Source organism: Methanolobus sp., assembly GCF_016278385.1.
Classification (GTDB): Archaea; Halobacteriota; Methanosarcinia; order Methanosarcinales; family Methanosarcinaceae; genus Methanolobus.
In genome coordinates this window covers 1-57,671 of record NZ_JADQBY010000005.1, presented here as the reverse complement: position 1 = coordinate 57,671, position 57,671 = coordinate 1, and the positions used below count along the sequence as shown (strand labels likewise).

General features: G+C 40.8%; 56 protein-coding genes and 1 pseudogene (1 of these 57 running past the window's edge). 30 read left to right on the top strand and 27 right to left on the bottom strand.

Features of this window, described 5'->3' with window-relative positions; translation table 11 throughout:
- Together porB and nth are read left to right on the top strand one after the other, a co-directional pair.
- Positions 1 to 575, top strand: partial view of a pyruvate synthase subunit PorB gene (gene porB / locus QZZ23_RS02640; RefSeq protein ID WP_292466649.1) — the 3' portion only. Its footprint begins 301 nt before the window's first position; only the last 575 of its 876 coding nucleotides appear in the window; its start codon lies off the left edge, out of view; the stop codon is at positions 573 to 575.
- A gap of 141 nt (positions 576 to 716) precedes the next feature.
- Complete coding sequence (gene nth, locus QZZ23_RS02635; RefSeq protein WP_292466648.1) at positions 717 to 1,370, top strand: endonuclease III; 654 nt, start codon at positions 717 to 719, stop codon at positions 1,368 to 1,370.
- Here nth and QZZ23_RS02630 read toward each other — a convergent pair.
- Together QZZ23_RS02630 and QZZ23_RS02625 are read right to left on the bottom strand one after the other, a co-directional pair.
- Positions 1,266 to 1,631 carry a DUF4143 domain-containing protein gene (locus QZZ23_RS02630; RefSeq protein ID WP_292466691.1) on the bottom strand — a complete coding sequence of 122 codons (366 nt, stop codon included), beginning with the start codon at positions 1,629 to 1,631 and terminating at the stop codon, positions 1,266 to 1,268. The genes nth and QZZ23_RS02630 overlap by 105 nt on opposite strands.
- A gap of 261 nt (positions 1,632 to 1,892) precedes the next feature.
- Positions 1,893 to 2,549, bottom strand: a complete 657-nt coding sequence (locus QZZ23_RS02625) for a DUF2284 domain-containing protein (RefSeq protein ID WP_292466647.1) — start codon at positions 2,547 to 2,549, stop codon at positions 1,893 to 1,895.
- 236 nt (positions 2,550 to 2,785) lie between these two features.
- On the opposite strand from QZZ23_RS02625, the gene QZZ23_RS02620 reads away from it, so the two are divergent.
- Positions 2,786 to 3,364 carry an acetate uptake transporter gene (locus QZZ23_RS02620; RefSeq protein WP_292466646.1) on the top strand — a complete coding sequence of 193 codons (579 nt, stop codon included), beginning with the start codon at positions 2,786 to 2,788 and terminating at the stop codon, positions 3,362 to 3,364.
- Positions 3,365 to 3,484: 120 nt separating this feature from the next.
- Here the strand turns inward: QZZ23_RS02620 and QZZ23_RS14655 are convergent, their stop codons facing one another.
- From QZZ23_RS14655 to QZZ23_RS02605, 4 genes are all read right to left on the bottom strand, one after another.
- A complete protein-coding gene (locus tag QZZ23_RS14655; RefSeq protein WP_366931301.1) occupies positions 3,485 to 3,613 on the bottom strand; it encodes a transcriptional regulator FilR1 domain-containing protein in 129 nt (42 codons plus the stop codon).
- Complete coding sequence (locus tag QZZ23_RS02615; RefSeq protein WP_292466645.1) at positions 3,610 to 4,317, bottom strand: DNA alkylation repair protein; 708 nt, start codon at positions 4,315 to 4,317, stop codon at positions 3,610 to 3,612. Before QZZ23_RS02615 ends, QZZ23_RS14655 begins: the two co-directional genes overlap by 4 nt.
- A 126-nt stretch (positions 4,318 to 4,443) precedes the next feature.
- On the bottom strand, positions 4,444 to 4,608 hold the full coding sequence (locus QZZ23_RS02610) for a hypothetical protein (RefSeq protein ID WP_292466644.1): 165 nt from the start codon (positions 4,606 to 4,608) through the stop codon (positions 4,444 to 4,446).
- Positions 4,609 to 4,753: 145 nt separating this feature from the next.
- Entirely contained in the window at positions 4,754 to 6,298 is a 1,545-nt protein-coding gene (locus tag QZZ23_RS02605) for an APC family permease (protein WP_292466643.1), read from the bottom strand.
- A 743-nt stretch (positions 6,299 to 7,041) separates the two neighbouring features.
- Between QZZ23_RS02605 and QZZ23_RS02600 the strand changes: the two genes are divergently transcribed.
- Both QZZ23_RS02600 and QZZ23_RS02595 read left to right on the top strand, forming a co-directional pair.
- Complete coding sequence (locus QZZ23_RS02600; RefSeq protein ID WP_292466642.1) at positions 7,042 to 8,712, top strand: SulP family inorganic anion transporter; 1,671 nt, start codon at positions 7,042 to 7,044, stop codon at positions 8,710 to 8,712.
- 70 nt (positions 8,713 to 8,782) lie between these two features.
- A complete protein-coding gene (locus QZZ23_RS02595) occupies positions 8,783 to 9,136 on the top strand; it encodes a hypothetical protein (RefSeq protein ID WP_292466641.1) in 354 nt (117 codons plus the stop codon).
- 166 nt (positions 9,137 to 9,302) lie between these two features.
- On the opposite strand, the gene QZZ23_RS02590 is transcribed toward QZZ23_RS02595, so the two are convergent.
- Entirely contained in the window at positions 9,303 to 10,511 is a 1,209-nt protein-coding gene (locus tag QZZ23_RS02590; protein WP_292466640.1) for an aldo/keto reductase, read from the bottom strand.
- A 48-nt stretch (positions 10,512 to 10,559) separates the two neighbouring features.
- A complete protein-coding gene (locus QZZ23_RS02585; RefSeq protein WP_292466639.1) occupies positions 10,560 to 11,138 on the bottom strand; it encodes a TetR/AcrR family transcriptional regulator in 579 nt (192 codons plus the stop codon).
- A 99-nt stretch (positions 11,139 to 11,237) separates the two neighbouring features.
- Between QZZ23_RS02585 and QZZ23_RS02580 the strand changes: the two genes are divergently transcribed.
- The 3 genes from QZZ23_RS02580 to QZZ23_RS02570 all read left to right on the top strand — a co-directional run bounded on the left by QZZ23_RS02580 (position 11,238) and on the right by QZZ23_RS02570 (position 12,792).
- On the top strand, positions 11,238 to 11,939 hold the full coding sequence (locus QZZ23_RS02580; RefSeq protein WP_292466638.1) for a class I SAM-dependent methyltransferase: 702 nt from the start codon (positions 11,238 to 11,240) through the stop codon (positions 11,937 to 11,939).
- A 181-nt stretch (positions 11,940 to 12,120) separates the two neighbouring features.
- On the top strand, positions 12,121 to 12,318 hold the full coding sequence (locus QZZ23_RS02575) for a hypothetical protein (protein WP_292466637.1): 198 nt from the start codon (positions 12,121 to 12,123) through the stop codon (positions 12,316 to 12,318).
- A 153-nt stretch (positions 12,319 to 12,471) separates the two neighbouring features.
- On the top strand, positions 12,472 to 12,792 hold the full coding sequence (locus tag QZZ23_RS02570) for a DUF4346 domain-containing protein (protein ID WP_292466636.1): 321 nt from the start codon (positions 12,472 to 12,474) through the stop codon (positions 12,790 to 12,792).
- A 10-nt stretch (positions 12,793 to 12,802) separates the two neighbouring features.
- Here QZZ23_RS02570 and QZZ23_RS02565 read toward each other — a convergent pair whose 3' ends face one another.
- Complete coding sequence (locus tag QZZ23_RS02565) at positions 12,803 to 13,960, bottom strand: Vms1/Ankzf1 family peptidyl-tRNA hydrolase (RefSeq protein ID WP_292466635.1); 1,158 nt, start codon at positions 13,958 to 13,960, stop codon at positions 12,803 to 12,805.
- 283 nt (positions 13,961 to 14,243) lie between these two features.
- On the opposite strand from QZZ23_RS02565, the gene epsC reads away from it, so the two are divergent.
- The 6 genes from epsC to QZZ23_RS02535 all read left to right on the top strand — a co-directional run bounded on the left by epsC (position 14,244) and on the right by QZZ23_RS02535 (position 21,418).
- Positions 14,244 to 15,209, top strand: coding sequence for a serine O-acetyltransferase EpsC (gene epsC, locus QZZ23_RS02560; protein ID WP_292466634.1), 966 nt, complete (start codon positions 14,244 to 14,246; stop codon positions 15,207 to 15,209).
- 73 nt (positions 15,210 to 15,282) lie between these two features.
- Positions 15,283 to 16,212 carry a cysteine synthase A gene (cysK, locus tag QZZ23_RS02555; protein ID WP_292466690.1) on the top strand — a complete coding sequence of 310 codons (930 nt, stop codon included), beginning with the start codon at positions 15,283 to 15,285 and terminating at the stop codon, positions 16,210 to 16,212.
- 243 nt (positions 16,213 to 16,455) lie between these two features.
- Positions 16,456 to 17,514 (top strand): GNAT family N-acetyltransferase, encoded by a 1,059-nt coding sequence (locus QZZ23_RS02550; RefSeq protein WP_292466633.1) that lies wholly within the window; start codon positions 16,456 to 16,458, stop codon positions 17,512 to 17,514.
- A 51-nt stretch (positions 17,515 to 17,565) separates the two neighbouring features.
- A complete protein-coding gene (dinB, locus tag QZZ23_RS02545) occupies positions 17,566 to 18,654 on the top strand; it encodes a DNA polymerase IV (protein WP_292466632.1) in 1,089 nt (362 codons plus the stop codon).
- A gap of 10 nt (positions 18,655 to 18,664) precedes the next feature.
- Complete coding sequence (locus tag QZZ23_RS02540; protein ID WP_292466631.1) at positions 18,665 to 19,519, top strand: ion transporter; 855 nt, start codon at positions 18,665 to 18,667, stop codon at positions 19,517 to 19,519.
- Between the two features lie 297 nt (positions 19,520 to 19,816).
- Positions 19,817 to 21,418: an ATP-binding protein gene (locus QZZ23_RS02535; protein WP_292466630.1), complete on the top strand. Its 1,602-nt coding sequence runs from the start codon at positions 19,817 to 19,819 to the stop codon at positions 21,416 to 21,418.
- 25 nt (positions 21,419 to 21,443) lie between these two features.
- On the opposite strand, the gene QZZ23_RS02530 is transcribed toward QZZ23_RS02535, so the two are convergent.
- Together QZZ23_RS02530 and QZZ23_RS02525 are read right to left on the bottom strand one after the other, a co-directional pair.
- On the bottom strand, positions 21,444 to 22,229 hold the full coding sequence (locus tag QZZ23_RS02530; RefSeq protein ID WP_292466629.1) for a ribonuclease HI family protein: 786 nt from the start codon (positions 22,227 to 22,229) through the stop codon (positions 21,444 to 21,446).
- Positions 22,230 to 22,288: 59 nt separating this feature from the next.
- Entirely contained in the window at positions 22,289 to 22,918 is a 630-nt protein-coding gene (locus QZZ23_RS02525; RefSeq protein ID WP_292466628.1) for a 4Fe-4S binding protein, read from the bottom strand.
- Between the two features lie 202 nt (positions 22,919 to 23,120).
- On the opposite strand from QZZ23_RS02525, the gene QZZ23_RS02520 reads away from it, so the two are divergent.
- Positions 23,121 to 25,133, top strand: coding sequence for a copper-translocating P-type ATPase (locus tag QZZ23_RS02520; RefSeq protein WP_292466689.1), 2,013 nt, complete (start codon positions 23,121 to 23,123; stop codon positions 25,131 to 25,133).
- Between the two features lie 106 nt (positions 25,134 to 25,239).
- Here the strand turns inward: QZZ23_RS02520 and QZZ23_RS02515 are convergent, their stop codons facing one another.
- Together QZZ23_RS02515 and QZZ23_RS02510 are read right to left on the bottom strand one after the other, a co-directional pair.
- Complete coding sequence (locus QZZ23_RS02515; protein ID WP_292466627.1) at positions 25,240 to 25,485, bottom strand: hypothetical protein; 246 nt, start codon at positions 25,483 to 25,485, stop codon at positions 25,240 to 25,242.
- A 320-nt stretch (positions 25,486 to 25,805) separates the two neighbouring features.
- Positions 25,806 to 26,582, bottom strand: coding sequence for a hypothetical protein (locus QZZ23_RS02510; RefSeq protein WP_292466626.1), 777 nt, complete (start codon positions 26,580 to 26,582; stop codon positions 25,806 to 25,808).
- A gap of 141 nt (positions 26,583 to 26,723) precedes the next feature.
- On the opposite strand from QZZ23_RS02510, the gene QZZ23_RS02505 reads away from it, so the two are divergent.
- The 6 genes from QZZ23_RS02505 to QZZ23_RS02480 all read left to right on the top strand — a co-directional run bounded on the left by QZZ23_RS02505 (position 26,724) and on the right by QZZ23_RS02480 (position 32,191).
- Positions 26,724 to 28,400: a hypothetical protein gene (locus QZZ23_RS02505; RefSeq protein WP_292466625.1), complete on the top strand. Its 1,677-nt coding sequence runs from the start codon at positions 26,724 to 26,726 to the stop codon at positions 28,398 to 28,400.
- Positions 28,401 to 28,509: 109 nt separating this feature from the next.
- Positions 28,510 to 29,403 (top strand): formylmethanofuran--tetrahydromethanopterin N-formyltransferase, encoded by an 894-nt coding sequence (fhcD, locus tag QZZ23_RS02500; RefSeq protein WP_292466624.1) that lies wholly within the window; start codon positions 28,510 to 28,512, stop codon positions 29,401 to 29,403.
- A 168-nt stretch (positions 29,404 to 29,571) separates the two neighbouring features.
- Entirely contained in the window at positions 29,572 to 30,168 is a 597-nt protein-coding gene (locus QZZ23_RS02495; protein WP_292466623.1) for a dihydrofolate reductase family protein, read from the top strand.
- A 9-nt stretch (positions 30,169 to 30,177) separates the two neighbouring features.
- Positions 30,178 to 30,552 (top strand): transglutaminase family protein, encoded by a 375-nt coding sequence (locus tag QZZ23_RS02490; RefSeq protein WP_292466622.1) that lies wholly within the window; start codon positions 30,178 to 30,180, stop codon positions 30,550 to 30,552.
- Between the two features lie 6 nt (positions 30,553 to 30,558).
- A complete protein-coding gene (locus tag QZZ23_RS02485; RefSeq protein ID WP_292466621.1) occupies positions 30,559 to 30,771 on the top strand; it encodes a hypothetical protein in 213 nt (70 codons plus the stop codon).
- Positions 30,772 to 30,886: 115 nt separating this feature from the next.
- Positions 30,887 to 32,191: a hypothetical protein gene (locus QZZ23_RS02480; protein ID WP_292466620.1), complete on the top strand. Its 1,305-nt coding sequence runs from the start codon at positions 30,887 to 30,889 to the stop codon at positions 32,189 to 32,191.
- Positions 32,192 to 32,212: 21 nt separating this feature from the next.
- Here the strand turns inward: QZZ23_RS02480 and QZZ23_RS02475 are convergent, their stop codons facing one another.
- The 4 genes from QZZ23_RS02475 to QZZ23_RS02460 all read right to left on the bottom strand — a co-directional run bounded on the left by QZZ23_RS02475 (position 32,213) and on the right by QZZ23_RS02460 (position 36,764).
- Positions 32,213 to 33,658, bottom strand: a complete 1,446-nt coding sequence (locus QZZ23_RS02475) for a TraB/GumN family protein (RefSeq protein ID WP_292466619.1) — start codon at positions 33,656 to 33,658, stop codon at positions 32,213 to 32,215.
- Entirely contained in the window at positions 33,651 to 34,742 is a 1,092-nt protein-coding gene (locus tag QZZ23_RS02470; protein WP_292466618.1) for a CBS domain-containing protein, read from the bottom strand. Before QZZ23_RS02470 ends, QZZ23_RS02475 begins: the two co-directional genes overlap by 8 nt.
- Positions 34,743 to 34,981: 239 nt before the next feature.
- Complete coding sequence (mfnA, locus tag QZZ23_RS02465; RefSeq protein ID WP_292466617.1) at positions 34,982 to 36,130, bottom strand: tyrosine decarboxylase MfnA; 1,149 nt, start codon at positions 36,128 to 36,130, stop codon at positions 34,982 to 34,984.
- A gap of 433 nt (positions 36,131 to 36,563) precedes the next feature.
- Positions 36,564 to 36,764 carry a hypothetical protein gene (locus QZZ23_RS02460; protein WP_292466616.1) on the bottom strand — a complete coding sequence of 67 codons (201 nt, stop codon included), beginning with the start codon at positions 36,762 to 36,764 and terminating at the stop codon, positions 36,564 to 36,566.
- A gap of 58 nt (positions 36,765 to 36,822) precedes the next feature.
- On the opposite strand from QZZ23_RS02460, the gene QZZ23_RS02455 reads away from it, so the two are divergent.
- On the top strand, positions 36,823 to 38,058 hold the full coding sequence (locus QZZ23_RS02455; protein ID WP_292466615.1) for an ORC1-type DNA replication protein: 1,236 nt from the start codon (positions 36,823 to 36,825) through the stop codon (positions 38,056 to 38,058).
- Positions 38,059 to 38,075: 17 nt separating this feature from the next.
- Here QZZ23_RS02455 and QZZ23_RS02450 read toward each other — a convergent pair whose 3' ends face one another.
- Entirely contained in the window at positions 38,076 to 38,636 is a 561-nt protein-coding gene (locus QZZ23_RS02450) for a signal peptidase I (RefSeq protein ID WP_292466614.1), read from the bottom strand.
- Between the two features lie 142 nt (positions 38,637 to 38,778).
- Between QZZ23_RS02450 and QZZ23_RS02445 the strand changes: the two genes are divergently transcribed.
- Positions 38,779 to 40,371, top strand: a complete 1,593-nt coding sequence (locus QZZ23_RS02445) for a DNA-directed DNA polymerase II small subunit (RefSeq protein WP_292466613.1) — start codon at positions 38,779 to 38,781, stop codon at positions 40,369 to 40,371.
- Between the two features lie 177 nt (positions 40,372 to 40,548).
- On the opposite strand, the gene QZZ23_RS02440 is transcribed toward QZZ23_RS02445, so the two are convergent.
- The 9 genes from QZZ23_RS02440 to QZZ23_RS02400 all read right to left on the bottom strand — a co-directional run bounded on the left by QZZ23_RS02440 (position 40,549) and on the right by QZZ23_RS02400 (position 52,264).
- A complete protein-coding gene (locus QZZ23_RS02440) occupies positions 40,549 to 42,189 on the bottom strand; it encodes a methylamine methyltransferase corrinoid protein reductive activase (RefSeq protein WP_292466612.1) in 1,641 nt (546 codons plus the stop codon).
- A gap of 26 nt (positions 42,190 to 42,215) precedes the next feature.
- Positions 42,216 to 43,004 carry a 3-methylornithyl-N6-L-lysine dehydrogenase PylD gene (pylD, locus tag QZZ23_RS02435; protein WP_292466611.1) on the bottom strand — a complete coding sequence of 263 codons (789 nt, stop codon included), beginning with the start codon at positions 43,002 to 43,004 and terminating at the stop codon, positions 42,216 to 42,218.
- A gap of 1 nt (position 43,005) precedes the next feature.
- Positions 43,006 to 44,109 carry a 3-methylornithine--L-lysine ligase PylC gene (pylC, locus tag QZZ23_RS02430; protein ID WP_292466610.1) on the bottom strand — a complete coding sequence of 368 codons (1,104 nt, stop codon included), beginning with the start codon at positions 44,107 to 44,109 and terminating at the stop codon, positions 43,006 to 43,008.
- Positions 44,106 to 45,197, bottom strand: a complete 1,092-nt coding sequence (gene pylB / locus QZZ23_RS02425; RefSeq protein WP_292466609.1) for a methylornithine synthase PylB — start codon at positions 45,195 to 45,197, stop codon at positions 44,106 to 44,108. Before pylB ends, pylC begins: the two co-directional genes overlap by 4 nt.
- Before the next feature lie 9 nt (positions 45,198 to 45,206).
- On the bottom strand, positions 45,207 to 46,532 hold the full coding sequence (gene pylS / locus QZZ23_RS02420; RefSeq protein WP_292466608.1) for a pyrrolysine--tRNA(Pyl) ligase: 1,326 nt from the start codon (positions 46,530 to 46,532) through the stop codon (positions 45,207 to 45,209).
- Between the two features lie 777 nt (positions 46,533 to 47,309).
- Positions 47,310 to 47,720, bottom strand: a complete 411-nt coding sequence (locus QZZ23_RS02415) for a response regulator (protein WP_292466607.1) — start codon at positions 47,718 to 47,720, stop codon at positions 47,310 to 47,312.
- Position 47,721: 1 nt separating this feature from the next.
- Positions 47,722 to 50,580, bottom strand: coding sequence for a PAS domain S-box protein (locus tag QZZ23_RS02410; protein WP_292466606.1), 2,859 nt, complete (start codon positions 50,578 to 50,580; stop codon positions 47,722 to 47,724).
- A gap of 56 nt (positions 50,581 to 50,636) precedes the next feature.
- On the bottom strand, positions 50,637 to 51,422 hold the full coding sequence (locus QZZ23_RS02405; protein ID WP_292466605.1) for a winged helix-turn-helix domain-containing protein: 786 nt from the start codon (positions 51,420 to 51,422) through the stop codon (positions 50,637 to 50,639).
- Positions 51,423 to 51,457: 35 nt separating this feature from the next.
- Complete coding sequence (locus tag QZZ23_RS02400) at positions 51,458 to 52,264, bottom strand: winged helix-turn-helix domain-containing protein (RefSeq protein ID WP_292466604.1); 807 nt, start codon at positions 52,262 to 52,264, stop codon at positions 51,458 to 51,460.
- 479 nt (positions 52,265 to 52,743) lie between these two features.
- Between QZZ23_RS02400 and QZZ23_RS02395 the strand changes: the two genes are divergently transcribed.
- From QZZ23_RS02395 to QZZ23_RS02365, 7 genes and pseudogenes are all read left to right on the top strand, one after another.
- On the top strand, positions 52,744 to 53,394 hold the full coding sequence (locus tag QZZ23_RS02395) for a methyltransferase cognate corrinoid protein (protein WP_292466603.1): 651 nt from the start codon (positions 52,744 to 52,746) through the stop codon (positions 53,392 to 53,394).
- A gap of 13 nt (positions 53,395 to 53,407) precedes the next feature.
- A pseudogene (locus tag QZZ23_RS02390) lies at positions 53,408 to 54,784 on the top strand (monomethylamine:corrinoid methyltransferase).
- 217 nt (positions 54,785 to 55,001) lie between these two features.
- Positions 55,002 to 56,393, top strand: a complete 1,392-nt coding sequence (locus QZZ23_RS02385) for an amino acid permease (RefSeq protein WP_292466602.1) — start codon at positions 55,002 to 55,004, stop codon at positions 56,391 to 56,393.
- Between the two features lie 5 nt (positions 56,394 to 56,398).
- Positions 56,399 to 56,662: a monomethylamine permease gene (locus tag QZZ23_RS02380; RefSeq protein ID WP_292466601.1), complete on the top strand. Its 264-nt coding sequence runs from the start codon at positions 56,399 to 56,401 to the stop codon at positions 56,660 to 56,662.
- A 10-nt stretch (positions 56,663 to 56,672) separates the two neighbouring features.
- A complete protein-coding gene (locus QZZ23_RS02375) occupies positions 56,673 to 56,918 on the top strand; it encodes an AcrB/AcrD/AcrF family protein (protein WP_292466600.1) in 246 nt (81 codons plus the stop codon).
- Positions 56,919 to 57,006: 88 nt separating this feature from the next.
- On the top strand, positions 57,007 to 57,489 hold the full coding sequence (locus QZZ23_RS02370) for a class II SORL domain-containing protein (RefSeq protein ID WP_292466599.1): 483 nt from the start codon (positions 57,007 to 57,009) through the stop codon (positions 57,487 to 57,489).
- 26 nt (positions 57,490 to 57,515) lie between these two features.
- The coding region (locus QZZ23_RS02365; RefSeq protein WP_366931302.1) for a uroporphyrinogen decarboxylase family protein at positions 57,516 to 57,671 on the top strand (156 nt) is incomplete at its 3' end.

Here is a 57,671-nt window from a genome sequence, read left to right as displayed (position 1 = left end):
TGCGTTCCATTTCCGGAGCATTTGAGAGAGGACATGACCTCACTTACGTCTGTATTGACAATGAGGCTTACATGAACACCGGTGTGCAGAGAAGTGGTGCAACACCATATAATGCATCAACCACCACAAGCCCTGCTGGTAAGGTATCCTTTGGGAACAACAGACCAAAGAAGAACATGCCTGCTATTATGGTGGCACATGGTGCTCCATACGTGGCAACCACATCCATCGGATATCCAAAGGACATGATCAACAAAGTGAAGAAAGCTGTAGACATCGAAGGTCCAACCTATATTCACGCACATGCTCCATGTACCACAGGATGGGGATTTGACACTTCCAAGACTGTAGAGGTCGCAAAGATGGCTGTACAGACAGGTCTGTGGCCACTTTACGAAGTTGAAGAAGGCGAAGTTACCAAGGTCAGGAAGATTGGTAAATCAATTCAGCCTGTTGAGGAATATCTCAAGATGCAGCGTCGTTTCAGCCACCTCTTCAAAATGGAAGGCGGAGCGGAAGAGATTGCTAAGATCCAGGCACTTGCTGATAAGAATATTGAAGTTTACGGGCTCTAAACCCGTAGCTTTTATTCTTTTATTTTTATTATTTAGATTTGTCTCTAGTTTGTTTTATTTTAGTAGCTTTTATTTTTAGTTCGAGTCGAAACAATGGGGTATTGAATAAACATAAGAAGTATCAGATGCCTATTTATCCCCATGACAACGCAATTTCAAGTACCTGATAATAGTGAAAATTTTAACCAGATTTTCAAACTACTGCAGGATGAATATCCCAATACTGAGCCCATGCTTCATTTCAAGAATCCACTGGAACTGATGGTTGCAACAATTCTTTCCGCTCAGTGTACAGACAAACAGGTCAATAAGGTCACACAGGTGTTGTTCAAAAAGTATCTCAATGTGGAAGATTTTGCCAACGCAAGTCTGGATGAACTCGGAAAGGATATCTACACAACAGGTTTCTACCACCAGAAAGCAAAACACATCATCAGAAGTGCACAGCTCATCCTCACTGAATTTGATGGCAAGGTTCCAGACACCATGGAAGACCTGCTGAAGCTACCAGGTGTTGGAAGGAAAACAGCCAACATAGTCCTTGCCAGAGGTTTTGGCATCATCGGAGGTATTGCAGTGGATACACACGTGACCCGACTGTCACTAAAACTTGGCTTTACTCAATACAACGACCCTAAAAAGATAGAAATCGACCTGATGGCACTTGCTGAGAAAAAAGACCTTGAGAACCTATCCATGACATTGATACTTCACGGAAGAAATGTGTGCATCGCAAGAAGGCCAAAGTGCGGGGAATGTGTTGTAAGTGAGTTGTGTCCTTCCAGTGAAGTTTGATATTAAGGTAGCAATTATCATATTAGTAACAGGAAGAGAGAAACGGGAATTTGTAAGATAATTGCCAGACTCAAAGTCATTTTTAGAGAGCATTATACCCTTTGGAAATGAGGATAAACCTTTGTAGTCACTTTTTTGGAGTTTATTTTGATATTTTAATTCAATAGACAATAATTCATTGTCTTTTGACTTTAATACATAATCAACTTCTTTTCCACCCTTGCCTCTCCAATAGAAAAGATGTTCTTTGGGAGAAAAAATATCACTTGAAATTTATTGTACATAAACCTTACAAAATAGCTTTGTACAACAGATTCAACTAGTTTACTTTTATCTTTCGGGCTAAAAAGAGATTAGGATTTGGTAACCAAGCAGAGTCACACATTATGAGAGCCTATATTTATGCATGAATCCTCCCAGGTGTAAAAGCTCTCTTATGTGTGGGTTTCTACATATTTCATCCTTAAGTAAAGGAACTCAAACAGCCCGATAAAAAATGTTTTTCAGTTTTATCTCTCCATCTTAGTCCAGGAAAATCAATGTATATTGAGACGGAATTGTATCATCCATGGGGAATTTCTGAAGAGGGATGCCTAATTTTTCAAGTGTTTTATCCATTCTTATGCCAAGACCCATGATACATGGTCTGCGAATGGTGGGATGGTGGCATGCTCCATCGGACCCTGCACAGTTGACACCGGAATAGTCACTGTTAGCGCACCATGTGCACTTGCCAGGAAACGTTGCAAGAGCAGTGTTATATCCAAGATTCCAGGAGAGTTTTTCAAGTTCGATACTTCCCGGCTGTATTATTTCCTTACGTTCCTTGAGCACTGTTTTTACTGTATCCTGATGCTGTTGTTTGATCTCTGCATCTTCTGGAGGAGCGATACTGTATTTGACGAAATTCTCACTGATCTCTTTGCTAAAAATGTTCTCTGACTTCCAATTTACAAGCAGGACCCACTCATACTCTCCTAGCATTTTCCTGAATTCATCCACTGTTGGTATGAAAGGCGGGCATACCTGGCTTCCATAGCCATCACATCCAAATATGCACTTCAGGATAGTTTTGTTCTCAACGATAATATCCTCAGCAGGTATTAATCTGACACTGCTTGCCCCATACTCTTTAGCTTTCTGTTCCAGATGAATGAAATTCTCTTCAGTGATTCTCATGCCTTAGATACACATAGACAAGAATATATCTATTTTTTGCTGGCTTTGGTAACTAAACAAATCACATATTATGAGAGCCTATATTTGTTTGGAAGAATACATTTGTAATTAAAGCAGGACTGAAAAAGTTGAATGCGCTTAAATGAAGTTATACTTTTTTGAACAATCGATAATATTTATATCCTACTCTCTCATAGACTATAATGTCATTTTTTTAGAAATGAATGTTAGGGGGTATGAGTATAGAGGAAACTCTAATAAAGGATACAACGGCAAATCCGGCACCTTTGGGATTAATGGGTTTTGGGATGACCACGGTGCTGCTTAATTTACATAATGCAGGATACTTTGGACTGGGCTCGATAATCCTAGCCATGGGGCTATTTTATGGAGGTTTTGCTCAAATAATCGCAGGAATTTTAGAATGGAAAAAGGGTAATACTTTTGGTACAACGGCATTCACTTCATACGGTGCATTCTGGCTCACTTTAGTGTTTATATTGATGGCACCAAAATTAGGATGGGCTGAAGCTCCCAACTCAATAGAAATGGCAGCATATCTATTTATGTGGGGATTGTTCACCTTCGGGATGTTCATAGGGACCTTTAAAGCCAACAGGGCCCTGCAAGTAGTTTTCGGAACATTGACACTGCTATTTATATTGCTGGCTATATCTGACTTTACAGGAAGTGCATCATTAAAACAGTTCGCTGGCTATGAAGGGATATTCTGTGGTTTTAGTGCTATCTATCTGGCACTGGCTGAAGTAATAAATGAAAAGTTCGGTAAAACTATCTTGCCAATAGGTGAATGAGAAATTGTTTGTATCTACTTTACTTAAAAGTAATTTCTGGAATTGAATAGCTGGTATTACCAGGAATGTTCTGATTATTGGTCAGAATAAATAATGCCAGCCATATTTTCAGCACCATTACTAGCTCAAAAAATCCTTTCCCCAGTTAATTGCACTCTCTGATCTTGATACTATGTACTTGGGCTCAAAGTCTCCTCTTTCATTAAACAGCCACAGTATACTCCTTCCCCGGTTCAGTATCCTCTTCATTTTTCCATAGCCTTCTTCCTCAAATCCTCAGGGAATTTCTCTATGGCATATCTCAGCGCAGTACGTGGCATAACCTTTTTATTCTGCATAACGTAGCCAAAGATTTCCTGCTGATGCTGCTTGCTGGTTTCTTTAAGCATCCATCCGCACCCTTTCAGAACAAGGTCATCTTCATCCATTAGTAGCATGTCGGCGATTTCAAAGATATCATCAAGAAACTCACCTCTACGTGCTGGCAAAATAAGCGTTACAGCGGCAGCACGCCTGTACCAGCGATTCTCAGAAACTGTCCATGTTTTGAGTGAATTAATAAACTGAGGATACATATCGATGAATGTACCTATGGTGTGATTACAAAGAGCATCACATTTAGCCCAATTGTTCACATAATCCCCGACCCAGCTCTCAAAAATAGAGAAATCCTCAGATTCATACTGCTTTCTCAGGTTGTACGACCAATCGAATGCAATGAACGCTTCCTCCATATAATCAGAACTGAGGAGTTCTTCGCAGAGAGCAAATATCTCCTGCTTGCTTTTGTCAGATATGATCTTGAAATAATCCTTTGCCATTTTTTTGACGGCGGCGGCCTTTACACCATGGGATTTCATTTCTTTTTTGAAGAAACGAGCGGAACTCAGCTTTGTTTTTTCATCAGCTTTTTGCCCGAGTTCTTTTTTTATTTGAAAGATGATAGGGTTCATTTTTTTTTATTTGGGCCAGTGGAAAATAAAGTTGATGGAGGAAGAGAGATCTCTGTAAAATGAATAATGAATAAGACCAATACTTCTAAAAACTTGTATTTTACTTATCAAACCAAGAAGTAATTTCTAAAAAAACTCGGGATTATTAAAAACATAGGCGCACAGACCACCAATTGCTACGGCTTCAAGCACGTGAACCCCAGAGGGGAGAGGGTTGGTTGCTGCGTAGAGGAAAAAACTTCCCAGAACTCCAATAAGAAGATTAGCGATAACAAAATCTTCGATTTCCATTTTTACACCAGATTAAAATAATAATAAAAAACATTTTAAGTTTCATGTTGATGTCAGGTTTAGAATAATACATTCAAATTTCAAAAAAAGAATCCTGATGTTTTGATTTTATCAGGATTCAGAGTGTACTAACCATATTCTTATTTTAGTATTCTAGCGGCATAGGTTCCGGTTCATGCAATATATCATGCTCTCTGCGTTCTGCATGAGCTACAGGTATCCTGTTCCTGGACTCACGCTGGGAATATATCCAAAGAGGAATGAAAAGACAGAGCATTGCAAAACCAACTCCTGTTGCAGCCCAGCCGAGTTCAAGGCTGTTAAGGTAAATTATACCTATCAGGAAGAGAGGAGTGTTCAGGAAAGTAGTTGCCAGTGCAACATGCTTCCATCCTTTTGGAGCCTTAAAAGGCCTGTCCAGTTTTGACATCTCAGAATCGTTCCTGACCTTTACATAAGTGTACAGACTGATACCATTGGCACAGATGTACCCAATTGCAGAGGCGGCAATGATTGCTGTGGGTGTCCCAAGAAGAATGAGGATCATATTGAAAAAAGCATCAGCTATCATTGCATTTGAAGGATGACCATGAGAATTCAGCTTACTAAAAATTGCCGGAAGGTTACCCTCAACTGACATCGAGTATATGGAACGTGCAGATGAAAGAAAAGCAGTCTGTATGATAAGAAGCATTGCTCCTATCAGCATTACTATTGAAATGGAAGCACCAATAGGACCAAGGGACATATTTGCCAGTGGAAGCATTGGGGAAATTGGTTCTGCCAGAACTCCATCAACACCAAGAGCTCCGATAACAGATGTCTGGACCAACACATAAAGGACAAGACAGATAGCTCCACAGACCAGTAAGGCTTTCGGAACATCGCTGCTTGGCTTCTTATATTCAGGACCATAAATGGCAGCAGTTTCCCAGGCAGCAGCACTCCATTCAGCCATTGCGAAGAGACCGAGAAGTATTAGTATATGCTTCACATCCCAGTTCCAGTCCGTAGGGAACCATGAGCTTGTTATGTTAGCCATATGGAAGTCCCCTGTAAAGAACGGTGCAATGGTGATGGCCAGAAGCGGTACCAATGATATAAGAGCCAAGATGAATCCGGCTGTAGCTCCGTTCTTGAGTCCTTTTGAATTAATTATAGAAAGAGATCCAAAGATTACTCCTCCAACTATCAATGACAGGAGAGTTGAGTTAATTCCGCCAAGGGCTGGAACCATACCTTGAAGATAACTTGATATCAATATAGCATAGATAGCAAGTACAGGACTCCATCCAAACCAATAGCTCCAAGCGCTAAAACCACCGATGAACTTTCCGAGTTTGAACTTGCCTTTGTTGTTCTTATCCTTATTCGACCCAAATACGGTCTGTGTATATCCTGGCAAACCGGAAGCCTTTGGGAATACGGTTGCAAGTTCCCCGAATGCCAGGTTCTGCAGGAAACCCAGAAGAACCGTAGCTCCCCAGATAACTATTGCAAACGACCAGACATAACTCGTCAGATATCCTATAGAAGGAAGGATCAATAAAGGAACACCCAATGCTATTGCAAGTCCTTGCTTCCAGTCTATCGTCCTTTCAAGTTCTTGTGGGTCACATATTACTTTACTGCACTGGGCACCATGCTCCCAGTCAATACCTGATTGTGTACCATTTTTCTTATTACTCATTAATAAGCCTCATTGATTTTTAATAATTGTAGACAATTTTGAATTTTTTCTGTTTTGAATGGAGTGTAACACTAAATCAAAAATACACCAATATAATATATATTTTACGGAAAAAGGAATCCTTTTACCGATATATAAACATTTTGCCTAGTTTATATGAAAGATTAGTGTGTATAAATCAAAACAACCTCTTGAACATGAATTTATTAATTATGAAAAAATGATGATTTATTCTTGTACTAATAAAATAGCATTACAATCCTGAATTTTGGTTTAATTCCTACTTTGGATAGAGAATATTGTGAGGCAAACATTCGTAAGCACTATTTATATTTTTGGAAAATAGATCATGTGGAAATCCTCAGCCATCATGATAAATATCTAAAGAGGATTTCGATAAACCCGGAAATCTGGGTATCGGCATATAAACCCCTTATATGCAATTGGTTAAAATCGAAGGTTTATCGAAATCCTCTAAAGGTAATTAACCAACTTGAATCACCAAAAAGAGATATTATTGTTTAATTGAAAGATAGAAAATTGAGGGTAAAAACTCGAATTCGTAATCGTTTCAAATATTTATGTAGATAAAGTCCAAAAAATATAAAATAGAATAGATAGGTTCTCTCATAAGTTCTCATAACATTTATAACTTTTTTTCATTATCAATTTATTTTATATATTTGAGCACTGTTCTAACCACTCATCAGAACAATTCTTGACGCGGGTCAGCTGGCTTCTATATGGAAAAACAAAATAAAGTCTCACAATATTTCAGAGAATCGTTTACGAGCGACTTAAAGGCCGGATTTATCACGGCTGTTGTGGCATTGCCACTCGCCATTGCTTTTGCCATTGCTTCTGGTGTGGAGCCTCAGATGGGGTTGTACACAGCCGTCATCGCGGGTATGCTGGTTTCAGCAACCGGAGGTTCCAGGTACTCCATCACCGGCCCCACCGGAGCAATGACCGTTATCATTCTTTCAACACTGCACAGCTTCGAACTGGAAGGACTATTCCTTGCAGGTTTTCTTGCCGGTGTATTGCAGATACTGTTCGGAGTCTTGAAACTTGGTAAGGTCGTCAAGTACATCCCCCTACCCGTCATATCAGGATTCACGAGCGGTATCGGTGCGATTATCCTCATAGGGCAGATACCAAATGCTCTGGGACTGGTCATCCCTTCAAAAGAACATGTATGGGATACATTGTACGCTGTCGTTTCCAGCCTCAGTCTTCTTGATACCACTGCTATAATGATCTGTCTTGCCACCATTCTGCTCCTGTTATACCTTCCGGGACTCATGGCAAGGATCAGATACATCAACAGCCTCCCCCCATCCATTATAGCACTGGTACTCTCCATCCTGATGGTCTTTTACTTCAAAATTCAGATACCACTTGTAGGCAGCATCCCCGCCGGACTTCCACAGATACAGATGCTGAACTTCAACCTTGAACTGCTCATGGCAGTACTTCCAGCTGCCTTTACCATTGCACTGCTTGGAGCCATCGAAGCCCTGCTCTGTGCCGTAGTATGTGACGGTATGACAAACAGCAAACACGACAGCAACAGGGAACTTGTAGGTCAGGGAATCGGTAACATGGTAATGCCCTTCTTCTCAGGAATTCCCTGTACAGCAGCCATTGCAAGAAGTGCCGTAAACATCCGTGAAGGTGCAAAGACACAGATGTCAGGAATCATCCACGCCCTGATACTGCTGACCATACTGCTCTTCCTGGGTCCGGTTGCTGCTTTCATTCCAAAGGCCTACCTCGCAGGTGTGCTAATCCTCGTTTCCCTGAGGATGATAAATATAACAGAGTTCAAAACCACCATGCATATCAGCAAGATGGATACCATGGTCCTGATTGTCACTTTCCTGCTTACCGTGCTCACAGACCTTGTATTCGCTGTGCAGATGGGTATGTTCCTTTCCATAATACTGCTCTTCATAAGACTCACCAACGTCATCGATGTCCAGCCAATGGAAAACTACGACAAGTCTAAAGGCATCAATGCCACGATCTTCGCCGACCCGTACTTGGAGAAGAACGTCTCGGTCTACACCATCAACGGACCCTTCTTCTTCGGAGCCATGAACATCTTCGAGAGCAAGATAAATGAGCACATGAACATCAGCAAGCCTCACATTATCCTGCGTATGCGCTATGTACCTTTTATAGATTCAACAGGTATCGAGCGCCTCAAGAGTTTTATCAAATCAAGCATAAAACTGCATCAGAAGGTCTACTTCACATCAATACAACCTGAGGTTATTAAAAAAATGGAAAGTGATAGGGAACTCACTGAACTCATGGAAAAACAGCATGTGCATGTTTGTGACAGCACGCAGGAAGCACTGGCATTCCTGAAGAAGAAATACGAAGGCAAGAAAATAAAAAGTGAATAAAGCTCATAACCTATTTAGCAAGGATAAATGATAAATTGGTTAAGTTTTCTTTTAAGCATGGGGATTTCAATTGAAATTCACATGCCCTTTAATTGCAGTTAGCAACCTGAAAACGTCTAAAAAGTTCTATGAGGACGTACTGGGTCAGAAAATCATCCAGGACCTTGGATGGAACGTAGCTTTTGCCGGCGGGTTTGCAATACAGTTTAATTTTGCTGACATCGTGTCAGTAGATAAAGATTCCTTCATGAATATATCTCATAATTTTGAGCTGTATTTTGAGGAGGAGGATTTTAAAAAAAAACAAAACGTGGTCTTTAAAGCTCCACCATCATCCTATACCATACTCACCCGTAGGCCTTTGAAGAAACTGAACTTCTCGCAGAAGGCCTCTCTTCCTTTTGCAGACATCAAGGTGATGTAGAAATATTCCTGCACGTTCTCTTTCAGGTATGACATTGTCATTTCCATCAGTACATTACCTATTTCCACAGCTAGATGTACTCCCCGACCGGGGGAGTTTCTCTTCAATGATATAATTTATCATAGTAGCCCGGTCCTTGACCAGAGGCTCTCAAGAAAAGAGCACTTTAGCAACTATCATTAGCGAACAACTGCTTCACAAAGGCGATCCTCTCCTCCAGACCCGGAGCTTCGAATTCCTCTACGACCTTCTCAAGCATATCAGGTATGGGAATCTGCTGGGGACAGGCATCCAGACACTTGCCACATTGCACACATTGCGAAGCAAAGTTAGTTTCTGCCCCTCTAAGAATTCCTCCGAGCTTTGCAGCGTACATCATTTTCATCATACCGCTCTCATCACCAAACATGTGCAGATTGTTGTACATCTCAAAACATGCAGGGATATCCACTCCCTCAGGACATGGCATACAGTATCTGCATCCGGTACAGTTGATCTTCATAAGCTCACTGTACTTCTCTGCGACCCTGCTGACAAGTCCCAATTCTTTTTCCGTCAGTGAGTTTGCAAGACCTTCCTCTGCAACCTTCAGGTTCTCTTCAACATGTTCCGGTTCACTCATACCTGACAGTACAACAGTAACTTCAGGATGGTTCCATATCCATCTCAGAGCCCATGCAACAGGGCTACGCTTGACATCAGCCTCATTCCAGATATCCAGTACCTCAGAAGGAACAGGGTCAGCCAGATTACCGCCACGTAAAGGCTCCATAATCACAACACCAAGACCTTTAGATGAAGCATATTCAAGCCCGGCTGTTCCTGCCTGAACATTCTCATCCAGGAAATTATACTGTATCTGACACATGTCCCAGTCATATGCATCCACTATCGATGCAAAGTCCTCAGGGTCTCCATGGTATGAAAAACCAGCATTGATTATGCGTCCGTCAGCTTTGGCTTTGTCAAGGAACTCGAGCACGCCAAAATCCCTGATTGTTTTCCAGCTACTGCCTACAAGACTGTGTATAAGGTAATAATCGATATGATCGGTGTTCAGTTTCTCAAGCTGGGCATTGAGGAAACTGTCCATATCCTCTGGTTTTTTCACCATCCACTGAGGTTGTTTTGTAGCAAGTTTCACCTTTTCCCTGTATCCGTCTGCGAGTGCACGGGCAAGGAAAGTCTCACTTTCTCCCATATGATACGGCCATGCGGTGTCAACATAGTTCACACCATTGTCAATTGCATGGTGAACCATCTGTGTAGCCTTTTCCTCATCTATGCTCATGTCCTCTTTCATCGGCAGGCGCATGGCACCAAAACCAAGTATTGAAAGCTCATCTCCGTTCTTTGGCATTTTCCTGTATAACACTTAATTCCTCCTCTTGTTCCTTTTCAATGACATATTATGATTGCAAAACTATTCTTTAGCCAATCCTCCCCATATCAACTGGAAGGAGTTCTCTATCAACTGTTCCTTGTCCTGTGTCCCCGGTGAGTTCAGTATCAACCTCACCACCGTCTTCCCGGAATCGAAAAGAATGGACATAATCAAATCCTGCGGGAATTCCTTCATCTGACCTTCTTCCATTCCTTCCCTGACAACATCACGGAAAAAAGTGTACTCTTTCAACACTTCATCCCGGGTGAGTTTTGAGATATAGGGCGAAGAGCAAAAGTGCTCTGTAAAGAGGAACTCCTGCGGATTGCTGACTCCCCAATCAATGAGATTGGACCACATTCTCTTGATCTTAGCCTGAAAACTGCTTTCATCACCAAGACCTTCACGCAGACTCTGGCTGAGATTTCCTTTGACCTCGTAATAAAGATCGTTTATCAGGTCTTCCTTTGTGGAAAAATAGTTGAAAAGGGTTCCAGTGGCAACTCCTGCTTCTCTGGATATCTGTGCAGTGGAAGTTCCATAGAAGCCTCTCTCCGTAAAGAGCTTTAATGCGGCTCCAATTATAGCTTCTTTCTTACCATGTACCTGTTTTTCCATAGTCCAGCACCCCATGATTGACTAATCAGTCATTTGTTCCTGGCATTATTTAAAATTTCTGCAAAGGAAATATAAAGAAGAAAATAGTCCACTTTCTACATGTCTTCCACAGAACCCGCAGAAAATAAGACACCCCATCTCCCCGAAGATTACGATACCAGGATATCCGCTGTTCTTCCTTACTATTCGTCCTTTCATCAGGAAACGATCAACCTTGTCAGATCACTGCCGGATACACCGAAGGTCTGGATGGACACCGGATGCGGCACGGGTTCACTGGTAAGCAAAGCCATCGACCTGTTCCCTGACACAAGGTTCCTCATGCTGGACCCATCTGAGGGAATGTTGCAACAGGCAAGGGAAAAGCTCTCATCATACACTCCCTGCAGACTCGAATTCCTGAAAGCTTCACCGACGCAGGAGTTTGCACAGGAACTGGAGGAAAATCCGGATGTCATCACTGCCATCCAGTGCCACCATTATCTTGACCGTGAGAACAGGGTAAAGGCAGTAAAGAAATGCCACGAACTACTGAAAGAGGGAGGTATGTTCATCACCTTCGAGAACATCAGCCCCCTTACCGAAGAAGGTATCGCTGTTGGAAAGCGATACTGGGGCAAGTTTCAGTCCAGCCACGGAAGGAGTGAGGAAGAGGTAGCAGCCCATCTTGAGCGCTTTGGCACCGAATACTTCCCGATCACAGTCGAAGAGCACCTTGGACTTCTAAGGGAAACAGGTTTTAGGACCGTGGAACTCTTCTGGTACTCCTATATGCAGGCTGGTTTTTACTGCATCAAATAGAGCCTATCAAATTCATTCAATCTTTAGAGCTTTCATGATCTTGTCATGCTTCAAAAGATATGGGAATGATGCATACAGAGGATAACAAAAATCAAGATATAACACTATTACCGATAATATTGAGCTCAGGTATCAGGATGAGCCGTTCTCAGCCTATTTTACGATAATTGACAACGACAAAGTGGTATTCAGTATAATCGATCCCGTTGAGCAGAATAATGTGATTGCAATGACAAAGGTATGGGACCAGCAGCTTGCAGCCAGATTGCAGGGTGAGTTCGAAGAAATGTGGGGATCGGCTAAGAAGCTGCCTTCACATAAAAAGACAAAACAGTTACAATCTTCGGGTTCCAGTAACCTTAAATCCCATGCAACATAAATTTCAATGGGAGCGGGAAAAAGACATCAAATATCTTCCCTTTGGAGAAAATAAGCAATCATAGTTCTTTTTCCAGATACATGGGTCGTTTTGAGTGGTACTGTTAACGCAGGAACCCTCCTGTTATATGTTGTAACTGAGGAGGAAACAATTATGGCTGATGAAGAAACTGTGCTTTCTGATATTCCCAATGTTTCTGTTATCGTGGCTGATGACCCGGAAAAACTTGAACTGGATGAGGCCGGATACTTCATAATCGCACCGGATACGGAAAGGATGTTAATCCTGGCAAAACACTATTCTTACGATAAGGAATTGCTCAGGATCATTGAAGGTCCGGACGCAAGATCAATATACCACATAATTGTCAAATACGAATGGGTAAGTACACTCAACCATGCTGCATACCTCGGTCAGGAGCTTGCAAGAGCCGAGATAGCAATGATAACCGGATTCGGATATGTCCAGGGATAAGTGAAAATATCTAGTATCTCAGCAGAGCACCCGCCACATCATCGGAATCAAGGAAATCCTCTTTTTCCACGAATTCAACTTCAGCACCTGTGCGCTGGGCAAGCTCATAGAGTTCTTCCACTACATCAACCACTGATGTCATTCCCCCACATCTGTCGCACTCTTTTGGAGCTTGAGTATTTGCCTGCAGATTCTGACATTTTTCACATATCCACCCCGGAACCGAGGAACCTTTCAATATTAAAAGAGTGTTCACTCTTGCCTGTTCCAGTGCAGCCCTTACATCCTCCACTCCATGCGCAACCAGCCCACCCCGCAGAAGTGAGTTTTTAAACTCTGCTGCCCTTTTTCCCGATCTGGAAAGTTCATTCTCATGCAATACAGAGTCGCCTTCCTCTACAAGCTCATCACGGGAAATAGTCATTGATACGTCAATAACACCTATTACACTCTGCCGGATATCCTGTGGGAGCAAGTCCATAAGTTGCTGTTTTGCATCTCCGGGTCCGGCAATGATGAGACCTCTTGTCTGTAGCTGGTCACATGTGCCCCTTACGTTATCAGCAACTTCGGACAGGAAGGATTTTATCGCTCCTTTTCTCAGATGATTGAAACGCATCTGGCTCCAGCCTCCTTTTTTATGCTTGTTCATCAGGTCTGTAGAAAGATGCTTTTTCTCCTCTGCAAGATCAGAGCGTATGCAAACAAACCTGGCTTCTTGTGAATCTACAAGAAGGATACCATAATCATCATAGTCAGCTCTCAGCCTTGCCAATGGAAGCAAAAATGGTGATGTGTCAAGAACCAGTGACTGCTCAGGCTCCACTGCCAGTCTGTAAACGTGAAGGAAAGATTCTGATGAGCAGGCAAATATGATTCTGCCTCTTTCACCGGAAAATGCTGCTTCAATAATTGAGGGTTCAGCCATTTCAAAGGTCTTTTCAAATTCAGACCTGAGCTTGGATGATAAAGCTTTTTTGATCGATTTTACTCTTGAATCCACAAATATACGATTCAAATGTTCATTTTCCCTGCCGGACACCGGGAGATATACTGAAAGGTAAATATCCTTCTCATCATAAATTTCAGCCAGAGCCTTAATATCAATTTCAGTTACAGGCATCAGGTCTTCACTGATGACCTCCAGTAAATCCTGCTGAGGTTTCATAAAAGGTTTAACATTGTCTGGTATTTAAAGTTGTTTAATTCACACTCTTTCAGGCACAAAAAAATAAATAAGAATCCTGCCCGAGAAGTCTCAAAGCTTTTAAATGTTATTGTCTGCAATCATTATATGGGACTGCTGAAAGTGGATGGTCAATTGGGGTTGATACGGCATTTTGCCGGAAAAAGAACCTATATATACTGCCCCGGTTCTTTAAAACACAGGATGCGTTCACAGTGTTAACAGTTAAAAACACTGGGTCAAAATAGATGAAGATGGGATAACTATGGGTAGCAAATCACCGGCAGAGCAGAAAAGATGCACAATACTGGATTCTATGGTCGATAACAAGTACCGGTCAGAGATTCCTGCAATAGTGAATATGGTCATAAACAGTTGTTCTGAAAAAGGATGTTTTGATCATCTGGAAGCTGCTGTAATACCATCAAAAGAATCGCTTATAGAAATAATAGACCTGATAAAAGATATTCTCTTTCCCGGATACTTTGGGGATCAGACCGTTGACAGGAATACGCTTTCATATCACATCGGCAACGAAATTACCGATCTCTTTGGCAAACTCTCAAAACAGATAACAAACAGCATCATACAGGAATGCAACCGCTATGAAGAAGACTGTACCGATTGCATAGACCGTGGCCAGGAGGAGACATTGAAGTTCCTGAAGAAGATCCCTGAATTAAGGTCCATGCTGGCATCGGATATTGTAGCCACTTTCGAAGGAGACCCTGCGGCTAAAAGTTATGATGAAATCATTTTCAGTTACCCGGGAATATTTGTCATGACAGTTTACAGGTCAGCACACCAGTTGCACAGGCAGGGAATATCCATACTTCCCCGAATAATGACTGAATATGCCCACAGCATCGTTGGAATTGATATTCACCCTGGAGCACGAATAGGAAAAGGATTCTTTATCGACCACGGTACTGGTGTTGTTATCGGGGAGACCTGTGAGATAGGGAACAATATACGTATCTATCAGGGTGTTACCCTTGGTTCCCTGAGCTTTCCAAAAGATGAAAAGGGAGAGCTTATTCGTGGGGAAAAAAGGCATCCTACTATCGAAGATGACGTTATAATCTATTCAAATGCAACCATCCTTGGAGGAGAAACAAGAATAGGAGCCCGCTCGGTTATCGGAGGAAACGTGTGGATAACCAAGTCCGTTCCACCGGACACGAAAGTTATGATCGAGGAACCAAGGCTTATCTTCAAGGAAAAAAAGTGAGGATATATTTGAAGGTATTTTCATATTATTTTGAAACATCAGGATAGAACTATTATAAAGAGGAGTTGGGAAAATCCGAATCTATGAAGACATTACTAAAACAGTTGGTAATACACCACTTATACGCCTGAACAGGATAACTGAAGGATGCCATGCAATTGTGCTTGCAAAAGTAGAATCTTTCAACCCGTTAAGTTCTGTCAAGGACCGTATCGCTCTGAACATGATAGAGACAGCTGAAAAGGATGGATACCTCAATAAAGATACGGTCATTATAGAGCCAACTTCAGGAAATACCGGTATTGGACTGGCATTTGTCTGTGCTGCAAAAGAGTATCGTCTCATTCTGACCATGCCTGACACAATGAGTATCGAAAGAAGAAAAATACTCAGGTTGCTTGGCGCTGAGATTGTCCTGACACCAGAAAGTAAAGGCATGAACGGAGCCATAGATGAGGCCGAAAGAATGTCAAAAGAGATTCCCAATGCCTTTGTCCCTCAACAGTTCATGAACCCTGCTAATCCTGATATCCACCGCCGCACAACGGCTGAGGAGATATGGAAGGATACCGATGGCAAAGTAGACTTTGTCGTGGCCGGTGTGGGTACAGGCGGAACCATTACCGGAATTTCAGAAGTCATCAAATCCCGAAAACCATCTTTTAAAGCAATAGCAGTTGAACCTGAGGATTCTCCAGTTCTTTCCGGCGGTAATCCCGGTCCACACAAGATACAGGGAATTGGTGCCGGTTTCATTCCTGATGTGCTGAATACGGAGATCATTGACGAAGTTGTCAGGGTCAGCAATGACGACGCTTTTGAAACTGCAAGACAGCTTGCAAAAAAGGAAGGGATACTTGCAGGAATCTCATGTGGAGCGGCTCTTCATTCAGCTCTGCAGGTAGCAAGAAGAAAAGAGAATGCCGGAAAACTCATAGTTGTAATATTGCCTGACACCGGCGAGAGATATCTCAGTACCGCACTTGCCGATTTTGAAGAGTAAACGATAGCATCATGACTACAAACAGGTGACAGCTATATTACAAATAACCTGTCATCCACCTTTACTTATTTTTATTTATTCTGAGTTGTTATTATCCCATACTTATATATCCAATCAACTTCAAGATTTATTTGGGAGTATTTTAGCACAGAAAATTTGCAACATGTAGTTGTAACTTTGCTTTCCGGTTTTTTTGTTTGCCGGTAGATAGAACAGATAAAGAAAAAGGTTTGGGGTAATTGAATGGTAAATATCAGATCTTTTAAAGAAGAAGATAACGAAGCCCTGCTGAGTATTGAGAGACTATGTCCCGAAGGAAATGAAGAATGCGCAGTGGCAGTTGATAAGGGACCGGATATAACTGCAAGGTATGAACTTTACGATAACTGGGAAATTCGTGTTGCAGAAGAAAATGAGACAACTGCAGGATGGATAGGATGGACTATAAAACAGGGTCCCGAACAAAAATATGTCTATGTGGCTGAAGTGATGGTTCATCCTGATTACCGGAGACAGGGGCTAGCGGTCAAACTCCTGAGAGAAGCAGAGAAAGCTGCGCATGAAGTTAAAGCTTCACATATCTACAGTTATATATACGAACCAAATGAACCTTCCATGAAGCTTTTTGAAAAGCTTGGATACATTCAGGAAAGGGATGTCAGGATAATTGCAATATCCGCATATAAGAAAGAGCATGCAGAAAGGGAGTATGAACTTGCAAGAATAGACGAGAAGGACCTGCCTGAAGCTGTAAGGCTCATTAACAATTATTACAATGGAAAGGCTCAGTTTTCTCCATTTACTGCTCCTAGTTTCAGGACATACGCAAATCGTGTACTTGGATACGGAATTGAGAACTTCCTTGTGGCAAAATGGAAAGGTAAAATTGTCGCCTGTGGAGGTTTCTGGGACTCTTCGGTTCTCATGGAAATGGCATATACAAAAGAACCAATGATGTGGAAGCTCATGGCAAATGCCTACGGAATACTCAGGCATTTTATCAGTATGCCAAGAATTCCACCTGAAGGCAAGTTCTTCAGATTCCATTCCATTGTAGACCACGCATTTGAACCTGAACATGCTCTGGCAATGGAAGAGACAATGAACTACTGTAATAATCTCATGTTCGACACTAAATGTGAATTCTTCGGGGCATATATAGACCCTGATGACCCGATACTTGGGATAGCAAAGAAATTCAAACCACTCTCTGAAACAATGTACCTTTACGCAAAACCAATTTCAGGAAGACTACCTGATTTCAGCAGTATCTATGTAGATTGCAGAGACCCGATACTCTGAGAGTAAAGTAGCAGTTAACAATAAAAAGCACTTGAACCTTCTTACTTACTAATGGAACGTGTGATAATCCATGTGGACATGGACTACTTCTACGCAGCTATAGAAGAAAGAGAGGACCCTTCTCTTAAAGGAAAGGCCGTTGTAGTCTGCATGTATTCTAACAGGAACGAATCTGGCGGAGCCGTAAGCACATCCAATTATGTTGCCAGAGAAGCAGGTATTCATTCCGCAATGCCATGCAAACTGGCAAAATCCAAAAACCCTGATGCTGTATTCCTGCCTGTTCGCAAGCCTTTCTACGAGGAAGTTTCTGCAAAAGTGATGGAGATATTGAAATCTAATTCTGATATGGATGAAGCCTTTGAGAAAATAAGTATTGATGAGGCGTTCCTGGACATTACAGAATCCTGCAAAGGCGACTATGAACTTGCAGAGGAAATAGGCCTGAGAATAAAAAAGGAAGTAAAGGCCCGTGAAAGGATAACATGTTCAGTAGGTATAGGTCCTAACAAGCTAATTGCCAAAATGGCATCATCTTTCCGGAAACCGGATGGTATAACTGTCATCAAGCCGGAAGATACACAGGGTTTTCTCAAACCCATGCCTGTGAAGAAGTTGTGGGGAATTGGAAAGGTCACGGAAGATAAATTATCTGAACTGGGGATAAGAACCATTGAAGAACTTGCTGCTTATGATGCCATGGAACTTATCTCTGTTTTTGGGAAGAACAAAGGTACATGGCTCAAGCAGGCTGCATCAGGTGTTGATGAAACTCCCGTGAAAGAAAGGACAGCAACTGACCAGATAGGCAGGATGGCATCCCTTAAACATGACAGCAGAAATGAGAATATGATATTTTCATTACTTGATGAACTCATGGATGATGTCATAAGCAAAGTCAAAACCAGAAAAGTGTCTTTCCGTTCGGTAACAGTAACTGTTATATTCTCGAACTTCAAAACTTCAACAAAAAGTAGAACATTAAATCACGTTGTAAGTTGCAGGGATATTCTCAGTGAGAATGCAAAGGAACTGATGAACCAGTTCCTTGAGGAAAGTGAGATGAACTTCAGGCGTATAGGTGTCAGGGTAGATAACCTGCAGGAAAATACAGGGCAAAAAAGCTTGTTTGATTTTTGAGGGAAAGCGGATGGTCGTATACGAAGATAGATATTATGATAACAGGCCCGATTCCAGTAACTGGAGAGGCTGGCTCTATGATGTTATATTTGAGGCAGACACGCCTGTCGGAAAATATTTTGATATCTTACTTATAATAAGCATCTTGCTAAGTGTTTTTGTAGTTATGCTGGATAGTGTCAAATCCTTTAGAATTGGACACGGAGAATTGCTCTATAATATAGAATGGTTTTTCACAATACTTTTTACGATTGAATACATCCTCCGTCTTATATGTGTCAAAAGCAAGATCCGATATTCAACAAGTCTTTTTGGAATAGTTGATCTGCTGGCAACAGTCCCAACCTACCTGAGTCTTTTCCTGCCAGGGAGCCAATTCCTGCTGGTTATAAGAATACTCAGGGTCCTGAGGATATTTCGTATTCTCAAATTGGTCAAGTACATGAATGAAGCCGAACTGTTAATTAGAGCACTGAAAGCCAGCAGAAGGAAAATAACTGTTTTCCTTTTCACGGTACTTGCACTAGTGGTCATTATCGGGTCGCTCATGTATCTGATAGAAGGTGAGGAGAATGGATTCACAAGCATACCTCTCAGTATATTCTGGGCCATTGTGACCCTGACAACTGTTGGATATGGGGACCTTGTACCGAAGACACCACTTGGAATTGGCCTTGCTTCTTTTGTTATGATTCTGGGTTTTGGCATGATTGCTGTTCCAACAGGTATCGTGACAGCCGAAATGAGCTTGGCCTCTATAGATGCAAGGGAAAGGGCAAGACCAATAATCACCTGTGAGCACTGCGGCAATCTTAATAATGATGCAGATGCCCGATTTTGCAAACACTGCGGCACAGAATTATAGGGATTATATCAAATATTGCTTTTTGCTAATTATTTGATATTTGATATACAAACTTCTTATCATTTAATCGGACCTCCCCATATAGGTTTTAGACTTTTTTTACAGGGGAGAAGGAAAGTAAACACCCATAAATTGACATCATACTCATAATGAGATTTGTTTATACAAGATACATATAAATATTAGAATCTGAGACAGTTCTTCACCAGAATATCAATATTATACAATTATACCATTGATATAATTTGGTTAATCCTTATAACCTATTTAAAAAGGCCTTCTGCCTTCGATTATGGGGTGGTCGATATTCCGATTTGTGAAGAAAAAAACGATGAGCTAAAAGATCAACAGCTCAACCTGCTAAAAAAGACCCTGTCGTCAGTACAGGATCTCATAGTCGTAATAGACCGTGACCTGAAAATTGTGACAAGTAACTGGAAGAATTGTGAGTCCATACCTACAAACGAAAAACAGGGGCACCCCTTCTGCTACAGCTGCCTGATGAAGCAAAGCAAGCCCTGCGAAACATGCCAGTTACTTGAAGTATTTGCAACCGGTACATGCAGGAAATTTGAGATTGAAGACCCTCTTGATAACAAAACAAAACTTATTGAGCTATCACCTGTTTTTGACGATAATTCCAATGTCGTAATGGTTGTGAGACATGCAAAAGACATCAGTGAACGTAAAGCTGTTGAAAAAGTCTTGCAGATGAGGGAGAAGCAACACGCTGCCGTTGCAAAATTGGGACAGGACGGACTTGCCGGAGTGGAGCTTGAGACTCTTATACAGGAATCTGTCAAACTTGTAGCCAGCACACTTGACGTTGAATATTGCAGGATAATGAAATACGAGGATTCTGAGCCTGTCATGGTTGCAGGTGTGGGCTGGGAAGAAAAATCAGACAATAAGCCTGAAAATAAGAAAAATGAAATTGTCTGCTACACTCTGTATTCACATGAATCGGCAATGGTCCATGAGAAAAACACAAATGAGAGATTCAGTGGTTTATCCCTCCTGAACGATCATGGGATTATCAGCGGCATGGACGTAATTATCGGAAACAAAGACAAGCCGTTTGGGGTTATGAACGTTCACACAACACAAAAAAGAGTATTCACAAACGATGATATGCATTTTGTGCAGTCTATGGCTAATGTGATTGCTGAAGCCCTTGGACGAAAGCAGGCTGAAGAGAAACTCCAAAAATATACAAAAGAACTTGAAGATGCAAACTATCTCAAAGTTTTATTCACTGATGTATTGACACATGATCTGCTCAACCCTGCAAATATTATCAGGGGTTTTACCGAAGAACTCACTACAATTGAAGAAGAAGAAAACAAGAAAAAATTGCTTAACAAAATACACAAAAACAACGAAAAAATGATTTATATGATAGAATCGGCATCCAAGTTCATCAAACTCGAATCAATTAACGATATCAGGTTTGAAAAGCAAGACTTTGTGCCTATTCTGGAGAAAGTCATCATCAACACTGGGCATGAAATGGGTAAAAAATACATTAAACTGTACTTTAACCCAACCAAAAACTATCCTTCCCTCATTAATCCGCTTATAGAGGAAGTATTCCTGAATCTGCTGTCCAATGCTATAAAATACAGCCCTCAAGAAGGAAAAATAGTTATCAATATCCTTGACATTGGCGATAAATGGAAGATCCATATAGCTGATATGGGTCCGGGTATTAGCAATGAAGACAAAACGATGATATTCGAAAGATTCAAACAGGTCGACAAGGGTAGTATAAAGGGAAGTGGACTTGGGCTTGCCATAGTTAAGAGAATTGTCGAACTTCACGGTGGAGAAGTAGGCGTGGACAACAACACAGATGGTAAAGGAAGTATTTTTTGGTTTACTTTAAAAAAGGCATTCTAAACAAAAAATTATGAGTGCAAAACTGTTATTTCTTTTTCTTTTTGCTGAGCTCGATATCAACTTTGACCTTTCTGACTGCAAGGTCTGTTGATAGTCCCCGAAGCATCCATCTCAATGCAGAAGCCTGCTGACTGCTGTTACCGGAAAATTCTTTTTCGGCTACTGAAGATGCTTTTTTCCCCGCCTCTTCTTTCAATGTATCGAGCTTCTTCCTAGAAAATGAGTCAAAACCACCGACCTTGAGATTAACAAATGATTTGAAACCTGGTGAAGGGTCTGTATTCAATTCGTTTATCTTCAGTCTCATGTTTGACGAGACAGATACAGAGTTCACATCAGCAACGAACTTTCTCTCGACTGGAGCCACAAATGATGCATTAGATGGACTTTTTGATGGACCTTTCAGCCTGGACTCTGGCATTGCCAGACGATCTGCAGTTGTGTTCTGTTCCCTTGGCACCCAGCCGAATTTAACCTTAAGATCATGCTTTTTTATTTCAGATGCGATCTGTTTGTTTATCTCTCCAAGATTCTGGTTCTTGATCTTCCATGTACCTGACATCTGGTTGATCACAAGCTTACTGTCACCATAGACCTGAAGAGGACCTTTGCCACCAAGTTTAAGGTAATTGGATATGCCCTCTTTCAATGCGGTATATTCGGCAACATTATTGGTATTCGATGGACTGGGCTTTTTTTCTTTGCTTCCTTCTGTGGGAACTTTCCCACTTCTCCAGTTAATGATCCATCCAAATCCCATTATTCCTCCCGGATTGGGATCGCAGGAGCCATCAAAGTTCATCGTATCCATGTTATGTTTGAAAGTGGGTCATTACTTTTGTATCTTTAGGTGAAAGGCCAAAAAAAGATTTATGAGTTTTTGGTGGACTTCCCGAAGCTCAGTGCATCCTTCGGACATATATCGATACATCTCCCGCATTTGATGCAGTCCGGGTTGTGCGTTATCTCAACAATATTCAAATGCATAGGACACACTTTTTCGCATTTGTAGCATTTTATGCATTTATCAATATCAACCAGAAGCGGGTATTTGTTCACTCCGATGATGCTCTGCAGGGTTCCCATTGGACAGAAAGTACACCAGGTTCTCGGAGCAATTGTCACTCCCAGTATCAATGCAATGGATGATGTTGTCAGACACATGATAACTAAGATCATGCCTATCTGGTTCACAAGCCCCTGAGTGTTCATGAGCCTGTAACCCATGAAAACCATCATCAGCATGAAAAGAGGAATTCTTATCCAGTAACTTTTGAGTACCTTTGGTATCTTTCTCTTCCCAGATATCCGACCGACCCAAAAATCCATGAAACTTCCTCTGGGACATAGATTTCCACAGAACCAGCGACCTCTGAATGGTGCTATCAGAAAGATAGCGGCAAAAACCAGTAACATGAAATAACCAAGTATCGGGAACCATAATCCTGCAATTGAAACGATTACCACTAACGGTCCCATGTATGGTGTTATCTTTAACATAATTTCACCTTTGGTATATTTTTAATTCTTGTTTTATTAATGGTTGTTGGTGTTTGTTATTTTTCACCACCTTCCAAAGAGTTTTTATCTTCCGCTATCCCACATATAAAAGCAATAGTAAACTTGGTATCTGAACCGGAAAGTGGAGATGGGAACAAAAATGGACCATGAGAATATCGGACAACATAACGATGAGCATGGAATGCATGTAAATGAGGAAGAGCATGAAGAGCACAAGAATCATCAAGTGCATTCCAATCACCATGATATGATGGTTCAGGATTTCAGGAAGAGGTTCTGGATATCACTTACATTAACCATACCAATCCTTCTTCTGTCTCCTATCATCCGCCAATTCCTTAATTCAAGCTTTGGTATCGTTGTCCCCTCCTTTGCAGGACAAATATATCTCCTCTTTGCTTTTTCCACTTTGGTTTTCTTCTACGGAGGATGGCCTTTCCTTAAAGGGATAAAGAACGAACTCGCAGCGAAAAACCCTGGTATGATGACACTTATCGCAGTTGCCATCACCGTTGCATACAGTTACAGCAGTCTTGTGGTGTTCGGGCTTGAAGGTAAACTCTTTTTCTGGGAACTGGCAACCCTTATAGATATCATGCTGCTCGGACACTGGATGGAGATGAAGTCAGTAATGGGTGCTTCCATGGCACTGGAAGCCCTTGTGAAACTCATGCCATCGGAGGCTCACATGTTGATGCCAAACGGGAAGACAATGGAGGTCCCCCTGGAAGATATAAAGGTCGGCGACAGGGTGCTTGTAAAACCCGGAGAAAAGATGCCTGCCGATGGCAGTGTGATCGAAGGGGAGAGTTCCGTGAACGAATCCATGCTCACAGGGGAATCCACTCCTGTCAGCAAAGGTAAGGGCATGCAGGTTATCGGGGGAGCCATCAATGGAGAAGGTTCCCTGACAATTGAAGTCCAGAAGACCGGGGACGACTCCTTCCTTTCACAGGTCCTCAAACTAGTAAGCGAGGCACAGCAGAGTAAGTCCCGTACCCAAAACCTTGCTGACCGTGCAGCCTTCTGGCTCACCATTATTGCCCTTACGGCAGGCAGCATCACACTGCTGGTGTGGTTCAGGTACCTGAATTCCGATTTTGCATTCTCCCTGGAGCGGGCGGTGACTGTCATGGTGATAACCTGTCCTCATGCTCTGGGACTGGCCATCCCGCTGGTCGTTGCCATCTCCTCGGCCATCGGCGCAAAGAATGGCCTGCTTATCAGAAACAGGACAGCCTTTGAAAGTGCAAGGAACCTGAACGCCATTGTCTTTGACAAGACTGGAACTCTTACAACCGGAAAGTTCGGTGTGACCGATACTATGGTCCTGAAGGAAGGACTGGAGGAAAAAGAGCTGATGGAATATGCAGCTGCTGTGGAATCCAACTCGGAACATCCCATCGCGCAGGGAATAGTCACATCCGCAGATACCGGTTATGTCGTGGAGGATTTTATGTCCCTTCCCGGAAAAGGAGCACAGGGGAAGGTCAATGGAAAGGAAGTGAAAGTGGTCAGTTCCGGATATCTCAGTGAGAATGATATTAACTGGCCTGAAGACAAGGTAGCCGAACTTACGGGGCAGGGCAAGACAACGGTCTTCGTAGTTATGGACGGAGAACTTGTCGGTTTCATGGCACTTGCAGATGTCATTCGTCCTGAATCGAAGGAAGCCATTGAGAAACTCAGGGAAATGGGTATCAAATGCCTCATGCTCACCGGGGACAACCATAGGGTTGCCGACTGGGTCTCCAGGGAGCTCGGACTTGACGAGTACTTTGCAGAGGTTTTGCCCCAGGACAAGGCTGCAAAGATAAAAGAAGTGCAATCAAGAGGTTATATGGTCGCCATGACAGGGGACGGGGTGAACGATGCTCCGGCACTTGCACAGGCAGATGTTGGTATCGCCATTGGTGCGGGAACTGATGTTGCAGTGGAAACAGCAGACATTATTCTGGTTAAGAGCAATCCTCTAGATGCCCTGTCCATTGTGAAGCTCTCAAAGGCAACCTACAGCAAGATGGTGCAGAACCTCTTCTGGGCAACGGGTTACAACGCCCTTGCAATACCCCTTGCAGCAGGAGTGCTATATCAGCAGGGAATATTGCTTTCACCGGCTGCTGGTGCTGTCCTCATGTCACTGAGCACGATAATAGTAGCTGTGAATGCAAAAATGTTATCCATAGAGAAATGAAAGAAAAACACTTAATTCTGCAGGATTTTGTCTTTGATGATATATGTGTAAATAAGGTTCACTTGTCAAACCCGAATTACCAAACTTCCTAAATAATCTCCGACTTCTACATAATCTCCAACATTGACAACAATGAAACTTGAACATGATTATGTTCTTCAGTTGTAACACCTCCCCAACCCACAACTGCAGTTTCATTTAAAGGTAAATCAACATAAAGTACAGGTTCAGTTTCATCAATATTTGCGGGAAATGTAATATTACTAGCTCCAGCAAACCATCCAATAGGAATTGAATACAAAATTAAGGTTCTCTTCAACATCGTGTGGGTAATCTCAACAAAACATCTCATCAATTCTCTAGATGCTAAATACAAGTTGGTACTTGAAACACATATCATGCAACATCATGCATATTTATATCCAAGATATGATCAGTAAATTTGAACAAGCATTTAATGAACTCTGCTGTAAATTATCCACAATCCTGAGGAGATCCAAAATTAATATCACAAAAATAATTAAAAACCATTTATACATTTTCTTGTGTTTGGATAATTTGAACAAAAAATAATAACTAAAACAAAGAGAATTTCGATAAACATATCTCTTTCACAGCAGACCAATTTATACATTCTTGTACTAATTTATTGTACTGCTCTTTTGATATAAATCAAGACCTGGCTTTTTCCAGACTAGGATGATTCGGGATAATATCTACCACATGACCATTCAATTCCTGTGTCACTCTGTTTATCATGTTCTCGATCTCTTCTATTTCTTCCTTGCGGAAATTATCGAAGTAGATATCATTGATAGTTATGAGACTGGCAGCAGATAAGGCCAGGGCAATAGAGAGCACATCCACTGTTATTTCTTCACGATAATCAAAATCCCCCATGGCACTTTTCACGCTAGGATGAGCTGAATTGGAAATGAGGATGTAGAATTCATCGATCTGTTTTTTCTTGGCCCCGAAGTATAATATCTCTCGTATCCTTGATGGCCTAAGCCATTGATACTTGCTTATAAGAGCTTTTTCCTCATCTGCAGTTAAACTACCTAACTGTTTTTTGTATAACAGGTTCGCTTCCTCATCAGTCAGGTAAAGCAAGTACATATAAGTAATCCCCTCAAAAACAGCCCTCAGATTCAGGTACGATGGACTGTTCAAGCCTATACATGCCAATTTGTAGGCTGCGATCAAATAATGATTATTTCTTTCAAACAGTATTGGTATTATGGATTTTGGACCTTTCAGGAGTTTACCTGTTATCGAGAAATCATCAAGGAAACTGGCATTCAAAATCGCAGTCATATAAAACAATAACCCAATTGTCTCCTGGAATACTCTCAGTTTAGATGCATGCTTTTTGGAGATAATGTCTTTTCTGTAAAGGAAGATCGATTCAATGTCATCATAATCATGTCTTCTAATCCCATGCTGCATTTTAAGCTACCTTCAACCTATTTTTACTTTGACGAAGAAAAGCAAATTATATATTTCTTAGTTCTTTATCAATTCTCAAATTTCTTTTTAGTAGCAACATTGACCCATTTCTATATAAATAAACATGTACAATATATTCCCATGGAAATCCTGATACCAGACATCGTTGACACAGCCCTTATAAGTGGTGTAATATCGCTCTTCCTTATTGCAGACATCCTGGTAAAGAACTACCTGAAAATCAATTTGAGGGATGTTGGTGCTGATCTTGCTATTGGTGCACTGGTAATTCAGCTTGCGTTTGTTGCAACTTTGCTTAAAGGACAACAAATGGACTTCTTCTGGAATAATCTTGTTCTGGTAATTTGTTTTGCAATATTCTGGTATACCTCTCTCTGGCTTGCCGGAAAAAGAGACTCCTTGACGGATATGTTCTCCTATACCATTGGAACTTTTGCACTTGCATCTTCGATTATGCATTTTCTGGGCACATTCAGGTCAGCCGGTATGATCCTCCTTCTTTCTTATTCTTTTATTCTCTCAGTACTGTCCTTCTTCCTGGCTGAATATCTTAGAAAAGAAACTGCAATATCAGGTTACGATAAATTCACAAAAAATCTTCAAATCTATGATGTTAATGAAAACTACCGAAAATTGGAATCAGGAAAAGGAAATCTCGATCCTCTCCAGCCTATGGTCGACATTATACGTGGTGCTATCAGGAACAAGAATCTTTTCGTTGCAACTGTTGGTATAAAGAGGATTCCTGAACTATGCGCAAATGTTTTAGTTTCCAGTGGAAATAAGGCTCTCATCATCAAACATCTGAATACTCATCTTTATCATCTGGCAATCCTGGCAGAGGATGAAAAAGATAGATTTACATTGATGGAAGTTATAGATGCTTTTGGTTCCGTTGGAAAACAATGTGCAGAAGCTGATATAGAAAACTTCACATTGAATACGATCGACAGTATGACCAGCTTTTTTGAGATCTACAAGGAGAAAGAACATTTCACTCCACTGGATAAACTCTCACTTATACGACATTCAAAAAACCTGAAAGACATAAATCATATTGTTACTAACAAAATGGTGACTACTCCCCTTCATGAACTTGCAATAGCAACGGGACATATTGGAATCGCAACTGCAAAAAAAGATATGCTGGAGCCAACAGAAAAATCAGTAATATTGCTGAAGAAAATAGCTCTTGATGCTGCATCAAACGCAGATGCTTCTACAATGGAAAATGTGAGGATTGTTCTTCTTGAGTTTGCACGGACTGTAGATAGTAAGAAACAAGACCACCTGAAAAAACTGATCATATATGCGCTCAGGGATATAGGAATAAAAACTGTTCATGAGTCTCCTGACCTCAAAAAACATGACTGCCTCGATAAAGTGATAGAGACCTTAAAAGAAGTAGGGGAAATATTTGGAGAAGACTCAATCCTTGATGCCACCGCAGCCCTAAAGGATATAGGAGTTGCTGCCGCAAGGAAGCATTCTGATGAGAAGGTTTCAAGAGTGATACCTGTAATAGAACATTTCTGTACCGTTGCGGCAGAGAACAAATATGAGGATCAGGCATCAAGCGCTGTAAATGCAATGCTTGAGGTCTGCGAGATATCAATCAGGGAACAAATGGTTGAATCAACTGCAAGTTCTTCAAAAAGCTTTGCAAACCTTTCAAATATCGAATCTATTTCCATTTTTGTTAATGAAGCTGTCTTTGAGATAGGAAAGTACAAGGAAGTAGACCGGGAAATGTTTGCACTTTTTGATAAAACATACCGCAAATCCGGCGGAAGATAGACTTCTCTTCGAAGAGTATATGTATTGTAATTGTGTTGTATTACTGCTATAGTTAGGATGGCATGTAATATGTCCACAACTATACTTTCAACTTAAACAAGGGATTATTATGGATATCAATGGCGTAGAAATCGAAGATACTTTTGCAGAAGCGTTTCCAATCAAAATAGCAAGAGTGCTCATTACAGCAGCAACAAAACACTGGGCTGAAGTAGCTGCACTTGAAGCAACGGGATTTGGAACATCTGTTATTATGTGCCCTGCAGAAGCAGGTATTGAAAAGTTCGTAGGTCCTGACGAGACACCTGACGGAAGACCTGGTGTTTACATCCAGATCTGCACCTTCGGATACGAGGCACTTGAACACCAGTTACTTGAGCGCATTGGACAGTGCATACTTACAGCTCCAACAACAGCTGTTTTCAACGGACTTCCAGATGCTGAGAAGCAGTTCAACGTAGGCTTCAAATTGAAGTTCTTCGGTGACGGAATGGAATCCGAAACTGAGATCGATGGCCGCAAGATGCACAGTGTTCCAATCATGGAGGGTGACTTCCTTGTAGAAGAGAACATCGGCGCTGTTGCAGGTATTGCAGGCGGTAACTTCTTTATCTTCGGTGACAGCCAGATGACCGCACTCACAGCAGCTGAAGTTGCAGTGGATGCAATAAAGGACATGGAAGGTACAATCACTCCATTCCCAGGCGGAATCGTGGCTAGTGGCTCAAAGGCTGGTTTTAACAACTACAAGTTCATGAAGGCAACTGCAAACGAGAAGTTCTGCCCATCCATCAGGGACAAGGTAGAAGGTACCGAAATTCCAGAAGGTGTAAAGGCAGTTTACGAGCTTGTCATCAATGGTCTTGACGAGGATGCTATTCAGGGAGCAATGAAGGCAGGTATCGAAGCAGCTGTCGCAGTTCCTGGTGTATCAAAGATCACCGCAGGAAACTACGGCGGAAAGCTCGGTAAGTACCAGTTCCACTTGAAAGACCTCGTTTGAGGTTCTTTCTTTTTTCATATTTTTTGTTTTTAACCAAATTCTAATTCCATTTTTCACTCATTGGTTTGTATGTGCTCGATTGATCGTTTTTTACTTTTTTAAGGTTAATTTTAAAAACTTAATGAACACATAAATATATCAAGCACTCCAAAATTTATAGTGGTAAACATGAGGAAAATTATTGTTCTATCTTTTATAACCCTCGACGGTGTTATGCAAGCTCCCGGTGGACCCGAAGAAGATACCTCGGGCGGTTTCACTTATGGTGGCTGGACAGTCCCTTACTTTGATGAATTTCTTGGAAAGCTGATGGCTGAGCAAATGAGCAGGCCATTTGACCTTTTGCTTGGAAGAAAAACGTATGAGATATTTGCAGCATATTGGCCAAATCACAATGAAGAGGGAGAATCGCTGAATAAAGCAACGAAATATGTAGCCTCTCGTTCTACGTTGCAACTTGAGTGGAGTAATTCAATTCTATTGAAAGACGATGTTGTAGAGGAAATAAGAAAATTAAAGGAACAGAAAGGTCCAGATTTACAGGTTCATGGTAGCGGTAACTTCATTCAGACACTATTGAAGCACAGCCTTGTTGATGAGTTCTGGCTCAAGATATTCCCTCTTACACTTGGAACAGGCAAGCGCCTGTTTGCCGAAGGCAGTATTCCTGCTACTTTTGCTTTGAACAATCTGGAAAGCTCACCAAACGGAGTGATTGTAGCTTCCTACAAACGTGCAGGAGATTTTAAAACAGGTTCATTTTGAGAAGAAGTTATGATAGAAATGCAGAATTACCTCAAACCAACATCCATTATCGACTTTTACCATCCTGCCGTCATGAAAAAAGCAAAGGAACTCACAGGGAATAGTCAGGTTCAGATAGAGATTGTTAGACTCTATTTCAAGTTCTTCAGGGATGAGATAATACATATTTTCGACTATCAGATGAACCCTGTTATCCTGAAAGCCTCGGAGGTTCTGGAACATGACACAGTTTATTGCTATGCTCAGAGCCATCTCCTTGCAGCCCTTCTCAGGGCTAACTCAATTCCGGCAGGTATCTGTTATCAGCGCCTGAGCAGGGACTATAAAGGAGCACCATTTTGCCTGCATACCCTCAACGCAGTATATCTGGAAGATATTGGATAGTACCGGATGGATGCAAGGGGAAATAAAGAGAGAGTGAATGCCCAATTCAACCCACCCTATGAACAACTGGCATATGAGATTAAAATTGAAGGGAAAGCTGACCTTCCTGAGATATGGACAGATACAATACTGATAGTTGTTGAAACTCTGACAAAGTACAAGAGCTATAATGACGTCTACGAGAACCTGGCGGATGTTCCATTGATAACAAAAAAGTGAGGGGTACAGGAGTTACCATTCGTCCAAGAGAACTTATAGAAAGATGGAGTGAAGCTTTTAAAAACATGGACTCCCCATTCCAGATGAATAGCTGAATTCTATCACAAGATGCAATATGGTACAAATAGACAAGCTCAGTAATCTCTTGAAGAACACTACCCTCAATGCAATTGCAGGATGGACAATGGTATTATTACTATCCCTGCTGTGTGTTGGGAATTTTATCTACGGCAGGTTCATGTGGACCATACTTATTGCTTTTGTGATCTGTATTATAATAGCTCCCGCAATTATAATGCGTAAGCTCTCGGTTATGCCTTCCTGGTATTTCGTACTATTGGCAATCATACCCATTGTAGGAAGTGCAACAGCTTACTATTTCTTTTCCACCAGCATACAAGTTTACTTTTCAATAGCTACCATTGCATTACTGCTGGCAGCTGAAATCAACTGGTTCACTGCCGTAAAGATGAATTACAAATTTGCCATACTCCTGGTTGTTATCGTAACACTGGCAATATCTGGTCTCATGCACCTGATACAATGGTTACTGGATATGAATCTAGGAACCGCTTATCTTCTAAACGGAAGAACACCCGATGCCATAAATGATGCTGTGATGTATGAGTTTATCTATGCCATGATAGCGGGTATCGTTGCCGGACTCATATTCGGCTGGTATTTCAGATCAGACAAACATGCCAGCAATGTCGAAGTTCCTATTCAGAGATCTCAAGAGGAAACCAATTACATTACATCAAGACCTCCTGCACCTATACGCAAGATACTTGGAATCACTGATGAGAAGCAGAAGCTTGTAACAAGGATAATGCAGATATGTCTCTTCATATTCATAATAGTTGGAATAATTCTAAAGGACCTATCTACTACCGTGAATGCAACAACCGGTCTTGCCATCACATTGATACCTTATTTTATCACACGCAAATTCAACATACCCTACGACACTGGATTAACCCTGTGGATAACCCTTGCTATTTTCCTTCATTCAATTGGAACCTTTGCGTTCTATGATAATATCCTGAGATGGGACCATGTCACCCACGCCTTATCAGCCTGTGTTGTGGCAGCAGCAGGATATACACTTATAAGAGCTATCGATATCTATGTCGATGAGATCTATATACCACCTAAAGAACTATTCCTTTTCATCCTGCTATTCATACTTGCAATGGGTGTTGTCTGGGAAATTATTGAGTTTGCCAGCGATGAACTGACCTCATGGCTTGGTTATCAAGCCATATTAGCACAACATGGGATCGGTGACACTATGATGGATCTTGTGTTCGACCTGTTCGGAGCTATCCTTGCAGCTACCTGGGGAACTGCATATCTCTCCGATATCTCCTATAGGCTTGCGGATAAGTTTGGGGAAATTGAAGCTAAAAAGAGTAAATAATAAATGGGTTTGGGTCTGGAATCATCCCAATCCCAGAACGGCAAGTCCGGCACTGATACCATTTTTTATCAGTTCCTGAGGATCGATCCCTGTGACCTGGATCATTACATACACTCCCAGGAATGTCCCGATCATACTTCCGAGATTTGCAAGGGCGGCAACCATTATAACGCGGAAGAGATTATTCTTCATCATATCCTCGGTTGTCTCGATCTCAATGAGTTCCTTGAAATTATCGGTTGTAGGAGGTCTATATTTAGCTTCTGTAAGACCTGCAAACCATCCTGCTGCCATCATTGGATTCAGGGAGGTCAGCCATGCGACTGAGAATGCAGTGAGCACTGAATATGGGTGGCCTCTTGCAATAATAGCTCCGGCAGCGCTGAGAACTCCGTTTATGATGAACCACCAGGCAAAAGCAAGAGCAAGTGTTTCAAGTGGAACTCCTGAAAGTATAAGCAGTGCAAATGTCCCAAGGGCAATTGCAACAACCAGGACACCAAATAATTTCATTATACTGAAACGCTTTTTAGGGGCTTCTGCTGCATAACTCACTTGTGGGATAGTTTTTGGATTTTCAAGATAACGCTGGATACCTGCCCTGTGGCCTGCACCTATTACGGCAACAATCTTTTTATTACCGCCGGCAGCAGCTCTTACAAGATTATTGGCCATGTATGCGTCCCTTTCGTCAATAAGGACCTTAACAGCATTCGGTGACGAATCACGGAACTCTTCCACAAGCATGGAAACCATGTCCTGATTGGTGATAGTTTCCATATCGATGTCCTTAGTACCACCGAGACCGAGCACTGCAGCTATGAGACCTGCAAGCATTTTCATTTTTTCAATGAAACCCATCTTGCTCCAGAAACGCTGCAAAGTGACCTGGATATCCCTGTCAATAAGAAGGATCTGTGCACCACTTGCTTCTGCAGCCTTGATAGCGCTTATCATTTCAGCACCAGGCTGTACACCCATTTCATCAGCGAATTTCTTTTGAATATGGGCCAGTAGCATGTGTACAAGATAGAAATAGACCTTCCCTTCCTTAAGAAGCTCTTTTACCGGTATCTCACTGTTCTTGACGTTGCCTTTGATGGCCTCAAATCTGGGCCTGCAAAGTTCCACGGCAACTATATCCGGCTTTTCTCTTTCAATAGCCTCATTTACTTCCTTGACACTCTTTTCAGATACGTGCGCTGTACCTACAAGTATTATCTCGGTAGGTTTGTTCGTTTCTTCATTACCTTCACCCAAAATTGCTTTTTCAGGAGCTATAAACTCTTTTATAACCTGAATCTCAGTTGGGCCTGAGCTTGAAAAAGATGAATTCCCAGAATCATCTTCCGAATATAAATTACCGCCTGTTGTGCTGTAATCATAGCCGGAAACATTTTCCTGTGAATCACTTAAATTATCATGTTTCAATGGAGATCCTCTTTTAAGGGTACTAGAACTACTCATTCGCTAACATCAATAATCGCATGAGGTCTGTCCTGGAAAGGATACCTTTTACAGTGTCATTATCTGTTACCAGAACACGCCCTATATTATTGACAGTCATTATTTTGAATGCTTCTGCAGCACTTGCATCTGAAGGTAATGAAATTACCTCCCTTGTCATTACATCAGATACAAGGGTTGCATAGCGCTCATGCGGAAGAACATTACGTATGTCTGTAAAGGTCACAATCCCTTTTAAAGAATTGCCCTTCATCACAGGATAGCCCAGATGCTTATTCTCAAACATGAAATGTGAGAAGTCTTCTACTATCATTTCAGGCTCTACTGAAATTACATCCTTTGTCATTACATCGGCAACCCTGTATTTTTCAAGGCTAACGGTTACCGTTGTCGACTTGTCTTCTTCAGATGCACTAAAGAAAACGAAGACAGCTATCAATATAAGCCATGGATTAGAAAACCATCCAATAACACCCATGATAAAAGCAAACATCTTACCAAAAGAGGCAGCAAGATGAGTTGCCTTTACATAGCTCATCCTCTTTGCTAACCAGGCACGAAGAAGTCTTCCACCATCCATTGGGAAAGCCGGGATCAGGTTAAATAATCCCAGTATTATGTTGATAGATGCCAGAATGCCTACCATCAGGTAGACATATGTAGCTTCGTATACAGGCATAATTGCAACTGCAGCTATGTTAAGTCCAACAAGACCAAAACCGATGATAAGACTTACCAAAGGACCTGCAAATGCCATTTTGAATTCCTTAGAAGGTTCTCTTGGAATTTCTTCCATGGATGAGACTCCACCAAATAGCAATAACGTAATGTCTTTTATTTCAACACCATAACCCTTGGCAATATAAGAATGACCTAGCTCATGAAGAAGAATGCATCCAAATAATAGAATTGTTGTCAGAAGTGACAGAGCATAACTTTTTGTGATTGACCCAATGTCAGCAAAGCCATAAGGCTGTGGATTCGTAGCAAAAACAAGAGCAAAAACAGGAAGAATCAGTAAAAAAGTTATGTGTAGTTTGATAGGAATTCCCATTATGCTTCCAATTTTTAGTGAACCATTCATGAATGGATGTTAGATGGGTTCATATATATTATTATCTTTTTTTATATCGTTATTTTCTTTTTAGAAATTCAACTGTAGAACCATATGAGTTGAATACTTTCACTCTGCTTGGCTTATTAATATATAGATAAAAAGTTAATTTATGATTACGACAGGCAAGATGAACACACGCTTCAAGGCTAGGTGCCATCGAGCCTTATTTTTTCATTTTTATTTTTGGTTATAATCTTGGTTTAGAGCTAATTAATTGTGTCCAAGACCTTTTTTAGATCCTGAACAAAATAATCAATCATTTCAAGAGTAACATGAGGCATAATAACAAGACGTAAACCATGGGGCTTCTGTGTGATTGAAACCTGCCAATTAAAATCCTTTGCCAGTTTTTTTCTGACAAGATCAGCTTCCGGAACTTCCAGTGCAACTACATTCATTAGCGGTTTAATGAGAGGATAAACATCAATTTCTGCAAGCCTGTCCAGAAGATAATATGTTGCTTCCATACATTTTGATACAACTTTTCTATAACCTTCTTTACCAAGCAAATTCATTACTGCATAAGTAGCCGCTACAGCAGCTCCACTTCTTGTTCCAGTAAGTGTATATTGAGTCGAAACTGTGAGATAAGGAGTATCCGCCCTGAGACTTTCCAGATAATCCGCACTTTTAAAAAGAAGAACCCCAGATGGAATTGTGCTAAGACCCATTTTATGTGGATCGATAGCTATAGATGTTACACCTGGTAATTTAAAATCAAACTCATGTGTTTTTTCAAGGAATGGAAGTACAAATCCTCCAAAAGCAGCATCAACATGAAGAAAAATATTATTTTGAAGAGCAATTTCAGAAAGCTTTTCGATTTCATCAACCTGACCAAATTCAGTTGAACCGGCTATAGCCACAAGACCTATTGTGTTTTCGTCAATCAGAGATTGAACGGATTGAATAGAAACTTTAAGTTCTTCATCAAGGCTGGCTTTTCTGAGCTCAATATCAAGAATATCAGATACTTTATCAAATGAGAAATGAGCTGAATCAGGTACAACAATATTTGGTTTACCGCACTTTTTTTTGCTGCTGAGATTGTTTCTCATGGAACGAATCGCCTGAATATTTGATTCAGTTCCTCCTGTTGTCATATAACCTGATGCTTCTGAATGATGAAGGAGATTACCAATAGATTGTATGACTTTTTTTTCAAGATTATAAGTGCCTTGGAAAAGTCCAAAATCACCCATATTAGATTCTATGAACTGGATATGAGCATGAACTGCTATTTCATGAGGATAAGTACACATAGAACTTAAAACTCTGTCATAGGTTAGATCATGAGATTTTGATTTATTTAGATTAGAGATAATTTGTTCTCTTTCAAAGGCTTGTTCATTCATTTGAACACATGAATAATGCAGGATACTTAAATCAATTTTGTTTCTTTTTTGCTGGATTAACTTTTTTTTATTTGAGTTAGCTTAAAAGAGCATTTTGATTATGAGTTAATAGAACATTTGATATATTTTTATTAGTATGAGCAACCCCATGGTTTCAACTGGAAATGTTGTTACAGCAAATAATTAAACGTTTAAGCAGTTTACTTTTTTTATATTTTTAGTATTTTTTAAATAAAGTAACTTAAGCGTGAGATATTTTTATATACTATCACATTGATATATACACTGCCATCTTTTTTCAAATAATATAAAAAAGGTATTCATATCTTTTTTCTAGTTTCCAATTGAAACCATGGGGTCACTGTCTTATATAAAGTTTCCAGTTGAAACAAAGGGGTCTACTTCCATGAGAAACCAAATTGCTTATATTTGCTTAATTAATGTTTGTTTTTTTTATTATAGAAAATGGAAACTGCTGACGTTTTTTATTGTTTAATCCTATTTTGTCTTTCTTTCCAGTTGAAACAAAGGGGTCTAAACCACAACCATTAATAAGCTCCACTTCCAATGTATCATCTGGAAGAGAGACAAAAACCAATCTCATCTCTTTTTGATTGGTTATTCTGAACGGCACAAAAAGTGTGACATTACTAATATCATTATTATTTTAAATGGATAGGGTGAATAAGTAAATGCGAAGTAAATCATTAGATGGCTTGTTCCAGGAACTACTGGAAAATGAACCTATTTTTAAAAATAAAGAGGTTTTAAGACATTCATACACTCCTGATTCTCTTGTTCATCGTGATGACCAGATTAACAGTCTTGCATCAATTCTTGTTTCAGCTCTAAGGGGAGATACCCCTTCTAACATTCTGATTTATGGAAAAACCGGTACAGGAAAAACTGCTGTAACCAGAAATGTTGGAATTGAACTTGAAAGAAAAGGTGAATCACTTGGAATCTCCTGTAAAGTTGTCTACCTGAACTGTGAAGTAATCGATACACAATACAGACTTCTTGCAAATCTAACTCGTCAGTTTGGAGAAGATGTTCCAATGACTGGCTGGCCGACAGATCAGGTTTTTTTCAAATTCAAAGAAACAATAGACACTGAAAAACAGGTTGTCATTATCATTCTTGATGAAATTGACAAGTTGATCAAGAAAGGTGATGATGTTCTCTATAACCTTTCAAGAATTAATACCGATCTCAAAAATTCAAAAGTTAGTATGATAGGCGTTTCAAACGATCTTAAATTTACTGAATTCCTTGATCCAAGAGTTAAGAGTTCTCTTGGAGAAGAAGAAATTATTTTCCCGCCCTATGATGCTACCCAAATTAGTGATATCCTTCATGAAAGAGCCTTGATTGCTTACAAACCGGATGCTCTGGATGAAATGGTCATTCCTCTCTGCGCTGCCTTTGCAGCTCAGGAACATGGTGATGCAAGACGTGCTCTTGACCTTCTAAGAGTTGCAGGAGAAATTGCAGAAAGAGAGAACCTATCTCGTGTTGAAGAGCAACATGTAAAAAGTGCTCAGGAAAAAATCGAGGTTGACCGTGTAGTTGAAGTTGTACGTACTCTCCCAACCCAGTCAAAACTTGCGCTTTACAGTGTAATGCTGTTAAGAAACAATGGCTACAAGAATGTTACAACAGGTGAAGTCTACAATGTATATCGTCAGTTATGCCTTCAAGTTGATATGGATATTCTTACTCAACGCAGGGTTACTGATCTAATGTCTGAACTTGACATGCTTGGAATTGTAAATGCTGTTGTTGTAAGCAAAGGAAGGTACGGCCGAACAAAAGAGATAGTATTGAGTGTTCCTATTCACAGTACAAAAAAAGTATTGTTTGAGGATTACCGACTTAAACCGCTTGAAGCGTTTAAACCAGTGCTCACAACGCAATTACATCTTTAAACCAAAAAGATACCAAATCAGAAGCTTGGGAGCATCAATCTGAGGTATCCGATGTAAGGTATCTTATATCGTGCGATGCCAATAATCCATTCTTCTTTAACTGGCATTAGGTAGCTTACCTGCCCTTGCTGGTCATAGTATTTGTTTGTTACAATATTGTCGCCTTTTGTAATATACCCTGAATGCGGGGCAGGAGGTCCGCCTTCCCACATGCTTTCACCCTCTTCAACATAATACATTGCACGATGGATAATTGGAGTAACTCCTTCCTGCCCATAAGGTTTGTACAAAATCACATTACCATAGCTTTTGAACGAGGTATAATCATCTGTGCCTTCTTCGTAGGTAATAACCTGTGTCCTATCGATACTCTGGATGAAAACGATGTCTCCTATATTCATATGTGGTTCCATACTTCCTGATTCCACGGCTACCATAGGAGTCCACATTCCAAAGACTATCTGGGAAAAAGTTGCAAATATCAATACTGCTCCCAGAACAGTTAAAATATCACGTGCGAGTGAAACAAAAAAATCATCGCTTTCTTTAAAAGCATGGAAAGACTCTTTTAAGTTCATTGTTCTTACCTGTGTTATATCTGAATGAAAGAATGTATTTATGAGTTAAGGAATATATTTGACAAAATAAAATGTTAACGGCATTAAATCGTTTTGTAAGTATTGTAATATTAGATAATTTCCATTTTAGTCTGCTATTGTTATGAATGATATTGATATTATAACCGCTTTTATTGAAGAAGGTTACCAGATAAGTCCCAAAGCAGTAGATCTTATATGTTCTCATTGTTCCCCAGCGGAACTTGTAACATACATACTTGAAAATATCGATCTTTCTGTGCTTGTAATTGACCTAGAACATATTGATCTTAAAGCATTCAGCGCTGTTAGCCACGTCAATGAAGAAAATTTAAAAGTTTCTGTTGAGTTAAATCCCAAAACTACAAAATATGACACTGACACTAATAGTAGCTATAACAGTAATTCATATTCTTTCTACCAGACACCAGGTAATTTATCAGGTGATACCGGCAGTATTTGTCATTGTGAAAGCCCGGTTTCCATAATATCGGATATAACTGACAATTCAACATGTGTCGGTGAATATATGGAATTTGTCCAGTTCTTCAGGAACCGTTATAGCAGGCTCAGCGATATCATCCGCAGTAGAATAACTGCTCGCCCTATAGAGAGTCTGAAAAAGGGTAAAGGAACTAATTTCAGGGGAAGCCGGGAAGCCGGAGAGATTTCCATAATAGGCATGATATCTGAAATCAAGAGCACAACTAACGGACATAAAATAGTGGAAGTGGAGGATCCTACAGGATCATTCTCGATTCTGATACGCATGGCTGATAAAGAGCTTTTCGAGCAGGCTAGTCATTTTGTGCTTGATGAAGTAGTAGGTTTTACGGGAACTCTTACAAACGATGCTAAGCTCATGATTGCTCAGAAGATAACTCTGCCTGATCTGCCAAATGTAACTATAAAAAGGAGTGGAAGTTTCGGTAAGGCAATTCTTACATCTGACATACATATTGGGAGCTCGACTTTCCTTGAAGAACCGTGGGAGAGATTTCTTGACTTTCTGAACGGGGACACTGATAATGATGCATTGGCAGCTATTGCAAAAGAAGTGCGCTATCTTCTTGTTGCCGGTGACCTTGTTGACGGGGTTGGCATATATCCTGGACAGGAACATGAACTTTCAATTCTGGATGTATATGACCAGTACAAAAAAGCAGCCGAATATTTTTCAAGGATACCCAGCCATATCCAGATAATCATTTCTCCTGGAAACCACGATGCTGTCCGGCAGGCTGAACCCCAGCCAAAGTTACCTGAAATAATAAGGGCGGATTTCCCTGACAATGTAACGTTTGTAGGCAATCCTTCGGTAGTGGATCTGGATGGTGTAAAAGTAATGCTCTATCACGGACGTTCCATTGATGATCTGGTAGCATCAGTTCCAGGTGTCTCATATGCTGACCCCACAAAGGCAATGGTGGAAATGATGAAGTTCAGGCATCTTTCCCCGATCTATGGCAGTCGCGTTTCCATTGCACCTGAAAAGAAAGACTATTTTGTTATTGGTAATGTACCTGACATACTTCATTGTGGCCATGTACATACGGTGGGTGTTGAGTGGTACAAAAACGTCCTGCTGATAAATTCAGGTACGTGGCAGGATCAGACAGAGTTCCAGAAAAGGGTAAATGTTGTTCCAACTCCTGCACAGGTTCCGGTTGTGGATCTGGCAACTCTTAAAACAACAATTTTGAAATTTGATGAGTAAGCTTTTGTTTTGGCCTATAACCTCTTTTTCAAGTCTTAATCTAAAAAATTGTTAAATTCTGGTTGTTTATTATCTACGAGTTTAGATCGAGCTGAGCAAAGACGAATGAAAATGATGAAAATAAAAAAGAAATAAGGATCACTCAAGAATCAATTTTAAAAATAAATGAGTGATCTCTCATTTTTTACTGCTTTTCCTTATTTTCAGTATCTTATGGTTCATGGTCTGCACAGGACATATGGCAACACAACGCCTGCAGCTTGTACCAAGACAGTGCTGGCTGTCGACATTGGCATATCTTTCTTTTTCTCCATCCTTCTGAATTATTATAACTGCATCTTCAGGGCATTCCTGCTCACATTTATGGCAGAGTATGCAATCAACTACCGGTGCTTCAAGAATGATGCCTATGTCCTTTACGATCTCAAGGCCAAGTTTGCCCACATCATCAATGTCCCTGACAACCCTTTTTTCTATTTCAACTTCTTTAATGTTCTCAGGGAACACAGGGATCTTGTACATCTCAAGCATCTGTTTATACACATCTTCAGGCATCCCCTGTTGCCATTTCGATAGCTCGCATATATATATGTCTTTGAAGGTCTCGCTGGTGGCCATCATCAGGTGGTCGGCCTGTATCTTCTTTGCGATCCCTATGACCTCATCAAGTTTTGACCTGTCAATAGCGATCTTCCTTGCAAGCCCCAGGGATGTGTTCCCAAACTGAATGATATTTTTGGAAAATCCAGGTACAGATCCTATGTATCTTGCATTTTCAGCATTCACATATGTCCCGGTTGCCCCTGACATATATGAGTAGGTGAGATCCTCGAATTTCATACCAGATTCAACCATGAGTGTCAGATGAGCTGCACGGATAGCGCCTATAGCCTTGCCTACTTCCTCCACATCCTTGTTGCTGATCATTATATTTTCACTGAGTATCAGTTTTCCATTGGGCAGTTCGGGTATCTTCGTCATGAGTCCTTCCCTGATGGCCAGTGCGATTGTAGAGATAACACCGGTTCCAGTGATACCCTTTGGGATTAATCCACCCTCCTCAGCGATCTCCCCTGTAACAGGATCTACAAGGGGTCCTTCACCAGGGCTCATTGTCCTGTCAAGAACAGTAAGTCTCCAGAGACCGTTCTCAACAGTTAAATCACTTATTGCTCCTGGACCAGCCAGCATTCCACATGCGATTCCCTGTCCCTCGATAGCAGGGCCAGCGGCTGCACTTGCAGTCATTATCCTGTCACCTATTTTCAGTGCCATTTCGGCGTTGGTGCCGTAATCAGTTACAAGACATGGCTCTGTTTGGTGAATAAAATCAGTCTCAAGCATCATGGCAAGAGCATCGGCACCGATCTCGTGTTTGATGGCAGGAGGAACGATGATCTCACAGTTATCCATTTCAAAGATGCCTTTGAATATCTCATTTGCAGGGAATATCCTGGCCTCTCTTTTGACATCTTTCACTCCAAGAGATTTCTGTTTGTTCTCACCTGCGTATGCAAGGTCCCTTATCTCCATATTCTGAAAAAGTGAGAGTTGTATGGGATTTCCGCAGACTGCTATACGCTCTATCTTTTCAGGTTCCACATCGAACTTTTCCAGAATCTTTTTCACAGTTTCAATCATCAGCCTGTGAGCTACATCTTCTCCGGTAGCCATTGCAAAATCAAGGTGATCCATGACATTCCCACCGGGAAGTGGATGACCCATTGTTATCACAGTCTTTATAGTCTCTTTTTTATCAAGGTCGATAAGTTGTGACCTGAAACCACTTGTTCCAAGGTCAAGGGATATAACATACATTTTCTCTACACTCCGTTAGTTCTCACTCATTGGTTCTGGATCACAGAATACAGCATTGAAGCAACTCCTATTACAAGAGGCTCCATCACAAGGTCAACACGATACTTCTTTCCAACTTCAGGAGGTAGCCCGCATGGTATTCCAGGAGTTGAGATAAGACATCTCTCTTCTATCATGCCTTCTGATATTGTGTCTGCATTGGGTGTGGCCTCGAATACCATGGAAAACTTCTTCCTGTCGTCGCTACAGTAAGGCTTTATATTCAGTTCATCCACTGCCTTTTGAAGAAATTCTTTGTTGGGGTCGCAGGCATAGACATTGAAACCCTTGTTCACAAGGTGGCACGCCCCTGCATAACCGACCCTGCCAAGTCCGATGACAAGTATATCCTTTGAACTGGCTTCCTTGAATCTTGAAGCTATATCTGCATAGATTACACCTGTAGCTACATGGTTGCTGACTATCTTCTCGTTCCTCAGGTTGTGCGCAGTGAAAATATGGTCATCTGCCATCATAATTATGTCAGCTCCCTGGGAGACGGCTTCATAGTAACCTGTTACATCCGGATGCTCTGTTATGAATCCTTCAAAACCGAAGTATTGGGCGATGAACAGAAGAGATGACGTAAAATTGCCGATGACCCCGTTTCCTGCGGTGATGGGTATGATACCTACTTTTTCAGAACCGGGCTTTGTTCCATAAAGTGATTCACATATTCCTCTGATGTCAAGACCTGTGACCCTTCTTGCAATCTCATCATTTTCTTCAAGCTGCATGGAAAGGTTTTCCAGGTCTTCCGGTGTCAAAAGTGCCATTTTATACCTCCTGTGGGTTCTTCTGGAAATGTTGCGTTATCATTTCCATTCCGTTGTCTCTCACTTTTTCAGTCTCTTCCCTGCCGGTTCCCCGGCTTATCAGGGTAAAAACACTGTTCATGTTCTTACCCCTAGACTCGAATATTTCAAGTCCTTCGGAAGAATGGAATTGCACGTATTCGTCACCCTGAGAGAGCACATGTTCGCCAACAGGTTTCAGGTTCCCATTCTCAAGCAGCATATGTTCATAGATGCAGTAGTTCTTCTGCGCAGCTATATCCATCTCCTGGACTCCTTCTGAAAACGCCTGCATGAGTAATTCTACCAAGTTGATTCCTGTGGAATGGTAAACAGCCGTGGGCGTCTGGCTCGGGAATCTTGCATCTATCTCAAGCACCTTCAGACCCTGGGGGCTGTCTATTGCCTCTACATCCATTATTCCCCGAAGGCTGAGGTTCTTTGCCAGTTCATGACTTATCTTCCTGAATTCAGGATAGTTCTCAATGGGAGTCACCATATGGCAGTCGTATGTTTCGTCAATGTGTATCTTCGTTTCCTTGACAACTGCAAAGTTCTTTCCATCCCCTATGACCTCAAGGGAAACAACATCACCCTCTACATATTCCTCGATGAGCATGGATTGGTCAAGTCCTTCCAGTTCCTTGTCATCGTATATTATAGAGGTTCCAATGCTGCTGCTTTCACATGGAGGTTTTACAAAATAAGGTGGTTTCACAGGCTTATCTGCAGGAGTAGGTATGCCAATGGACTTGAAATAATCCTTTGAACGCTTCTTATCCATGCTTACATAATAAGCGTCAAAATCGAAGAGTATGGGGCATGCAAGTTCATTCTTTATACTCCTGAGAAACTCTATGGTTCTCAGGTTTTCATTTACCGGAATGATGGCATCCACATTTTCTGAGAGTTCTCTCAGTTTTTCGGGTTTCTCGGTTATGTCAAAACAGTGAAAACTGTCTACAACATTACGTATGAGGGGTTTTGCCCTGCGGTCTACAAGCACAACATTCATGCTTGCCTTGTGCGCCAGATAGGTAACCTCAAAACCCTGTAACTTACCTCCGATGATACAGATGGTCTTCATATTGCCACCACCGGCATTTCGACTGGCTTCCCAGTAGACTTTCCTATTATGCTGTTGAATTCAGTCTGGCTTGCAGGTTCCATACCCATGGTCTTGAGACGCTTGACCACGCTTTTTGGGTCCCTGTCCCTTTCTTCAAGTTCCCTGTCATAATTGACCACACCTTCCAGTGAAGAATTGGCTGGTATTATCGATGTAACAACGTTTGCACCTGCATTAAGGCGGTGGACCATGCCGTCAATTCCTTCAAGGTCAAGAGATGCTGGTATGAGCCTGTCCGGGAACATCAGTCTTAGTATTGATATTATCTTCAGTTCTGAGAGACTGGATTCCTGGCTTACTTTCTCAAGAGGGGTTCCTTCCTGCGGAACGAAAGTCATAACACGCACCATGTCCGGTTTATTTTTCTGCATGCCTCGCAGGGACTTAATGGTGGATTCTATATCATTTCCCACACCTGTGAGTATTCCGTCTTCCACGCAGTATCCTATTTTTTTGGCGAACTGCCTTGCATGCATTCTTTCTTCAAATGATTGTCCTACCCTCAGTTTCTGGTAGAGTTCACGGTCATGAGTTTCTTGGTAGAGAGCAAGGAAGTCAGCTCCATTTTCACGAAGCTTGCTGAGAGCTCTGTCATTCATGACGCCGGGTGAGATCATAATGGGTAATCCTGTTTCGTCTTTTACTGTTCTCACAATATCAACGAACTTTTCCGGGTCGTTGTGGAAATAGGGGTCTTCTCCCATGGTCAGGTCAACCATGTGGATACTTTCATTCTTCAGTGCCCTGCAGACATTACGTATCTCTTCCATATCAAGGCGGTATCGCTGTATATCGTTGCATTTGTTGTAGAAACAGAAAGCACAGTTGTTCTTGCAGTAAGTTGAAAAGTAAACGAAACTGTAGAGAAATACCTTGTTTCCAAAGAAATGATCTCTCACTTTTCTTGCCACATAGTGCAATTTCTGTATATCTTCTTCTTCCGTCAGGGACAGCAGTTCTCTGAGATTATAATCTGTGAGATGCTTTCCATTTACTATATCCTGTGCAAATCTTTCAAGGTCGCAGTAATCGATATTCTTTATCATGGTACTGCCTCACAGGTTTATGCTGATACCGTTGTAGTAGGATTCGGACCTTGCTGCACGCTTGATATTCTTGAAATCGTGCTTTGCCTTTAGAAGTCTTTCAAGGCCAAAACCGGCTCCTATCCATGGTTTATTTATTCCCCAGTCCATATCCATTGGAATAGGACCTACAACAGCAGATGATAGTTCCATGCTCTTGTGCATGATATCGATAGTCTCGCCATAGACCATGCAGCTATCCTCCATTATCTCATAATCGATACCAAGAAATTCTAGGAACTCATCGATAATATACTCAAGATTATCCCTTGTGCACTTAGAACCCATCTGACAGAAATTGAGCATGGTGAACTCTTCAAGATGGCTGTTCCCGTCTGATTCCTTGCGGTAGCAAGGACCTATCTCAAATATCCTTACAGGATCAGGCAGTACGTTATCGAACTTTCGCAGGTGGTTGTACAAACCGGGTGCAAGCATTGGACGCAGGCACATGTTGTCATCGACCCTGAATATCTGCTCGGATAGTTTCTTGTCCTCGCCGACTCCCATTCTTTCCATATATTCGAAGGGAATGAGTATGGGTGATTTTACCTCAAGGAAACCCATGTCCACAAAGAATTCGGTTATCGTCCTCTCAAGCTTCCCAAGCAGGTTCTCACGGCTGTTTTCGTATACTTCCCTGATATCTTTCTTCCTTTCAGTCTGAAGTATGGATTCCAGTTCACCAAAGGAACGCTTTTCCTTTGAGAATGATATCATCTCGCCGGGTCCTAGTAGTGAGAGTATCCTGGTCTTTTGCGAGGATGTGAGCTCCGTTTTCTTCGACTTTGTCTGCGGCTGGAAAATCTTATTAGATTTAGAGGGGCTGGAACTGCTCTTACTTTGCTTCGGAGCTGAACTGTGGTTGGTGGAACTATTGGCAGTTGTCTCAGCCCTTTGTTCATTATGAATTTGAGAAGGAGTGGTTGTTTTTATTTCCGGTGTGTTTATTGTTGCTGGTATTTCTTTTTTTACCGGCTTTTCAGGCTCTAAACGGAAAGAGCGAACAATTTTTATTTCAGATTCATCCTTTCTGGATATCTTCTTTGAAAATTCCCGTATTCTGTCTTCTGACAGACGACAGCGTTTACATGATTTCTGGAATTTGTGATTCCTGAGTGACCTCGCAGATCGGCTTGATTTTGAATTACGTACGGTGATTACTTCCCCGCAATCCATTTCAATTCGTATGTATTTCTGGGATGTTTCACACTTTTGTATCCCATGAAGGTGTCCGTTACGTGACACCCATAAACCGTTTTTGCTAATAAGTGTATCAAGTGGCTTCTTTTCCATGCTAACAGCTCCTGGATTGTGACCCTTTTTCGTACTAATTCCTAGAATCCCAGGTAGGTTAGTATCCAATTGTGGTTCTTGTTGTTGAATGTCATTTTTTGCTTCCTTGGTTTTAGTTTATTGATCTAATTATGTCGATATTTTGTATCGACTAAAGAAACATGTTAATCTTGGTTATCGATATATATATATATTGTCCATAATCTGCAGTATTTATAGTTTGTGTTTATAACTGACTGTGGTTCTTATATATACCTTCCGGCAAAATCGATGATTTATTGGGAAGCGCAGGAATACTGATTCGTACCTCTGTATATGAATATAGACCCTTATTAAGGGATATTTTGTTTTAGAACAGAATGATATATAGTATAATTCGGTGTTATTATTTGCATGACATGTGAATTGTCATGTGGTTTGATAATTTGCAATATCCAATAAATTGATAAAGATTATTAATTTCAACTATAATAATTGTATGCCTTCCAACAAAAGTGCTAATTTTTGGGAAGTGCAGGAATACTGACCCGTATTCCTGCCTATGGATATAGACCCCTTTATAAAAGGGATACTTTATTCTAGAACAGAATAATATATAGCATAATTTGGTGCTATTATTTGCGTGATATGTGAATTGTCATAGGGTATGGTAATTTGTAACATCTGAATGAATGTTTTAAAAAATTTAATGTGAAACAAAAAGTTCAAATTCTCTCTAATAATTCAATGTTCTTCTCGAATAAGCTTTCAAAACTTCCAGATGAATTCAAATATTGCTCATTTTATTGGAGAATTCTCCATCTGATGCTTATAAAGTGCTATTTCGATTGCAGTTCGAAGATCGTCTTCTTCAAAAGGCTTTAAAATATATCCATAAGGTTCTGTCTGTTTAGCTCTTTTAAGTGTTTCATTGTCCGAATGAGCAGTAAGATATATTATTGGTATATTGAACCTTTCACGAATCGTCTGAGCTGCTTGAATTCCGTCCATATCTCCTTTTAGTCTGATGTCCATTATCACAAGATCTGGAAGGAACCCTTCAGCTTTGTTAATTGCTTCTTTTCCGGTTGATGCAACACTGGAAACCTGATACCCAAGTTTTTTCAGTCTTTTCTTTAGCTCCAAAGCCACAATATTTTCGTCCTCAACAACAAGTATCTTTGCATTATTGACTTCTATTTCATCCATTTTAGTTCCTCTCTGCAAAATTTATGATAAACTCAGTTCCATGAATTGAATTCAGTTCAATGGTGCCATCAATCTGGTCAACCAGCGTGGTCACAAGCTGTAAACCTAGAGATTCTGTATTTCTGTAATCTATATCCGGGGAGATACCAATTCCATTATCTTTTATTATCAATAAAAAAGCATTTTTCAGAACTTTGAGTTCCACACTTATTTCCCCTTTTTTCATTTCAGGGAAAGCATGTTTTAGTGAGTTTGAAACAAGTTCATTGATTATCATACCAAGTGGAACAGCTGTATCAACATTCAGATAAACATCCTCTATTTTTGAAACAAGCTTAATATCCTTTTTTTCAGTTCCGCATGATCTGGATAGATAATTCATCAATTTCTCCGTGTAATCAGAAAAGTCAATACTTGTCATATCCTTGGATTGGTACAATTCTTCATGTATCAGAGCCATTGAACGCACACGGTTGCGACTATCCAAAAAAGCGTCTATTACGTCCTGCTCCTCGAAATTGTCAGATGCAAGATAGAGCAGACTTGAAATTACCTGTAAATTGTTCTTTACACGGTGATGTATTTCTTTCTTGCGTATGTTCTCTGTCTGAATAAGTGCTTCTTCTACTTTTTTACGTTCAGTTATATCCAGAATGATTCCCTGCAATGTGATCCTGCCGTAATTATCACGTCTTGTGAACGTCCTTTCATCTACCCATCTTACATCGCCTGATTTGGTGTATATTCTATATTCGTAGTTCAGTCGAGCATCCTTTTTCATATAATAATTGGATATATGCAAATGTGTTCTTTTACTATCATCCGGGTGTATGATATCGGCATACTTGATAGTATTCGATGTAAAATCTTCTACAGTATAGCCAAGTTTTGTGATATTATCTGAAACGAATTCCACTGGCCAGTCAGTTTCTGTCTTCCATTTGAAGACTATAACGGGGCTGTTATTGATTATGCTCTCCATTTCTTCTTTAAGCTCATTGGAATGCTTAAGTTCGTCAGCATATTTTTTGAGTTCTTTTTCCGTCTGTTTTCTTTTACTGATATCTCTTGCAATGGTAATAACTGCTTTATGCCCATCAAACTTTATCATCCGGCTACTCAATTCTACTGGAAAGATAGTACCATCTTTTCGCATGTGGATTGTTTCCAATAGGTTGCTTTTGATCTTGGATAGCTCTTTTATAATTCTAAGAAAATCCTTTCCGCGGTTGGAAGCATCAATATCCATGTGTTTCAGAGAAAGGAATTCATCGCGAGAATATCCCATTCTTGAACATGTGACTTCATTTACTTCCAGGATATTTCCTTGCATATCAGTAAGATATATTGCATCATTTGGACTTTCAAACAAAGTTCTGAATTTTCTTTCAGAATCTTTCAGAGCCTTCTCAGCTTTTTTTTGCTCGTGAATAGCTAAATCTAACGAGTTTCTTGTTTTTTCAATTCCGTCAGTGAGGATATTGAAATCACCTTCACCATGAATCTGAACATTGCGAGAAAAATCATTTTTTTGTATAGCATTAAGTACATTGTTGGAATCTGCAATAATATTGTTCAGTGAATCTGCAAAATTATCCAATGTATCTCCCAGCTGCTTGAATTCCCCTTTTAGTTCCAGTTCGGTACGTGCTCCAAGTTCTCCTTTTGCAAGGGCATTTGTAACTCTGATAGATTCCCGTATCGGTGCTATCACAGCATCCAATATCATATTAAGCCCGATTGGAATTTCTTTGAAGTCTCTCTCTACATTTGTTTTTGCTCTTGTATCCAATTTACCGTCAACGGCATCCTGAGCAATATTTCTAAAGTTCTTAACTATTTCATCTATAGGAGAAGTTATCGATGTTGCTATCAAATAAGAGACCAAGCCCATGAAACATATTGAAATCATAGATATGATAATTAGAGTTTTCCTGAGCTTAGTGACTCCGGCAAACATTTCTTCCTTTGGGACTACAAGCACAAAAGAGTAGTTGCCTGTCCTCACAGGTTCGTAGAACATTATTACATCTTTGCCTGTTGCAGGATCGATAGTTTCAACACTTCCGCTCTTTCCAATTTTGATGTCATCTGCTGCAGCTGATATTTCAGGTATGTCAAAATCGTAAAGAGTATGGGTGCCCATTCCCTCTTTGTATTCAGGATGAGATACCAGAATACCGGTATTTCCTGTCACAAATGCATATCCTGTGTCAAAGGCTTTTATGTCACTTACCACATCATCGATATAATCAAGAGATACATCAACACCTGCAACACCTATGAATTTATCATCTTTAAAGATAGGTACATCGTAACTTACCATGAAGATACCCTGGTAAAAATAAGGTTCTGTAACAATATCTTCGTGTGTTATTTTCGGAAGCTGATAGTAATCCTGGGTGTCATAGTTTACCAGGGGTTCAATTCCTATTTTTCCCTCAATAGTATTCCAGTAAGGTACGAACCTCCCGGTGGAATCATGGTCTGGGGTATCGATATATTCATTGTCCTTTCCATCAAAGGCATTTGGTTCGTATCCTACATAAACTCCCGTAAGAGAAGGATATGTTTCAAGAACATTTCTGAGAATATTGTTTACTTCTTCCCTGTCGGCAGCCGTGTACATTTCCATTGTTTTGGCAATGGTTTGTGCAATAGCCATATTTGCCTTCATATCTCCATCGAACTGATTCGCATAATCCTTTGCCATTTCCACGGATTGAAGATGTGCCAGTTCTTTTTGTTGTGCTGTCACGGTTGTGATGCTGACGGCAGTTGAAACAATAAGTACCAAAAAAACACTAACTACTATGTATATGATCAACTTGATTTTTATTGATATCTCATTCTGTTCCATTCATATACACCTTCCTATCAGTACCTATTTGATATTGTTGCAGATTCTTCAGTTCTTCATTCTTTATAAATCTCATTTGCCATTTTTTGATAATATCCGAACAGTTCCTCTCCCCATTTAAGGGATTTTTGGGAAAAACTCATGATGTCTTTATGGTCATACATTCCCTTGTCATTGAAAAAACTGGCAGAAAACAAGTTATCGGTAATTATAATGGAAGGAGGAACCAAATCTTTTTCGTATAAGAACAATTTTATATTTTCTGAATCCTGCAGATTCTTCAGTTCTTCTTGCCTGTCTTCCTGCATTCTTTTAAACACAGATCCAGTAAAAATAATTGATATTTCAGTTCCGTTTTCTGCAAGTTTGCTGTAAAATGGTGGATAAAATGGATGATATATAGAAAACACAGAATTTACATATTTTGAATTCAGGAGGGGTGCAATAAATTCTTTGGAGGGTTCGAACATATCGTTCAATTCTGGTTCTGCAATTATAGAGTCTTCTATTTCTCCGATTCTGTCCAGCAGATAACCCGGGATTGTGTTTAGGTCCCTTTTAACCCAGTAGTCAGTATCTTTTTCAAAAAGCTTTAAAACACCTTCAATTGTTCTTACGTTTTCTGCTATCAGTTTTCCAATATTGGATAGTTCATAGTCCTCTTCCGGGTTGCAGACCAGTTCTTCTTCCTTTAACTCTTTAAGAGGAAGTATTAATGCACGCCAATCAACACCAAATTCCGTCTTCATTTCCTCGGGACTTTTTGGTCCTTCCAGTAGTAGTAATAATATTTTTCTTCTTTTTTCAGAAAACCAAATGGTTTCAATTAATGATGATTCCATTGTATCTGTCCCCCCTTCCCCAAATAATATTTTTCCTATTCAACCTCTGTTATTTGACAGAGCTTTTCTGAATTTGTCCTATAATAGTCGAACAGTTCATTACACCACTTTAATGAACTCTCGTCAAAACTGATTATATCTCTGTGGTCATATCTCCCCTCATCATTGAAAAGGCAAATATAACTAAACCAATCAGTCACTGTTACCATTGGTATTTTTGGGTTTTCTTTGCAAAGGAAAAGAGTTGCATTTGTCATTTTCATCAATTCATTGAATTGTTCAAAGTATTCATTCTTCATTTTTTCCAAAGCTACCTCTGAAACAAAAAGTGATATCTTTGCTCCCGATTGGGCTGCTTTCAAATAAAGGGAAAGGAACATTGGATGAAGGTATGAAACAAAAGTCATAATTGATTTTGATTTAGGAATGTTATCAACAAATTCTCTGGGAAGCTCAAACATATGGTTTATATCGGGTTCTATGAGAAAATAATGCCCAAGGTACCTTATTTTACTGAAAAGATGTGGGGGTATTGCATCAAAATTCCTGCTGGCCCAGAAGTCTTTGTTTTCTTCAATAATTCTCGATGTACAAAGAAATGGTAGCATGTTCTTAATAATTGTTTTTCCTATAGTGGTCAAACTGAATTGATCTTGTTCCTGCATTATAAGGTTGTTATTCTTCAGTGTTTTTATCTGGGGCATTATGGACCTGGTCGTTACATTAAGTGATTTTTTTATTTGTTCGAGATCTCTTTCCCCTTCATATAATAGTAGCAACAGATTCTTTCTCTTTTCAGAAAACCAAACAGTATTTATTAGTGACGTTTTCATACCCCTCATCTTCCCTTTTCAGTTGTAATGTCCTATTTTCAGGACATTTGATTGTTAGTTTCCTTAAATCCATTGGTCAAAATCCTTATTTAGTGTTACAAAAACCTTTTTACTTTCATCTAATAACGCTTTAACCTAACCTTATATTAATCTAATTTAGAGGTAAATTCACATTGATGTTTACAATTCACAAGACATGTGATAATTTACAAGGGCTATGATAAGTACGGCTCCCTTTTAATAATCAATCAGAAACTGAAATGTTCATACCTTTTTAAAAGTAATAATTGAGGAGTTATGTACTGTTAATGTTGAAAAATTGGCATGAATTATGCTATATGCTGTCAGTTAAATCTCCTATGTGCAGTTGTTATCAATTGGATAACTTCTCTTAAAGTAGTTGTTTTCAGAAACAGTTGTACTGGTAGATGCAATTCTGTAAGAACAACTTTAAAAAAAGAACGTGAAAAATACAAAAGGTGGATTTAATGGGAAATCAGGAAATGTTAGACAAACTTAGAGACGCAATTGTGAATCAAGACGTAAATGGTTGTGCGGCAATTACACAGGAAGCCCTTGACGCAGGCATCAGTGCTTTTGATGCCATCGATGGAGGTCTTTCCGTAGGAATGAAAATAATCGGTGACAAGTTCGAAGCAGCCGAAATTTACCTTCCGCAGATAATGATGTCTGCAAAGGCAATGAATGCTGCAATGGAAATTCTCACTCCTTTACTTGCAAAAGAGAAGCCTGGAGAAGGTGTTGGAACAGCCATCACTTTTGTACAGGAAGGGGACATTCATGATATCGGTCACCGCCTTGTATCAACAATGCTCGGTGCAAACGGTTTCAAGATAGTTGACCTTGGTGTGGACGTACCAAATGATGACATCATGGATGAGATCAAAAAGCTCAAGGGCAGCAAAATCCTTCTTGTAGGTTCTGCACTCATGACAACTTCTATGCTGGGTCAGAAAGACACAGTGGAAGCTCTTGTGGAAGAAAACCTCAGAGATTCTGTAAAGATCATGTTCGGTGGTGCACCAGTTTCAGATGGATGGATCGCAGAGATAGGCGCAGATGCAACAGCAGAAAATGCAGCAGATGCAGCTCGTGTAGCATTGGAACTTATGAAATAAGGGGGCATATAATATGACATTTTCAAGATCATTAGATTGTTATGAATTCTACGAGCGTGCAAAGAAAGGTCAAAAGATGACCCAGGATGACTGGGATCTCATGACCATCCCTATGAAGTCAATGGAGCTCAAGCAGAAATATAACCTTGATTTCAAGGGAGAATTCATTCCAACAGACAAGGACATGATGGAAAACCTGTTCAAAGCAGGTTTTGAGATGCTGCTCGAGTGTGGTATATTCTGTACTGACACAAGCCGTGTAGTAAAATATACTGAGGATGAGATATGGGATGCTATCAACAATGTCCAGAAAGAATTCACACTCGGAACCGGTAGAGATGCTGTAAGGGTCCAAAAGAGAAGTGTTGGTGACAAGAGAAAGCCAATAATTCAGGGAGGTCCAACCGGTTCCCCTATTTCTGAAGACGTTTTCATGCCTGTTCACATGAGTTACGCTCTTGAGAAAGAAGTTGACACTATTGTTGATGGTGTCATTATGTCTGTTCGTGGAAGGCCAACAATTCCAAAGAGCCCATACGAAGTCCTTGCAGCCAAAACAGAAACAAGGCTGATCAAACAGGCATGTGCGATGGCCGGCAGGCCTGGCATGGGCATATAGGGACCAGAGACTTCCCTGTCCGCTCAGGGAAATATCTCTGCTGACTGTGCCGGTGGCATGGCTAGCACTGACAGTCACGAAGTATCACAACTCAATGAGCTTAAGATCGACCTTGATGCTATCAGTGTCATTGCACACTATCAGGGTAACAGTGACATCATCATGGACGAACAGATGCCTATCTTTGGTGGATATGCCGGTGGCATAGAAGAAACCACAATTGTTGACATTGCAACCCACATCAATGCATTTGTGATGAGCAATGCAAGCTGGCACCTCGACGGTCCTGTTCACATCCGTTGGGGATCCACAAACACCAGGGAAACCCTGATGATCGCTGGCTGGGCATGTGCAACCATTTCAGAGTTCACAGACATGCTTTCAGGTAACCAGTATTACCCATGTGCAGGTCCATGTACCGAGATGTGTCTGCTTGAAACATCTGCACAATCTATGACCGACACAGCATCCGGTCGTGAGATCCTCTCCGGTGTTGCAGCTGCAAAAGGAGTTGTTCAGGACAAGACCACAGGTATGGAAGCAAGGATGATGGGAGAAGTCGCAAGAGCAACTTCAGGCATGGATATTGGAGAGGTAAACGTTATCCTTGACAACCTTGTCAAACTCTATGAGAAGGACTATGCAAAAGCACCAGCAGGTAAGACATTCCAGGAATGTTACGATGTTGCTACCGTAACACCAACCGATGAGTATGTGAAAGTCTACGACGGCGCACGCAAAAAGCTCGAAGACCTTGGACTTGTATTCTAAGTCCATTTGAATAACGTGCCAGCGAAGGCTATCGCTGGCATTTTTTTTATCTACGCAAGTAATGAATAATCATGTAGAATACACTAAAAAGGAGTTTTTCCAATGGATGGATATTGGACGATCATTAACGGGATAATATACTTAGTAGCCTTTGCATTGATCGCATGGGTATTGTTGGATGCGAGTAAAACATCCAAAAAATTAAAGAGGTGATGATTTGACTGATGAAGTGGCAGAATCACCCGGACTTGTCAAGACTCTCAAACCCTATCATGTTTGGGCATTGGGAGTAGGAATAGTCCTTGTGGGTGAATTTATGGGGTGGAACTTCACTGTGGCAAAGGGAGGTATCCTAGGTTCATTGCTTGCGATGCTTGTTGCAGGAACAATGTACGTGATAATTGCTTTGTGTGCAAGTGAACTGGGATCCGCTACGAAATTGGCAGGAGGTCCTTATGATTGGGCACGATTGTTCATCGGACCCGGTGCAGCAGCGAGTGTAGGTCTTGCTGTATACATGGAATATATAGCACTGGAAGCCGCGGATGCTATTGTTGTTGCATTTATAGCGCAGGAGGTATTCCCTGAATTGCAGGTATTCCCTGTGACATTATTGGTAATAGCGACACTTACGTTCATCAATTATAGAGGTGTTGTAGCTGCACTGACTCTTAATTTCTTCATGACAGCTATAGCTTTCTTTGCTATCATAGTATTCTTCTTCTCAGGAACATTCGGTGTATTTGAGCTTCATCCGGAGTACCTTTTCCAGGGAGCTATGCCAAATGGCCTGATAGGTCTGTTTGCAGCTTTGCAGTTTGGTCCATGGTTCTTCTTGGGTATAGAAGGAGCAGCGATGTGTGCAGAAGAATGTAAACATCCTTCAAGAGCAGTACCTCTTGGACAACAGGCAGGAATGATCACACTACTTGTCGGAGCTGCGATGACGCTCTTTATATGTGCAAGTCTGCTTCCTTCCGGTATACCTGCAGAAGGTCTTGGAGTTTCGGTTTATCCACTATTTGAGGCTGCGCAGTCAACTGGTGTGTATGCACTGATAGCTCTGTTGGCACTTGGAACTTTGCTTACATGTGTTTCCAGTGCAAACGGATGCGTTTGTGATTCCTCAAGATCATGGTTTGCTCTTTCAAGGGATCATTTTGTGTCAAATTGGTTCTCTTCCGTGCATCCAAAATATCAGACACCCTACAAAGCAGTAATTTTCACAATGCCTATCGCAATAGCCTTTGCATTCAGTGGTTATCTGGACCAGGTCATTACCTTCTCCATTGTATCCGGATTGCTTTGCTATGTCTTGATACCATTTGCTCTGCTGCGTTTCAGAAAGATGTTCCCAACACACATTAACAAGGTACGCCCATTCGTAAGTCCTTTGCAACCGTGGATATCTTACTTTGCAATGGCAATAGCCATCGTTATCATGTCCACATTGTTCTGGGGATATAGATACAACCTCATCTTTGCTCTGGCTTTCTATCTGATAGCATACTTCTACTTCCACAACAGGAACAAGAAGTTCCTGAAACCTTTGGATTGGGGCGAGGAAATGGGTTGGCCAAACCCAAGTCATCATGTTGAAAAGGAGTGATATGAATGGATGGAGTCAACGAAGCAAAATATAAAGGAGCATTCGCAAAGGACACATATTTGATAGTAGGTGCAATAGCATTGTTGATAGTTGTGCAGGGTTATGTAGTCTTTACTATACTATCCGCAGCAGGTTCAGCAGTCTCTCCTGCAATCAGAGGGATCTACGTTGTGTTCTTTGTACTGGTAGTGGGAATTGAAACACTTGGTTACTGGCAGGTACGTCACTCAATTAAGCAACACATGTTCGATTTCAAATACTACGACTGAGGTGGGTAATATGGATGAAAACACACAGAAACAAAGTGCACTGAGGGAGGCATTTGATATTGTATTTATATTCGTACTTGCCTTCGTCTGTCTTGTGGTACCAACACAAATTCAGGGTTCAGTGCTTGTTGGATGGACAGAGACAGGTGCTATCCAATTCCTATGGGATCCGATAGGCTATTTCAGCTTGCTAGGAGGCATAATACTGTTCTTCGCAGTTATGCTGTACCATTCGGTAAGCCACTATAAGTTTTAGAGGAGTATGTCAGTGGAAGCACTGGCATTTACTTTTTTTTAAACGGAGAAGCCTATTTACAAAATAGATAACGTATCAGGTGAAATTTATGAAATCGGATATCAATGTTCAACGAGCAAAAGATAATGAAAATCTTACTGACGTGGAAAAAAAGCATATTCCAGTCATTGAAGCTCCCGCAGCAGTAATAGCAGGTGAGCCTTTTGAGGTGAAAGTTACGATTGGTAGTGTTCCTCATGTGATGGAAGAAGACCATTACATCCAATGGATAGAATTGCATATAAATGGTGATTTTGTCGGGAAAAAGGAATTAAAAGCAGCAGACGGAAAAGCCGAAGCTACTTTTACAGTGGTAGGAACCGAGGAAATGATCTCTGCACGTGAGATAATGAACTGCAGAATTCATGGATTTGGTGTATGTGGTACTTGCGGTACCAGGTCAGCCATTGTGATTCTAAGAGCACTTGAAGGTTGCAATGTACATGGTATATGGGAGGGTTCAAAGGGAATTGAAATAACTTCCGCGACTTCAAAGCCTGGGAAAAAGTGTGAGTGGGGCCCTGAATTATAATTTAATTTCAATTGGAGTTTGAATATATGACAGAATATACCCCTAAAGAAAGATTAGCACGTGCATTAACCGGTCAGCCTGTTGACAGGATGCCTGCAGTATCTGTAACTCAGACCGGAACAGTGGCTCAGATGGAAGCCTGTGGCGCCTTCTGGCCTGAAGCAAACTATGATGCGCAAAAG

Bases quoted from the DNA above. Each gene is read 5' to 3' on its own strand.
- nth (WP_292466648.1), top strand. From the start codon at position 717: ATGACAACGCAATTTCAAGTACCTGATAATAGTGAAAATTTTAACCAG.
- QZZ23_RS02625 (WP_292466647.1), bottom strand. From the start codon at position 2,549: ATGAGAATCACTGAAGAGAATTTCATTCATCTGGAACAGAAAGCTAAA.
- QZZ23_RS02620 (WP_292466646.1), top strand. From the start codon at position 2,786: ATGAGTATAGAGGAAACTCTAATAAAGGATACAACGGCAAATCCGGCA.
- QZZ23_RS14655 (WP_366931301.1), bottom strand. From the start codon at position 3,613: ATGAAGAGGATACTGAACCGGGGAAGGAGTATACTGTGGCTGTTTAAT.
- QZZ23_RS02615 (WP_292466645.1), bottom strand. From the start codon at position 4,317: ATGAACCCTATCATCTTTCAAATAAAAAAAGAACTCGGGCAAAAAGCT.
- QZZ23_RS02610 (WP_292466644.1), bottom strand. From the start codon at position 4,608: ATGGAAATCGAAGATTTTGTTATCGCTAATCTTCTTATTGGAGTTCTG.
- QZZ23_RS02605 (WP_292466643.1), bottom strand. From the start codon at position 6,298: ATGAGTAATAAGAAAAATGGTACACAATCAGGTATTGACTGGGAGCAT.
- QZZ23_RS02600 (WP_292466642.1), top strand. From the start codon at position 7,042: ATGGAAAAACAAAATAAAGTCTCACAATATTTCAGAGAATCGTTTACG.
- QZZ23_RS02585 (WP_292466639.1), bottom strand. From the start codon at position 11,138: ATGGAAAAACAGGTACATGGTAAGAAAGAAGCTATAATTGGAGCCGCA.
- QZZ23_RS02580 (WP_292466638.1), top strand. From the start codon at position 11,238: ATGTCTTCCACAGAACCCGCAGAAAATAAGACACCCCATCTCCCCGAA.
- QZZ23_RS02570 (WP_292466636.1), top strand. From the start codon at position 12,472: ATGGCTGATGAAGAAACTGTGCTTTCTGATATTCCCAATGTTTCTGTT.
- QZZ23_RS02565 (WP_292466635.1), bottom strand. From the start codon at position 13,960: ATGAAACCTCAGCAGGATTTACTGGAGGTCATCAGTGAAGACCTGATG.
- epsC (WP_292466634.1), top strand. From the start codon at position 14,244: ATGGGTAGCAAATCACCGGCAGAGCAGAAAAGATGCACAATACTGGAT.
- QZZ23_RS02550 (WP_292466633.1), top strand. From the start codon at position 16,456: ATGGTAAATATCAGATCTTTTAAAGAAGAAGATAACGAAGCCCTGCTG.
- dinB (WP_292466632.1), top strand. From the start codon at position 17,566: ATGGAACGTGTGATAATCCATGTGGACATGGACTACTTCTACGCAGCT.
- QZZ23_RS02540 (WP_292466631.1), top strand. From the start codon at position 18,665: ATGGTCGTATACGAAGATAGATATTATGATAACAGGCCCGATTCCAGT.
- QZZ23_RS02530 (WP_292466629.1), bottom strand. From the start codon at position 22,229: ATGGATACGATGAACTTTGATGGCTCCTGCGATCCCAATCCGGGAGGA.
- QZZ23_RS02525 (WP_292466628.1), bottom strand. From the start codon at position 22,918: ATGTTAAAGATAACACCATACATGGGACCGTTAGTGGTAATCGTTTCA.
- QZZ23_RS02520 (WP_292466689.1), top strand. From the start codon at position 23,121: ATGCATGTAAATGAGGAAGAGCATGAAGAGCACAAGAATCATCAAGTG.
- QZZ23_RS02515 (WP_292466627.1), bottom strand. From the start codon at position 25,485: ATGAGATGTTTTGTTGAGATTACCCACACGATGTTGAAGAGAACCTTA.
- QZZ23_RS02510 (WP_292466626.1), bottom strand. From the start codon at position 26,582: ATGCAGCATGGGATTAGAAGACATGATTATGATGACATTGAATCGATC.
- QZZ23_RS02505 (WP_292466625.1), top strand. From the start codon at position 26,724: ATGGAAATCCTGATACCAGACATCGTTGACACAGCCCTTATAAGTGGT.
- fhcD (WP_292466624.1), top strand. From the start codon at position 28,510: ATGGATATCAATGGCGTAGAAATCGAAGATACTTTTGCAGAAGCGTTT.
- QZZ23_RS02495 (WP_292466623.1), top strand. From the start codon at position 29,572: ATGAGGAAAATTATTGTTCTATCTTTTATAACCCTCGACGGTGTTATG.
- QZZ23_RS02490 (WP_292466622.1), top strand. From the start codon at position 30,178: ATGATAGAAATGCAGAATTACCTCAAACCAACATCCATTATCGACTTT.
- QZZ23_RS02485 (WP_292466621.1), top strand. From the start codon at position 30,559: ATGGATGCAAGGGGAAATAAAGAGAGAGTGAATGCCCAATTCAACCCA.
- QZZ23_RS02480 (WP_292466620.1), top strand. From the start codon at position 30,887: ATGGTACAAATAGACAAGCTCAGTAATCTCTTGAAGAACACTACCCTC.
- QZZ23_RS02475 (WP_292466619.1), bottom strand. From the start codon at position 33,658: ATGAGTAGTTCTAGTACCCTTAAAAGAGGATCTCCATTGAAACATGAT.
- QZZ23_RS02470 (WP_292466618.1), bottom strand. From the start codon at position 34,742: ATGAATGGTTCACTAAAAATTGGAAGCATAATGGGAATTCCTATCAAA.
- mfnA (WP_292466617.1), bottom strand. From the start codon at position 36,130: ATGAATGAACAAGCCTTTGAAAGAGAACAAATTATCTCTAATCTAAAT.
- QZZ23_RS02455 (WP_292466615.1), top strand. From the start codon at position 36,823: ATGCGAAGTAAATCATTAGATGGCTTGTTCCAGGAACTACTGGAAAAT.
- QZZ23_RS02450 (WP_292466614.1), bottom strand. From the start codon at position 38,636: ATGAACTTAAAAGAGTCTTTCCATGCTTTTAAAGAAAGCGATGATTTT.
- QZZ23_RS02445 (WP_292466613.1), top strand. From the start codon at position 38,779: ATGAATGATATTGATATTATAACCGCTTTTATTGAAGAAGGTTACCAG.
- QZZ23_RS02440 (WP_292466612.1), bottom strand. From the start codon at position 42,189: ATGTATGTTATATCCCTTGACCTTGGAACAAGTGGTTTCAGGTCACAA.
- pylD (WP_292466611.1), bottom strand. From the start codon at position 43,004: ATGGCACTTTTGACACCGGAAGACCTGGAAAACCTTTCCATGCAGCTT.
- pylC (WP_292466610.1), bottom strand. From the start codon at position 44,109: ATGAAGACCATCTGTATCATCGGAGGTAAGTTACAGGGTTTTGAGGTT.
- pylB (WP_292466609.1), bottom strand. From the start codon at position 45,197: ATGATAAAGAATATCGATTACTGCGACCTTGAAAGATTTGCACAGGAT.
- pylS (WP_292466608.1), bottom strand. From the start codon at position 46,532: ATGGAAAAGAAGCCACTTGATACACTTATTAGCAAAAACGGTTTATGG.
- QZZ23_RS02415 (WP_292466607.1), bottom strand. From the start codon at position 47,720: ATGGATGAAATAGAAGTCAATAATGCAAAGATACTTGTTGTTGAGGAC.
- QZZ23_RS02410 (WP_292466606.1), bottom strand. From the start codon at position 50,580: ATGGAACAGAATGAGATATCAATAAAAATCAAGTTGATCATATACATA.
- QZZ23_RS02405 (WP_292466605.1), bottom strand. From the start codon at position 51,422: ATGGAATCATCATTAATTGAAACCATTTGGTTTTCTGAAAAAAGAAGA.
- QZZ23_RS02400 (WP_292466604.1), bottom strand. From the start codon at position 52,264: ATGAGGGGTATGAAAACGTCACTAATAAATACTGTTTGGTTTTCTGAA.
- QZZ23_RS02395 (WP_292466603.1), top strand. From the start codon at position 52,744: ATGGGAAATCAGGAAATGTTAGACAAACTTAGAGACGCAATTGTGAAT.
- QZZ23_RS02380 (WP_292466601.1), top strand. From the start codon at position 56,399: ATGGATGGAGTCAACGAAGCAAAATATAAAGGAGCATTCGCAAAGGAC.
- QZZ23_RS02375 (WP_292466600.1), top strand. From the start codon at position 56,673: ATGGATGAAAACACACAGAAACAAAGTGCACTGAGGGAGGCATTTGAT.
- QZZ23_RS02370 (WP_292466599.1), top strand. From the start codon at position 57,007: ATGAAATCGGATATCAATGTTCAACGAGCAAAAGATAATGAAAATCTT.